53 protein-coding genes and 2 pseudogenes (2 of these 55 cut by a window edge) are annotated in these 56,042 nt (G+C 70.7%); 34 read left to right on the forward strand and 21 right to left on the reverse strand.

The window, feature by feature from the left end; all coding sequences use genetic code 11:
• The 4 genes from ACIRRY_RS18195 to ACIRRY_RS18210 form a co-directional block, all read right to left on the reverse strand.
• Positions 1–1,657, reverse strand: the 5' portion of a protein-coding gene (locus tag ACIRRY_RS18195; RefSeq protein ID WP_403973461.1) for an SNF2-related protein. It extends 1,262 nt beyond the left edge of the window; 1,657 of the gene's 2,919 nt are visible here — the first part of the coding sequence; its start codon is at positions 1,655–1,657; the stop codon falls past the left edge of the window.
• 144 nt (positions 1,658–1,801) lie between these two features.
• Complete coding sequence (locus ACIRRY_RS18200) at positions 1,802–2,062, reverse strand: Txe/YoeB family addiction module toxin (protein WP_403973464.1); 261 nt, start codon at positions 2,060–2,062, stop codon at positions 1,802–1,804.
• A gap of 9 nt (positions 2,063–2,071) precedes the next feature.
• Positions 2,072–2,329 carry a type II toxin-antitoxin system Phd/YefM family antitoxin gene (locus ACIRRY_RS18205; RefSeq protein WP_037676836.1) on the reverse strand — a complete coding sequence of 86 codons (258 nt, stop codon included), beginning with the start codon at positions 2,327–2,329 and terminating at the stop codon, positions 2,072–2,074.
• A gap of 71 nt (positions 2,330–2,400) precedes the next feature.
• Positions 2,401–3,594: a pyridoxal phosphate-dependent aminotransferase gene (locus ACIRRY_RS18210; protein WP_403973467.1), complete on the reverse strand. Its 1,194-nt coding sequence runs from the start codon at positions 3,592–3,594 to the stop codon at positions 2,401–2,403.
• 129 nt (positions 3,595–3,723) lie between these two features.
• Here ACIRRY_RS18210 and ACIRRY_RS18215 point away from each other — a divergent pair, with 129 nt between their 5' ends.
• The 11 genes from ACIRRY_RS18215 (at position 3,724) to kynU (ending at position 14,661) form a co-directional block, all read left to right on the forward strand.
• Positions 3,724–4,026 (forward strand): hypothetical protein, encoded by a 303-nt coding sequence (locus ACIRRY_RS18215; protein ID WP_403973469.1) that lies wholly within the window; start codon positions 3,724–3,726, stop codon positions 4,024–4,026.
• A gap of 655 nt (positions 4,027–4,681) precedes the next feature.
• Positions 4,682–5,218: a DUF2617 family protein gene (locus ACIRRY_RS18220; RefSeq protein ID WP_403973471.1), complete on the forward strand. Its 537-nt coding sequence runs from the start codon at positions 4,682–4,684 to the stop codon at positions 5,216–5,218.
• A 136-nt stretch (positions 5,219–5,354) separates the two neighbouring features.
• Positions 5,355–6,932 (forward strand): polyamine aminopropyltransferase, encoded by a 1,578-nt coding sequence (locus ACIRRY_RS18225; protein WP_403973474.1) that lies wholly within the window; start codon positions 5,355–5,357, stop codon positions 6,930–6,932.
• A 92-nt stretch (positions 6,933–7,024) separates the two neighbouring features.
• Complete coding sequence (locus ACIRRY_RS18230) at positions 7,025–7,855, forward strand: SRPBCC domain-containing protein (protein ID WP_403973477.1); 831 nt, start codon at positions 7,025–7,027, stop codon at positions 7,853–7,855.
• Between the two features lie 21 nt (positions 7,856–7,876).
• On the forward strand, positions 7,877–8,686 hold the full coding sequence (locus tag ACIRRY_RS18235; protein ID WP_403973479.1) for an aldose 1-epimerase: 810 nt from the start codon (positions 7,877–7,879) through the stop codon (positions 8,684–8,686).
• A gap of 10 nt (positions 8,687–8,696) precedes the next feature.
• Positions 8,697–9,245: an orotate phosphoribosyltransferase gene (gene pyrE, locus ACIRRY_RS18240; RefSeq protein ID WP_200691650.1), complete on the forward strand. Its 549-nt coding sequence runs from the start codon at positions 8,697–8,699 to the stop codon at positions 9,243–9,245.
• Positions 9,246–9,377: 132 nt separating this feature from the next.
• Positions 9,378–10,409 (forward strand): class II fructose-bisphosphate aldolase, encoded by a 1,032-nt coding sequence (gene fbaA, locus ACIRRY_RS18245; RefSeq protein WP_403973481.1) that lies wholly within the window; start codon positions 9,378–9,380, stop codon positions 10,407–10,409.
• Between the two features lie 89 nt (positions 10,410–10,498).
• Entirely contained in the window at positions 10,499–12,013 is a 1,515-nt protein-coding gene (locus tag ACIRRY_RS18250; RefSeq protein WP_403973483.1) for an MFS transporter, read from the forward strand.
• 46 nt (positions 12,014–12,059) lie between these two features.
• Entirely contained in the window at positions 12,060–12,473 is a 414-nt protein-coding gene (locus ACIRRY_RS18255) for a DUF3151 domain-containing protein (RefSeq protein ID WP_019063040.1), read from the forward strand.
• A gap of 162 nt (positions 12,474–12,635) precedes the next feature.
• Positions 12,636–13,475, forward strand: coding sequence for a tryptophan 2,3-dioxygenase family protein (locus tag ACIRRY_RS18260; protein WP_403973485.1), 840 nt, complete (start codon positions 12,636–12,638; stop codon positions 13,473–13,475).
• On the forward strand, positions 13,468–14,661 hold the full coding sequence (gene kynU, locus ACIRRY_RS18265) for a kynureninase (RefSeq protein WP_403973487.1): 1,194 nt from the start codon (positions 13,468–13,470) through the stop codon (positions 14,659–14,661). The genes ACIRRY_RS18260 and kynU overlap by 8 nt, the downstream gene beginning before the upstream one ends.
• Before the next feature lie 15 nt (positions 14,662–14,676).
• On the opposite strand, the gene ACIRRY_RS18270 is transcribed toward kynU, so the two are convergent.
• On the reverse strand, positions 14,677–15,342 hold the full coding sequence (locus ACIRRY_RS18270) for a TetR/AcrR family transcriptional regulator (RefSeq protein ID WP_403973489.1): 666 nt from the start codon (positions 15,340–15,342) through the stop codon (positions 14,677–14,679).
• 197 nt (positions 15,343–15,539) lie between these two features.
• Here ACIRRY_RS18270 and ACIRRY_RS18275 point away from each other — a divergent pair, with 197 nt between their 5' ends.
• From ACIRRY_RS18275 to ACIRRY_RS18295, 5 genes are all read left to right on the forward strand, one after another.
• Complete coding sequence (locus ACIRRY_RS18275; protein WP_403973492.1) at positions 15,540–16,406, forward strand: alpha/beta hydrolase; 867 nt, start codon at positions 15,540–15,542, stop codon at positions 16,404–16,406.
• 279 nt (positions 16,407–16,685) lie between these two features.
• Positions 16,686–18,050: a sensor histidine kinase gene (locus ACIRRY_RS18280; protein WP_403973494.1), complete on the forward strand. Its 1,365-nt coding sequence runs from the start codon at positions 16,686–16,688 to the stop codon at positions 18,048–18,050.
• On the forward strand, positions 18,047–18,715 hold the full coding sequence (locus ACIRRY_RS18285; protein ID WP_403973496.1) for a response regulator: 669 nt from the start codon (positions 18,047–18,049) through the stop codon (positions 18,713–18,715). The genes ACIRRY_RS18280 and ACIRRY_RS18285 overlap by 4 nt, the downstream gene beginning before the upstream one ends.
• 83 nt (positions 18,716–18,798) lie before the next feature.
• A complete protein-coding gene (locus ACIRRY_RS18290) occupies positions 18,799–19,050 on the forward strand; it encodes a DUF397 domain-containing protein (RefSeq protein ID WP_403973499.1) in 252 nt (83 codons plus the stop codon).
• 9 nt (positions 19,051–19,059) lie between these two features.
• A complete protein-coding gene (locus tag ACIRRY_RS18295; protein WP_403973501.1) occupies positions 19,060–20,268 on the forward strand; it encodes a cytochrome P450 in 1,209 nt (402 codons plus the stop codon).
• An 81-nt stretch (positions 20,269–20,349) separates the two neighbouring features.
• Here the strand turns inward: ACIRRY_RS18295 and ACIRRY_RS18300 are convergent, their stop codons facing one another.
• Positions 20,350–20,574 carry a hypothetical protein gene (locus ACIRRY_RS18300; protein ID WP_403973504.1) on the reverse strand — a complete coding sequence of 75 codons (225 nt, stop codon included), beginning with the start codon at positions 20,572–20,574 and terminating at the stop codon, positions 20,350–20,352.
• A gap of 93 nt (positions 20,575–20,667) precedes the next feature.
• On the reverse strand, positions 20,668–21,228 hold the full coding sequence (locus tag ACIRRY_RS18305; RefSeq protein ID WP_403973507.1) for a MarR family winged helix-turn-helix transcriptional regulator: 561 nt from the start codon (positions 21,226–21,228) through the stop codon (positions 20,668–20,670).
• Between the two features lie 88 nt (positions 21,229–21,316).
• Between ACIRRY_RS18305 and ACIRRY_RS18310 the strand changes: the two genes are divergently transcribed.
• From ACIRRY_RS18310 to ACIRRY_RS18320, 3 genes and pseudogenes are all read left to right on the forward strand, one after another.
• Positions 21,317–22,780, forward strand: coding sequence for an MFS transporter (locus ACIRRY_RS18310; RefSeq protein WP_403973509.1), 1,464 nt, complete (start codon positions 21,317–21,319; stop codon positions 22,778–22,780).
• A 72-nt stretch (positions 22,781–22,852) separates the two neighbouring features.
• Entirely contained in the window at positions 22,853–23,338 is a 486-nt protein-coding gene (locus ACIRRY_RS18315; RefSeq protein WP_403973511.1) for a hypothetical protein, read from the forward strand.
• 136 nt (positions 23,339–23,474) lie between these two features.
• A pseudogene (locus ACIRRY_RS18320) lies at positions 23,475–24,344 on the forward strand (alcohol dehydrogenase catalytic domain-containing protein); the annotation flags it as partial.
• 28 nt (positions 24,345–24,372) lie between these two features.
• On the opposite strand, the gene ACIRRY_RS18325 reads toward ACIRRY_RS18320, so the two are convergent.
• Both ACIRRY_RS18325 and ACIRRY_RS18330 read right to left on the reverse strand, forming a co-directional pair.
• Positions 24,373–25,992, reverse strand: coding sequence for an ABC transporter permease (locus tag ACIRRY_RS18325; protein ID WP_403973514.1), 1,620 nt, complete (start codon positions 25,990–25,992; stop codon positions 24,373–24,375).
• Complete coding sequence (locus tag ACIRRY_RS18330; protein WP_403973516.1) at positions 25,989–26,915, reverse strand: ATP-binding cassette domain-containing protein; 927 nt, start codon at positions 26,913–26,915, stop codon at positions 25,989–25,991. The genes ACIRRY_RS18325 and ACIRRY_RS18330 overlap by 4 nt, the downstream gene beginning before the upstream one ends.
• Before the next feature lie 73 nt (positions 26,916–26,988).
• On the opposite strand from ACIRRY_RS18330, the gene ACIRRY_RS18335 reads away from it, so the two are divergent.
• A complete protein-coding gene (locus tag ACIRRY_RS18335) occupies positions 26,989–27,486 on the forward strand; it encodes a GbsR/MarR family transcriptional regulator (RefSeq protein ID WP_403973518.1) in 498 nt (165 codons plus the stop codon).
• Positions 27,487–27,592: 106 nt separating this feature from the next.
• Here the strand turns inward: ACIRRY_RS18335 and ACIRRY_RS18340 are convergent, their stop codons facing one another.
• Positions 27,593–29,104, reverse strand: a complete 1,512-nt coding sequence (locus ACIRRY_RS18340; protein ID WP_403973521.1) for an APC family permease — start codon at positions 29,102–29,104, stop codon at positions 27,593–27,595.
• A 160-nt stretch (positions 29,105–29,264) separates the two neighbouring features.
• On the opposite strand from ACIRRY_RS18340, the gene ACIRRY_RS18345 reads away from it, so the two are divergent.
• Both ACIRRY_RS18345 and eutC read left to right on the forward strand, forming a co-directional pair.
• Positions 29,265–30,653, forward strand: coding sequence for an ethanolamine ammonia-lyase subunit EutB (locus ACIRRY_RS18345; RefSeq protein ID WP_403973523.1), 1,389 nt, complete (start codon positions 29,265–29,267; stop codon positions 30,651–30,653).
• On the forward strand, positions 30,650–31,405 hold the full coding sequence (eutC, locus tag ACIRRY_RS18350) for an ethanolamine ammonia-lyase subunit EutC (protein WP_403973525.1): 756 nt from the start codon (positions 30,650–30,652) through the stop codon (positions 31,403–31,405). The genes ACIRRY_RS18345 and eutC overlap by 4 nt, the downstream gene beginning before the upstream one ends.
• A gap of 353 nt (positions 31,406–31,758) precedes the next feature.
• On the opposite strand, the gene ACIRRY_RS18355 is transcribed toward eutC, so the two are convergent.
• The gene (locus tag ACIRRY_RS18355) at positions 31,759–32,616 is read right to left on the reverse strand and encodes a diacylglycerol kinase (protein ID WP_403973527.1); all 858 of its coding nucleotides are present in this window, start codon (positions 32,614–32,616) and stop codon (positions 31,759–31,761) included.
• Between the two features lie 187 nt (positions 32,617–32,803).
• Between ACIRRY_RS18355 and ACIRRY_RS18360 the strand changes: the two genes are divergently transcribed.
• On the forward strand, positions 32,804–34,087 hold the full coding sequence (locus ACIRRY_RS18360) for an adenylosuccinate synthase (RefSeq protein WP_403973529.1): 1,284 nt from the start codon (positions 32,804–32,806) through the stop codon (positions 34,085–34,087).
• Between the two features lie 69 nt (positions 34,088–34,156).
• Here ACIRRY_RS18360 and ACIRRY_RS18365 read toward each other — a convergent pair whose 3' ends face one another.
• Entirely contained in the window at positions 34,157–36,169 is a 2,013-nt protein-coding gene (locus ACIRRY_RS18365) for an Ig-like domain repeat protein (RefSeq protein WP_403973532.1), read from the reverse strand.
• A gap of 261 nt (positions 36,170–36,430) precedes the next feature.
• On the opposite strand from ACIRRY_RS18365, the gene ACIRRY_RS18370 reads away from it, so the two are divergent.
• Positions 36,431–38,257, forward strand: a complete 1,827-nt coding sequence (locus ACIRRY_RS18370) for a bifunctional metallophosphatase/5'-nucleotidase (RefSeq protein ID WP_403973534.1) — start codon at positions 36,431–36,433, stop codon at positions 38,255–38,257.
• Between the two features lie 325 nt (positions 38,258–38,582).
• Here ACIRRY_RS18370 and ACIRRY_RS18375 read toward each other — a convergent pair whose 3' ends face one another.
• The 3 genes from ACIRRY_RS18375 to ACIRRY_RS18385 are packed head-to-tail and all read right to left on the reverse strand — an operon-like array spanning position 38,583 to position 40,254.
• Positions 38,583–39,152, reverse strand: a complete 570-nt coding sequence (locus tag ACIRRY_RS18375) for a DinB family protein (protein ID WP_403973537.1) — start codon at positions 39,150–39,152, stop codon at positions 38,583–38,585.
• A gap of 23 nt (positions 39,153–39,175) precedes the next feature.
• Complete coding sequence (locus ACIRRY_RS18380; protein ID WP_403973539.1) at positions 39,176–39,409, reverse strand: DUF397 domain-containing protein; 234 nt, start codon at positions 39,407–39,409, stop codon at positions 39,176–39,178.
• On the reverse strand, positions 39,406–40,254 hold the full coding sequence (locus ACIRRY_RS18385; protein ID WP_403973541.1) for a helix-turn-helix transcriptional regulator: 849 nt from the start codon (positions 40,252–40,254) through the stop codon (positions 39,406–39,408). Before ACIRRY_RS18385 ends, ACIRRY_RS18380 begins: the two co-directional genes overlap by 4 nt.
• 116 nt (positions 40,255–40,370) lie before the next feature.
• On the opposite strand from ACIRRY_RS18385, the pseudogene ACIRRY_RS18390 reads away from it, so the two are divergent.
• The 5 genes and pseudogenes from ACIRRY_RS18390 (at position 40,371) to ACIRRY_RS18410 (ending at position 42,961) form a co-directional block, all read left to right on the forward strand.
• Positions 40,371–40,766 (forward strand): annotated as a pseudogene (locus ACIRRY_RS18390) (hypothetical protein).
• Positions 40,767–40,924: 158 nt separating this feature from the next.
• Positions 40,925–41,728, forward strand: a complete 804-nt coding sequence (locus tag ACIRRY_RS18395) for a hypothetical protein (protein ID WP_403973543.1) — start codon at positions 40,925–40,927, stop codon at positions 41,726–41,728.
• A 119-nt stretch (positions 41,729–41,847) separates the two neighbouring features.
• Positions 41,848–42,114 (forward strand): hypothetical protein, encoded by a 267-nt coding sequence (locus tag ACIRRY_RS18400; protein ID WP_403973546.1) that lies wholly within the window; start codon positions 41,848–41,850, stop codon positions 42,112–42,114.
• Positions 42,111–42,566 (forward strand): hypothetical protein, encoded by a 456-nt coding sequence (locus tag ACIRRY_RS18405; protein ID WP_403973548.1) that lies wholly within the window; start codon positions 42,111–42,113, stop codon positions 42,564–42,566. Before ACIRRY_RS18400 ends, ACIRRY_RS18405 begins: the two co-directional genes overlap by 4 nt.
• 104 nt (positions 42,567–42,670) lie before the next feature.
• Positions 42,671–42,961 (forward strand): hypothetical protein, encoded by a 291-nt coding sequence (locus tag ACIRRY_RS18410; RefSeq protein WP_403973550.1) that lies wholly within the window; start codon positions 42,671–42,673, stop codon positions 42,959–42,961.
• A 28-nt stretch (positions 42,962–42,989) separates the two neighbouring features.
• On the opposite strand, the gene ACIRRY_RS18415 is transcribed toward ACIRRY_RS18410, so the two are convergent.
• Complete coding sequence (locus ACIRRY_RS18415) at positions 42,990–43,202, reverse strand: 4-oxalocrotonate tautomerase family protein (RefSeq protein ID WP_403973553.1); 213 nt, start codon at positions 43,200–43,202, stop codon at positions 42,990–42,992.
• Between the two features lie 135 nt (positions 43,203–43,337).
• On the opposite strand from ACIRRY_RS18415, the gene ACIRRY_RS18420 reads away from it, so the two are divergent.
• Positions 43,338–44,204, forward strand: a complete 867-nt coding sequence (locus tag ACIRRY_RS18420; protein ID WP_403973555.1) for a helix-turn-helix domain-containing protein — start codon at positions 43,338–43,340, stop codon at positions 44,202–44,204.
• On the opposite strand, the gene ACIRRY_RS18425 is transcribed toward ACIRRY_RS18420, so the two are convergent.
• From ACIRRY_RS18425 to ACIRRY_RS18440, 4 genes are all read right to left on the reverse strand, one after another.
• Positions 44,201–44,851: a hypothetical protein gene (locus ACIRRY_RS18425; protein ID WP_403973558.1), complete on the reverse strand. Its 651-nt coding sequence runs from the start codon at positions 44,849–44,851 to the stop codon at positions 44,201–44,203. The genes ACIRRY_RS18420 and ACIRRY_RS18425 overlap by 4 nt on opposite strands.
• Before the next feature lie 90 nt (positions 44,852–44,941).
• Complete coding sequence (locus ACIRRY_RS18430; RefSeq protein ID WP_403973560.1) at positions 44,942–47,368, reverse strand: dolichyl-phosphate beta-glucosyltransferase; 2,427 nt, start codon at positions 47,366–47,368, stop codon at positions 44,942–44,944.
• A 26-nt stretch (positions 47,369–47,394) separates the two neighbouring features.
• A complete protein-coding gene (locus ACIRRY_RS18435) occupies positions 47,395–48,096 on the reverse strand; it encodes a GntR family transcriptional regulator (RefSeq protein WP_403973656.1) in 702 nt (233 codons plus the stop codon).
• A gap of 140 nt (positions 48,097–48,236) precedes the next feature.
• Positions 48,237–49,592 carry an aspartate aminotransferase family protein gene (locus tag ACIRRY_RS18440; protein WP_403973563.1) on the reverse strand — a complete coding sequence of 452 codons (1,356 nt, stop codon included), beginning with the start codon at positions 49,590–49,592 and terminating at the stop codon, positions 48,237–48,239.
• Between the two features lie 314 nt (positions 49,593–49,906).
• On the opposite strand from ACIRRY_RS18440, the gene ACIRRY_RS18445 reads away from it, so the two are divergent.
• Both ACIRRY_RS18445 and ACIRRY_RS18450 read left to right on the forward strand, forming a co-directional pair.
• Complete coding sequence (locus tag ACIRRY_RS18445; protein ID WP_403973565.1) at positions 49,907–52,411, forward strand: serine/threonine-protein kinase; 2,505 nt, start codon at positions 49,907–49,909, stop codon at positions 52,409–52,411.
• 119 nt (positions 52,412–52,530) lie between these two features.
• A complete protein-coding gene (locus tag ACIRRY_RS18450) occupies positions 52,531–54,057 on the forward strand; it encodes a substrate-binding domain-containing protein (protein ID WP_403973568.1) in 1,527 nt (508 codons plus the stop codon).
• A gap of 38 nt (positions 54,058–54,095) precedes the next feature.
• On the opposite strand, the gene ACIRRY_RS18455 is transcribed toward ACIRRY_RS18450, so the two are convergent.
• The gene (locus tag ACIRRY_RS18455; RefSeq protein ID WP_403973570.1) at positions 54,096–54,836 is read right to left on the reverse strand and encodes an SLATT domain-containing protein; all 741 of its coding nucleotides are present in this window, start codon (positions 54,834–54,836) and stop codon (positions 54,096–54,098) included.
• 242 nt (positions 54,837–55,078) lie between these two features.
• Between ACIRRY_RS18455 and ACIRRY_RS18460 the strand changes: the two genes are divergently transcribed.
• Together ACIRRY_RS18460 and recR are read left to right on the forward strand one after the other, a co-directional pair.
• Positions 55,079–55,426, forward strand: coding sequence for a YbaB/EbfC family nucleoid-associated protein (locus tag ACIRRY_RS18460; protein WP_200690759.1), 348 nt, complete (start codon positions 55,079–55,081; stop codon positions 55,424–55,426).
• Positions 55,427–55,495: 69 nt separating this feature from the next.
• Positions 55,496–56,042: the 5' portion of a recombination mediator RecR gene (gene recR / locus ACIRRY_RS18465; protein WP_317772726.1), read on the forward strand. Its footprint extends 53 nt past the window's final position; only the first 547 of its 600 coding nucleotides appear in the window; it begins with the start codon at positions 55,496–55,498; the stop codon falls past the right edge of the window.

Genomic DNA, 56,042 nt, shown 5'->3' on the forward strand with positions numbered 1-56,042 from the left:
GGCCGGCGGTGATCTCCCGTTCCTGGCGACGCAGGTGGAGTGCGATCAGGGTGACGGTCTTGCCCAGGCCCATGTCGTCGGCGAGGCAGCCGCCCAGGCCGAGCGAGGTCATCCGGTGCAGCCAGTTCAGGCCGCGCAGTTGGTAGTCGCGCAGGGTCGCGGCCAGGGCTTTCGGCGGGCCCTGGGGCTCGCGATCGGTGTCGTCCTCGGGGTCGGCGATCCAGGAGCGCAGCTCCTCCAGTACGCCGCTCGCGGTGACCGCCACCTGTTCGCCGTCCACCTCGATGCTGCCGGTCAGCGCCGCGCTCAGGGCGTCGATCGCGGTCAACGAGGAGGCCGGGGCCGTCTCGGACCGCTTGGCCCGGCGCAGTCGGCGGACCAACTCCGGGTCCACGACCACCCACTGGTCGCGCAGCCGCACGATCGGCCGGTGCGCCTGGACCAGCCGCTCCAGCTCCTCCTCGGTGAGTTCCCGGTCCCCGAGGGCGACCCGCCAGCGGAAGTCCAGCAGGCCGCCGGAGGACAGGAACGACTCGGCCGAGGACTGTGTCCCCTTGCGGCGCACGGGTTCGAGGACGCCGGAGGCGGTCAGTTCGCGTACCAGTTCCTTGGGCCAGTGCACGGCGACGCCGGCGGCGGCAAGGCTCTCGGCCGCGTCGCCCAGCAGCTCCTGCGCCTCCCCGTCGGACAGTTCGAGACCGGCCGGGGCGGCGGAGTCCAGCAGCCGTGCGGCCGGGGGCCAGGCGCGGGCGGCCCGGCGCAATGTCAGCAGCGTGTCCACCTTGGCCCGTGGGCCGAACAGTTCGGGTGCGACGGCGTGGCCGGACCACAGGTCGGCGGCGTCGGCGAGGACCGTGGGATCGGCCAGGCTGCGCAGTTGGACCACGGCCCGGAAGGAGTCCGCGCGGCCCAGTTCAAGCCGCAACGACACCGCCAGACCCGCGTCGCGGCCGGCGGCGACCTCCGCCGCCCAGCCCCGCAGTTCGGGCACGGACTGCGGAGCCCGGACCGCGAACGCCGGTTGGCCGGTCACCTGGCGGGCCGAGGGAGGGCGGGCGAGGGAATCGGCCACGGCGTCCAGGAAGGCCCGCAGCAGCGGCTCGGCCGCCGGAAGCGTGAGGGGAGAGAGTCCGGGAACCGCGACCGCGCGGGCCTCGGGAGGCATGGCGGCGGCCAGCGAGCTCAGCCGCTCATGGTCCTCGGCGTCCAGCGGGCCGACCCGCCAGGCGTCGAATCCGTCCGGCGACACCCCGGGCAGCATCCGGCCCCGGGCGAGCAGACGCAGGCCGAGCAGGGCCGCCGCGCCCCAGAACGCGGTACCGGCCGACGCCCGCCCGCTGCCGTCCGCACCGAGTGCCCGACAGCGGGTCAGCAGCGGCAGCGCCTGCTCCACCAGCAGTGGTACGGCTACCACCCGCGACCGGCGCACGGACGAACCGCGCGGGCGAACCACGGTGAGTTCCTCGGGCTCCACCCCCAGATCCGGTGGCTCGCTCCCGGGCATCCAGAACGCCACCCGACCCATCCGGGGCGGATCCGCGGGAAGGAACACCGCCTCGCCCAGGGCGAGTTCCGGCAACCGGGCAAACATCCGTTCCCGGTCCGGAGCCGCCGACACGGGCTCTGCCGACGGGTAGATCTGCGCCACTACGCCCACTCCTGGCACCGGCTGCTCTGCGACTGGTCGAGAGGGCGCGGGCCGCCCCGCGAGTCCCCCGCGGGTCAAGGCTATCCGCGCGGACGGACGGAGTGAGCGGGGTTCGCCCACTTCGTGCGTCAGGGAACCCGTGGTCGAGTCCCGTCAGTTCTCGTAGTGGTAACGGCACTGCGCGATCAGGACGTCGTCCTCGGTGGCCTTGTAGATCAGTCGGTGCTCGTCGTTGATGCGGCGCGACCAGTAGCCCTGGAATCCGTGCTTGAGCGGTTCCGGTTTGCCGATCCCCTCGTTGCCGTTCCGGGCGATGTCCGCGAGGAGTGTGTTGATGCGCTTGAGGATCTTCCGGTCCTGAAGCTGCCACCACAGGTAGTCCTCCCAGGCGCGGGAAGAGAAGGTGATCTTCACTCGTGGCCCTTATTCGTCCGTCGCCAGCTCGCGCACGGTGCCGCCGCCGTTTTCCAGCTCGTCGATGGACGCGAGCAGGCGCCGGGCGTTCGCCGGGCTCCGCAGCAGGTACGCCGTCTCCTTCAGGGACTCGTAGTCCTCAAGGGAGACGATGACGACCGGCTCGTGTCCGGCCCGGGTGATGACGACCTCTTCGCGGTCGTCGGTAACGGAGTTGAGCACCTCGGCGTACCGCGCGCGCGACTCGGAGTACGTCATGGTCTTCACGGTGGAACCTCCTTTGGCGTACAGAAAATTGTACGTCGGTGCCGGTGGTGCGGGCAAGCGCCGGACGACGGTCAGTGCGCGAATGCCTTGCGGAGTCTTTCCGCCGCGTCCGTCAGTACCTCGGTGCGCTTGCAGAACGCGAACCGGACATAGGGCGCGCCCGCCTCCACGTGGTCGTAGAAGACCGCGTTCGGGATCGCGACCACGCCCGCGCGCTCCGGGAGGGAGCGGCAGAAGGCGACGCCGTCGGTCTCACCGAGCGGGCGGATGTCGGCCGTGACGAAGTACGTCCCGTTCGGCCGGAAGACCTCGAAGCCCGCGTCGGCAAGGCCCGCAGCGAGCAGATCCCGCTTGGCCCGCAGATCCTCACGGAAGGCGGTGAAGTACGTGTCGGGCAGTCGCAGCGCCTCGGCGACGGCGTACTGGAAGGGGCCGGAGGCGACATAGGTCAGGAACTGCTTGGCCGAGCGGACGGCGGCAACGAGTTCGGGAGCGCCGGTGACCCACCCGACCTTCCAGCCGGTGAACGAGAACGTCTTGCCGGCCGAGCCGATCGACACCGTCCGCTCCCGCATCCCCGGGAACGACACCAGCGGGATGTGCTCGGCCGCGTCGAAGACCAGATGCTCGTACACCTCGTCCGTGATCACCAACAGATCGCGTTCTACGGCGAGTTCGGCGATCGCGGCGAGTTCCTCGCGGGTGAGGACGGTGCCGGTCGGGTTGTGCGGGGTGTTGATCAGGAGGAGGCGGGTGCGGTCGGTGACGGCGGCGCGCAGTTCGTCGAGGTCGAGGCGGAAGCTGCCCTCGGACGGGCGGAGCGTGACCGGTACGCGCGTGCCGCCCGCCATCGCGATGCAGGCGGCGTAGGAGTCGTAGTACGGCTCCAGGGCGATGACCTCGTCGCCGGGTTCCACCAGGGCCAGCAGGGCCGCGGCGATGGCCTCCGTCGCGCCCGCCGTGACCAGGACCTCGGCGTCGGGGTCGTAGGAGAGGCCGTAGCGGCGCTCCTGGTGGGCGGCGATCGCGGTGCGCAGTTCGGGGACGCCGGGGCCCGGCGGGTACTGGTTGCCGCGTCCGTCGCGCAGCGCGCGGACCGCCGCCTCGCGGATCTCCTCGGGGCCGTCCGTGTCGGGGAAACCCTGGCCGAGGTTGATCGACCCGGTCTTCACGGCCAGGGCGGACATCTCCGCGAAGATCGTCGTCCCGAACTCGGCGAGACGGCGGTTGAGGAGGGGGCGTGCGGTGGAGGTCATGCCCGTCATCCTGCGCCCAAGCTCTGGAGTTCCTCAACTCTGCTTTGGCAGGTGAGACGGCCGGGCATCCCTGTGTCACGCACCACACGAGGCGCCCACGGGGGGCCGCTTCGGGGGAATCGGAAGGAGGGTGACGCCATGTTCTTCTTCGTCATCCTGGCGGTGATCGCGGTCGTCTTCGTCGCGGCGATCGCCCGCGCGGGGCGCAAGAGCAGGATCGGCAAGGGGCCGGGCCGTCGGGCCGGGCTCGGCAGCGGTGGAACGGCGGCCGGCACGAGCAGTTGGTGGGCCGGGGACGGCGGTTCGTCGTCCTCGGGCGGCGGCCACCACGGCGGCGGTCACCACTCCTGCGGCGGCGGCCACTCCTCCTGCGGAGGCGGCTCGTCGTGCGGCGGCGGCTCGTCCTGCGGAGGCGGGGGCGGCTGCGGCGGGGGCAACTGAGCGGGGCGGCCGGCCGGGCGACCGGGCAGGGCAACCGATCCGGGCGACCGAGCAGGGCAATTGGACAGTGCGGCCGAGCGACCGGGCCGGGCGACCGGGCAGGGCCACTCAGGGGCCGGCCGGGGCGACCGGGAAGCGCCGGAGGGGGCGGCCGAGGTAGGCCGGTGGGGGCGGCCGGGCAGGGCGGCGGGGGTGACCGGGCAGGGTCGGCGGGGTCGGCCGGGCAGGGCCGGCGGGCCCCGGCCGAGTGGACGTGGTGACAGCCGGCACGGGGCGGCTGAGCATCGCGGAAGGGGCTCCGTGAGGAGCCTTGCAAGGGCCCTGTCCGGGGTCGAGGCGCTCGTCGGGAGATCGCTCCCGGCGGGCGCCCCGGCGCGCGTCTGACACGCCTGGGCGTACGCCTCCGTTGAACAGTTGAGCTGTGCAGCCCCCTGAGGGATGGAAACCCCACGAAGTTGGGTAAAAAGCATGTGGTGGCGCCACCGTTCATGATTCCCTCTAAATCACCAACGCAGCCCCAACGCAGCCCCTCGGACGCCTGCAGAGACCTTCTCCTGACTGGGCTGACGGGCTGACCGGGCCGATGTCCCGGTGTCGACCGGGGTGCGCCGGACCTCACACCTCCCCTTTCTTTGCGTGCTAGCGGAGCCGATCCATGCTCACGACCCTGAAGACCTCCTACACCGACACGCGCGCGGCCGACCTCGCCTGGACCCTGGGGCGCGAGCCGCTTCCCGCCCTGGCCACACTCGATCTCGAACTGGCCGGTGCCAAGCTTCAGTTGAGACTGCTCGGCGCGTCCCACCAGGTACTCCTGGACGAGGAGCGGGGCTGCTGTTCGGAGACGGTCGCGTGCATCCCGGGTTCCAGCACACCGCTGCCGCTCGGGGTCGCCAAGCGGGTCGGCGACTGGGAGTACGAGTTCGCGGCCCGGGTCGAGGTGCTGTCCCCGGGGCAGTTCGCGGGCCGCGCCCAGGAACTGCTGGCCCTGGTCGCCGACCATCCCAACGGCCTGGCCGGGGTCTTCCCCGGCAGCCCGCACGCCTTCACCGCGATGCTCGCCCAGCGGTACGAGGGCCAGGTGCACTGGCGCACCTGGCACGCGTATCCGCAGGACGGGCAGCTGGTGGCGACGCGCACGCGGGTGGGGGTACGGGTGCCGGTGGGGCACGCGGTGCCGTCACCGGTGTGAACCGCGGGAGCCGCAGGCCCGAGCCGTAGGGGCCGTACGCCCGAGGCCGGGGACCGACACCAATCCCGGTCGCTGTAAACACATTCCACACGTGTGGGTGACGAAGCGTGCCCGTTCCGTGACGTAACGTCGCAGCGTGATCGAACCGCACGCGCCGGCCCGGCCGGGCACCCAGCCACCGTGGGCAGGCCCCGCGCGGCTGCCCGTACGGCCGGGCACGGGCCGGTTCCTGGTGCTCGCGGGGGTCTTCGTCTGCGCGGCCTGCGGACTCGTGTACGAACTCGAACTCGTCGCCCTCGCCTCGTACTTGATCGGCGACTCGGTCACCCAGGCGTCCGTCGTCCTCTCCGTGATGGTGTTCGCGATGGGCATCGGCTCGCTCGCCGCGAAGCGCCTGCGCTGGCACGCGGCGGCCGGTTTCGGCGCGGTCGAGGCGGCCCTCGCGCTGATCGGCGGATGCAGCGCGATGGCGTTGTACGCGGTCTTCGCCTGGACCGGGAACTGGGGCGGCCTGTGGGCCCAGGGCCCGCGCTGTCTCCTGGTCGCGTTCTCCCTCGCGATCGGCCTGCTGATCGGCGCCGAGGTGCCGTTGTTGATGGAGCTGATCCAGCGCATCCGCCGCCAGGACGCGGGCGGCGCGGTGGCCGACCTCTTCGCGGCGGACTACGTGGGCGCCCTGGTCGGCGGCCTCGCGTTCCCCTTCCTGCTCCTCCCCTTCCTCGGCCAGCTCACCGGCACCCTGCTCACCGGCACGGTCAACGTCGTCGCGGGCGGCTGCCTGGTCCTGGGCCTGTTCCGCCGCGACCTGAGCCGCCGCTGCCGCTGGCTCCTGGTGATCACCAACCTCACCGTCCTCGGCCTGCTCGCCTCCGCCGCCGTCCTGGTCGACGACTTCGAACGGGCCGCACGGCAGGCCGTCTACGGCAAGGACGTCCGGGTCGCCCTCCAGACCGACGTCCAGGAGGTCGTCCTCACCGGCGGCACCCACGGCCGGCCCCTCAACCTCTTCCTCGACGGCCGCCTCCGCGTCAGCGGACGCGACGAGCACCGGTACCACCAGGCCCTCGTGGCCCCCGCGATGAACGGCCCCCACGCGCGCGTGCTCGTCCTCGGCGGCGGCGACGGCCTCGCCGCCCGCGAGGTGCTCCGGCACCGGGGCGTGCGCCGCGTCGACATCGTCGAACTCGACCCGGGCGTCGTCCGGTTGGCCCGCCACGACCCCGCCCTGTCCGCCCTCAACGACCACGTCTACGACGACCCGCGCGTCCACGTCACCACGGGCGACGCCTTCGACCTGCTGCGCGCGGTCCCCCCGGGGACGTACGACGTGGTGATCGCGGACCTCCCCGACCCCGGCATCACCGCCAGCACGAAGCTGTACTCCCAGGAGTTCTACGGCCTCGCCCGCCGCGCCCTCACCGAGCGGGGCCGCCTGGTCGTGCACGCGGGTCCGGTCGCGTCCCGGCGGCACGTCTTCTGGACGGTGGTCTCGACGATGCGCGCGGCCGGACTCCACACCGTGCCCTACCGGGTCGGCGGGCGGGCCTCCGGCTTCGCGGCGGGGCCCGACCGGACGACCGGCACGTCCGGGGCTCCGCGGGACTGGGGGTTCGTGCTGGGGGCGCGGGGGGTGGCGCCTGTGGGGGTCGGGGTGGGGGAGCGGATGTGGGTGCCGGGGGTGGCGGCTTCTACGTTGGTGCATCCGCGGTACTGATCTCACGAGGGAGTTGTCGGTCGCCCCAACACACCCGCACTTAAGGGCAACGACAGGTGTACCCCCGGTCAACCTAGGTAGGCTCGGCAAGCATGGAGCATGAGGTGCACGTTCCGGTTTCTCCCGAGCGACTGCGGGCCGCGCTCCGCGACCCCGCCCGGGTGGCCCGCGCTGTCCCCGGCCTCCAACAGGACGCCGGCACCGAACCCGTCGCCGGGCGCCTGAAGGTCCGCGTCGGCAGCCACTCCATCACCTACCGCGGGTCCGTCCGCGTCTCCGCGCAGGAGGACGGCACGTACGCCGTCGAGGGCGACGCGACCGAGGCCCGCGGCACCGGCTCCGTGAAACTCGCCCTCAACCTGCGCGTCCGGGAAGCCGACGGCGGCTCCACCCTCACCTTCGACGGTACGGCGACGGCGTCCGGCCGGATCACCGAACTGGCGCCGGACGCGGTACGGGCGGCGACGACCAGGCTGCTGGACCGTTTCGCGGAGAACCTGGGGGCGGAGCCGGAGGCGGCCCAGGTAGCAGCCACGGACGACATCGCCGACGTGGCCGCAGCCGACGTAGACGTAGAGGCAGACGTAGAGGCAGACGCAGACGCAGACGCAGACGTAGCCGCGGACGACGTGGATCTGGACGACTCGCACGTGGACCTGACGGACCCTGTCGAGGAACTCCACGTCACCGAGACCTTCGCCGAGACCCCCGAACCCCCCGCCGAGGCCGCGCACGCGCGCCGCACGATGATCGGCCGCAGCGCGGAGGAGGTCGACCACGCGCCGCCGCGCGGTCGTTACGCCCCCGTGCCCGCGCCGCAGACCGTCTCGGCGAACGCCACGCTCCGCTGGGCGGCGCCCGCCGCCGCGCTGGTCCTGGCGTCGGCGATCGTGGTGAACAGGGTGCTGCGCAAACGCCGTTGAGCGGCCCAGTAGGGTCGTGCCGTGAGTAACGAAGAGATCACGCTGACCGCGGGCGACGCGGAAGTGACGGTGCAGCCGGGCAACGGCGGCCGTATCGGAGGGCTCCGCGTCGGCGGCACCGAACTCCTGCGCCAGGGCGAGCGGTTCGGGTGCTTCCCGATGGTCCCCTGGTGCGGCCGGATCCGCGAGGGCCGGTTCCGGGACGGCGGGGCCGTCCACCAGATGCCTCTCAACTCCCCGCCGCACGCCATCCACGGCACCGTCCGCGACGGCGCCTGGCGCACCGCCCGCCGGACGGCCGACGAGGCGGTCATCACGTACGACCTGGTCGAGCCGTGGCCCTTTCCCGGCCGCGTCACCCAGTCCGTCGCGCTGACCGCCGACTCCCTGACGCTCACCATGGCGATCGAGGCGTACGGCGACTCGTTCCCGGCGCAGATCGGCTGGCACCCGTGGTTCCACCGGAACCTCGGCGGCGAGGACGTGACGGTCGACTTCAGCCCCGCCTGGCAGGAGGAGCGCGGCGACGACCACCTCCCCACCGGCAACCGCGTCGACGTGAAGCCCGGCCCCTGGGACGACTGCTTCGGCATGCCGGACGGCGTCGACGTGACGCTGACCTGGCCCGGGCAACTGGAGTTGAAGGTGACGAGCCCCGAGCAGTGGGTCGTCGTCTACGACGAGCAGGAGGCCGCCGTGTGCGTGGAACCGCAGACCGGCCCGCCCAACGGCCTCAACACCCTGCCCCGGCTGGTCACCCCGATCGAGCCGTTGGAAGCCACGATGACCTGGGCCTGGACGCGCTTCTGGGCCGGTGGGCATCGCCTCTAAGCTGGCAGGCATGACGGACGTACGCGGCGCGCTGCTGCAGCAGATCAAGGACAAGGCCGTGGTGCACGGCAAGGTGACCCTGTCGTCGGGGCTGGAGGCGGACTACTACATCGACCTCCGCCGCGTCACCCTCGACGGGGAGGCGGCCCCGCTCGTCGGCCAGGTGCTGCTGGACCTCACCGCGGACCTCGACTTCGACGCGGTCGGCGGCCTCACCATGGGCGCCGACCCGGTCGCCACCTCGATGCTGCACGCCGCCGCCGCGCGCGGACGGAAGCTGGACGCCTTCGTCGTGCGCAAGGCCGCGAAGGCGCACGGCATGCAGCGCCAGGTGGAGGGTCCGGAGATCGCGGGCCGCCGGGTCCTGGTCGTCGAGGACACCTCCACCACCGGCGGTTCCCCGCTCACCGCGGTCGAGGCCGTGCGCGCGGCCGGTGCCGAGGTCGTCGGTGTCGCGACCATCGTGGACCGGGCGACCGGCGCCGCCGAGAAGATCGAGGCGGGCGCGGGAGTGCCGTATCTCTTCGCGTACTCCAAGGACGATCTGAACCTGGACTGACCGCCCGACCCGACCATCCGGCCATGTCTGGAAAGATGGGCACGACGATGACGTCGCACCCAAGGTCTAGGTCAGGGCCGTAGTACGCAGATCGCGAAGATCGCCAACCCGCACATACCAAGGAGCGGACAGATGCCCATCGCAACCCCCGAGGTCTACAACGAGATGCTCGACCGGGCGAAGGCAGGCAAGTTCGCCTACCCGGCCATCAATGTGACCTCGACCCAGACCCTGCACGCTGCGCTGCGCGGCTTCGCGGAGGCCGAGAGCGACGGCATCGTCCAGATCTCCACGGGTGGCGCCGAGTTCCTGGGCGGCCAGTACGCCAAGGAGATGGTCACGGGTTCCGTGGCCCTGGCCGAGTTCGCGCACATCGTCGCCGAGAAGTACCCGGTCACGGTCGCGCTGCACACGGACCACTGCCCCAAGGACAAGCTCGACGGCTACGTCCGTCCGCTGATCGCCGTCTCCGAGGAGCGCGTGAAGGCTGGCGGCAACCCGCTGTTCCAGTCGCACATGTGGGACGGCTCGGCGGAGACCCTCGCCGACAACCTCGCCATCGCGCAGGAGCTGCTGGCCCGCGCCGCCGCCGCGAAGATCATCCTCGAGGTGGAGATCACCCCCACCGGCGGCGAGGAGGACGGTGTCTCGCACGAGATCAACGACTCCCTTTACACCACGGTCGAGGACGCGATCCGTACGGTCGAGGCGCTCGGTCTCGGCGAGAGGGGCCGCTACCTGCTGGCCGCGTCGTTCGGCAACGTGCACGGCGTGTACAAGCCGGGCAACGTCGTGCTCCGCCCCGAGCTGCTCAAGCAGCTGAACGAGGGTGTCGCCGCGAAGTACGGTCAGCCGGCCGGCAGCAAGCCGTTCAACTTCGTCTTCCACGGCGGCTCCGGCTCCACGGAGGAGGAGATCGCCACCGCGCTGGAGAACGGCGTGGTGAAGATGAACCTCGACACCGACACCCAGTACGCGTTCACGCGCCCGGTCGCGGACCACATGCTCCGCAACTACGACGGTGTCCTGAAGGTCGACGGCGAGGTCGGCTCCAAGAAGACCTACGACCCGCGCACCTGGGGCAAGCTCGCCGAGGCGTCGATGGCCGCGCGCGTCACCGAGGCGTGCGCGAACCTGCGCTCGACGGGCACGAAGATCAAGTAACCGGTACGGTCTGCCGCGACCCCGGCCGATCAGTACGGTCTGACGCGACCCCGGTGCCACGGCACCGGGGTCGTTGTATACCTGGGGGCATGTCCTCCGATGTGCGCCTCGCCTCGCCCCAGGGCAAGTGGATCCTGCTGACCACGGTCCTCGGCTCCAGCATGGCCATGGTGGACTCCACCGTCGTCAACGTCGCCCTGCCGCGCATCGGCCGCGATCTGAACGCCGACCTGGCCGCGCTCCAGTGGACGGTCAACGCGTACATGCTGACGCTGGCCGGGCTGATCCTCCTGGGCGGTTCGCTCGGCGACCGCTACGGCCGCCGCAAGATCTTCGTCCTCGGCGTGATCTGGTTCGCTGCGGCCTCGCTGCTGTGCGGGCTGGCGCCCAACGCCGGGGTCCTGATCGCCGCCCGCGCGCTCCAGGGCATCGGCGGCGCGCTCCTGACCCCCGGCTCCCTCGCCCTGATCCAGGCCTCCTTCCACCCCGACGACCGGGCCAGGGCGGTCGGCCTGTGGTCCGGCTTCGGCGGTATCGGCGCGGCGATCGGCCCGTTCCTGGGCGGCTGGCTGGTGGACGGCCCCGGCTGGCGCTGGGTGTTCCTGATCAACGTCCCGATGGCGCTCGTGTGCGCCCCCATCGCCGTACGACACGTCCCCGAGTCGGATGGGGGCACCTCCCGCTCGAGCGAAGCCGAGAGTGGGGGAGGCCGCACCCACGGCCGCTTCGACGTGCTGGGCGCGGCCCTCGGCGCGATCGCGCTGGCGTTGGTGACGTATGCGCTGATCGAGGCGGGCGACGGCTCACGGCCGGTCGCGATCGTCACCGCCGTCGCGGGCGTGGCCGCGGGCATCGCCTTCGTCCACGTCGAGAAGCGCAGCCCCGATCCGATGATGCCGCCGGGCATCTTCGCGTCCCGCCAGTTCACGGCGGTCAACCTCGTCACGCTCTGCGTCTACGCGGCCTTCGGCGGCTTCTTCTTCCTCACCGCGCTCCAACTCCAGGTGGTGGCAGGCTATTCGGCGCTCGAAGCGGGCACGGCACTGCTCCCCACGACCGCCCTGATGCTCCTCTTCTCGGCCCGCTCCGGCGAGCTGGCCCAGCGCATCGGCCCCCGCATTCCCCTCACCGTGGGCCCCCTGCTGTGCGCGGCGGCGATGCTGATGATGCTGCGGGTGGGCCCCGACTCCTCCTACCTCACCGACGTCGTACCGGCCCTCCTGGTGATGGGCGCCGGGATGGTCGTCCTGGTCGCTCCCCTCACGGCCACCGTCCTCGCCTCCGTCGACATCGCCCGGGCGGGCCTGGCCAGCGGCATCAACAACGCGGCGGCCCGCGCGGCCGGACTCATCGCGATCGCCGCGCTGCCGCTGCTCGCGGGGATGGGCTCGGAGGCGTACCGCTCGGCACCGGCCTTCGACCGTGCCTTCGACCGGGCGATGTGGTGGTGCGCCGGGGTCCTGGTGGCGGGTTCGATCCTGGCCTTCACCACGGTCCGCCGCCCACCACCGGACTGCCGCCGCCCGGAGTGCCTCACCCACGGCTCGATCACGGCTCCGCCGCTGGAGCCACGGGTGGGGAAGGGGCGTCTCGACGCGGGGTAGCGGCTGGATGCCGGGCAATGGCCGCCCCTGGGGGAGACTGGAACCCATGACGATTCACGAGAACCTCCTCGGGGGACCGCCCCCGACCCACCTCCCCGAAGACCCCGGGCCGCGCGACCTCCTCGCGAGCGGGGCGACGCCCGCCGATGTCGCCGCGAAGTATCCGACCTCCTCGCTCGCCTGGGCCCTGCTGGCCGACGACGCGTTCGAGCGGGGCAGCGTCGTGGAGTCGTACGCCTATGCCCGTACGGGCTACCACCGCGGGCTCGACTCCCTGCGGCGCAACGGCTGGAAGGGGCACGGACCGGTGCCCTGGGAGCACGAGCCGAACCGCGGGTTCCTGCGGGCGCTGCACGGCCTCGCCCGGGCCGCGCAGGCGATCGGGGAGCAGGAGGAGTACGCGCGGTGCAGCCAGTTCCTGAAGGACTCCTCGCCGACGGCGGCGCAGACGCTCGGCTAGCTCCGTAGACCGGGTGCGGTGATGCGGGTCCGCCTGGTGTGACCAGGCGGACCTTGCGGTCCCGGGGGACCATTGGGGAGGATGCCCGGTGGGGACCGGGGCCCCCGTGTCGGAATTCGGCAGGGGCGGACCGCTACCCGGAGTACGCATCAGGAGACAGCGATGTCCCAACAGGCTCAGGAAACGCAGGAGCCCGAGGCCCCGCATCTCGACTTCCAGGGGACGACCCCCTACGAGGACTACGTCCAGGCCGACGTCCTCACCCACCTCCAGCACACCCGCTCCGACGACCCCGGAGAGATGGTCTTCCTGGTCACCAGCCAGGTCATGGAGCTGTGGTTCACCGTCATCGTCCACGAGTGGGAGACCGCCGCGCGGGCCCTGCGCGAGGACCGGGTGCCGGTCGCGATCGACGCGCTGAAGCGTTCCGTACGGGAACTCGACGCGCTGAACGCCTCCTGGCGGCCCCTCGGCCAGCTCACGCCGGCGCAGTTCAACTCCTACCGCGCCGCCCTCGGCGAGGGCTCCGGCTTCCAGTCCGCGATGTACCGCCGCATGGAGTTCCTGCTCGGCGAGAAGTCCGCGTCCATGCTCGTCCCGCACCGCGGAGCGCCGCGCGTGCACGCCGAGTTGGAGAAGGCCCTGCACGAACCGAGCCTCTACGACGAGGTGTTGAGGCTTCTCGACCGGCGCGGGCACGCGGTCCCCGAGGCCGTGCTCGCGCGGGACGTGTCGCTGCGGTACGAGCCGTCGGCCGAGGTGGAGCAGGTGTGGACCGCCCTCTACTCCGGTGACGCCGGTGACGAACTCGCCCGGCTCGGCGAGGCGTTGACCGATGTCGCCGAACTGGTGTGGCGATGGCGCAACGACCATCTCGTCGCCACCCGGCGCGCGATGGGCGCGAAGACCGGGACGGGCGGCTCCGCCGGGGTGGCCTGGCTGGAGAAGCGCGCACAGAAGAACGTGTTCCCCGAGCTGTGGACGGCGCGCTCCCATGTCTGAACTCACGCTGAAGGCGGAGAAGTTGGACGCCGCCGACGAACTGGCGGGCGTGCGCGCGCAGTTCGTCCTCGACGACGTCGTGTACCTGGACGGGAACTCGCTCGGCGCGCTGCCGGTGTCCGTCCCCGGCCGGGTCGAGGACGTCGTCCGGCGCCAGTGGGGCGAACTGCGGATCCGGTCCTGGGACGAGAGCGGCTGGTGGACCGCGCCCGAGCGGATCGGCGACCGGATCGCCCCGCTGGTCGGGGCGGCGGCCGGGCAGATCGTCGTCGGCGACTCCACAAGTGTCAACGTGTTCAAGGCACTTGTGGCGGCGGTGCGGATGGCGGGCGGCTCGGGGCGGGACGAGATCGTCGTCGACGCCACGACCTTCCCCACGGACGGGTACATCGCCGAGTCGGCGGCCCGGATGACCGGCTGCACACTGCGGCCGGTGACCCCGGACGAGGTGCCGGGCGTGCTCGGCGACCGTACGGCGGCGGCGCTCCTCAACCACGTCGACTACCGCACCGGCCGGCTGCACGACCTGCCCGCGCTCACCGCCGCCGTCCACGCGGCGGGTGCCGTGGTCGTCTGGGACCTGTGCCACAGCGCGGGCGCCCTGCCGGTCGGGCTCGACGCACACGGCGTGGACCTCGCGGTCGGCTGCACCTACAAGTACCTGAACGGCGGCCCGGGTTCACCGGCGTATCTGTATGTGCGCGCCGATCTCCAGGACCGCTTCGACTCCCCGCTGCCCGGCTGGAACTCGCATGCCGAACCCTTCGGCATGCGGCCCGCCTACGAACCGGCGGCGGGCGCGGTGCGCGGTCGGGTCGGCACCCCGGACATCCTCTCCATGCTCGCTCTCGAAGCCGCCCTCGACGTGTGGGACGGCGCCGGTGTCTCGGTCGAGGCGGTGCGCGCCAAGTCCCTCGCCCTGACGGACTTCTTCCTGGAGTGCGTGGCGTCGTACGTGCCGGTGGGAGGTGTCGAGCCGGTGACTCCGGTGGCTCATGCCGAGCGGGGGAGTCAGGTCGCGCTGCGGTGTTCCGACGCCGGTGACGTGATGAAGAAGCTGATCGAGCGGGGCGTGGTCGGCGACTTCCGGCATCCGGACGTCCTGCGGTTCGGATTCACGCCGTTGTACGTCGGGTTCGGGGACGTGGAGCGGGCGGCTCGGGTGCTGGGAGAAGTGATCCGCTAGAAGCTGTACCTCGACCTAACCGCTGTAGGGCATCGAAACGGTTAGGTCAGTGGTGACAGCCGTGACATACACCCCCGCCACGGCGGCGGCCCGCGCGGCGAGCGCGGCCCGCTCCGCGGCGGGGGCGTCCGGGGCGATCCCGGTGGTCAGCAACTCGTAGTGGAGGGGCGCCGATACGGCCCGTACGACCTGGGAGGCATCGGTACCGGCGGGCAACTCCCCGCGCGCCACGGCGCGTTCGACGCAGGGCGCCCACTCGGCGGCCCGCACCGCGTAGAAGTGGCGTAGCGCTTCGGCCGTACGGGTGTCACAGGTCGCGGCGGCGATGACGGCGCGGAACAGGGCGCCCTGGCGGGGATCGGCGAGCGTGCGCTGCACCAGCAGGGCGTGGGCGCGCAGATCGCCGAGCAGCGAGCCCGTCTCCTCGCGCGGCAGGGACTGTTCGGCCATGTCGACGAGGAGGTCCGCGACCAGCGCGGTCACCGAACCCCAGCGCCGGTACACCGTGGTCTTGCCGACCTCGGCCCGCCGGGCCACGTCCGAGAGGTCGAGCCGGTCGACGCCCTGTTCGGCCAGCACGTCACCCGTCGCCCGCAGCACGGCCGTACGCACGCGTGCCGTACGGCCGCCGGGGCGCAGGCTGCCGGGTTCGGGGTCGTCTGGCTCGGGTTCGGCGGGCATGGCGTCAGCGTAACGAAACAGCAGAACCGTTAAATCCTCACCCAGCGTGATATCCGCGTGTCCGCCCATGTCATCGGCCTGGTAGCGTCCCGCCAACGGTCGTAATCACTCCAGATCCGCCACATCCGAACTGTTCAAATCCTCCCCCAGTGCCGAAAGCCTGGGAGGTGCCCCCATCGTCGCTGAGAGGTTGGAGCATGCCGGACGACGCCGCACGTGCCGCAGAAGAGGAGTCGGCCTTCGCGCACCCCGCCGTCGAGCCCGACAGCACCGCCGCGTACGGCGACCACCCCGACCAGGTGATCGACTTCTACGTCCCGCGCGGCGAACGCGTCCCGGGCGAGGCCGCACCCCTGGTCGTGGTCCTGCACGGGGGCGCCTGGCGCGCTCCGTACGACCGCGCGCACATCACCCCGTTCGCGGACTTCCTGGCCCGGCGGGGTTTCGCGGTGGCCAATGTGGAGTACCGGCGGGGGACCGAGGGCGCTGCCGGGGGCCCGGTCGCGGGGCGCTGGCCGGACACCTTCGACGACGTCGCGGCGGCGCTGGACGCGCTCCCCGCGCTCGTACGGGAGGCGCTGCCGCAGGCCGATCCGCGCCGCACGGTCGTCACCGGGCACTCGGCGGGCGGTCACCTCGCGCTGTGGGCGGCGGCCCGGCACGTCCTCCCGAAGGACGCACCCTGGCGCACGGACGCCCCCGCCGCGCTGCGCGGTGTGGTCGCCCTCGCCCCGATCGCCGACTTCACGGTCGCCGAGAAACTCGCCGTGTGCGGCGGAGCGGCCGGTCAACTCCTCGGCGGAGAAGCCAAGTTCGCCGAACGCCTGCCGTACGCGGACCCGTCGCTCCTGCTCCCCACCGGCATCGCGACCACCCTGGTCCAGGGCCGCGCCGACGACGTCGTCCCCCAGGCGGTAGCCGAGTCCTACGCGGACGCGGCGGCGAAGTCCGGCGAGGTCGTCGGCCTCACCCTGCTGGAGGACGTCGGCCACTTCCCGCTGATCGACCCGGCGGCGGACGCGTGCGCGGTGGTGGCGGAGGAGATCGCACAGCTGGCGTGGTGAGCGGACCAAGAAGCCCCGCGCCTACGGCAGTTCAGCGGACCAAGAGGCCCCACGCATACGGGAGTTCAACAGACCAAGGGGCCCCGCGTCTAAGGGAGTTCAGACGACGTCCGCAGACCGTCACCGGCCGCGTCGACGCCACGGCCCCGCCCGCCGGCAGGTCCCCCGAAGCCGCCGAAGCCGGGCCGTCAGGCATAGCCGTAGTACTTGAGACGGACGCCCCAGGACCCTTCTCACAGGTGACGACGGCCGCCCGCCCCGCCGCCTACCGTCTTGAACGTGACCGACACGACTCAGCAGTTGCGGCCAGGAGCCGCCGCCAAGCCGCGCAGCCCGGAGTTCAGGCTGGCCGCGGACGCCCTGCGCGGGCTGCGGCAGGAGCTGTTCCACGACGCCTTCGCCTACCGCCCGTTGCCCCGCTCCGCCACCGACGGCCCGCTCACCCGGCGCCTGAAAGGGCGGCTGCGGGAGTACGCGGCCTGGAGCCCGCACGCCCTGATCGTCGCGGCCGGCCTGCTCGCGATGTTCATCGCCTCGGACAACGGGATCCGCGGCGCGGCCACCAACACGATCCTCGGCCTGCTCGCCCTGCTGCCGGTGCTGCTGACCATGGTGCGGCCGGTCGGCGCGTTCTGGCTGTCCATGGCCGCCACCCCGGTCGCCACGATGCTGGCGAACGAGTGGGACGACTCGTGGCCGTGGCTGGACGGCAGTTTCGCCTGCCATCTGTTCGTGCTGACCATCGTGGCCATACGCACCCGCCCGCGCGCCGCCGCCTGGATGTGGGCACTGACGGCGGTCTACGGCTTCATCGCCGGCAACGTCTCGGAGGGCCGCTCCTTCCGCTCCGACACGGCGCAGGTGCTGTTCAGTTCCGCGCTGGTCCTGCTCGGCGTCGCCGTCTGGCAGGTACGCCGGGAGGCCCGGCAGGAGGTCACCGCCCAGCAGACCGTGACCGCGCACGAGCGGTCCCGGCGCACGCTGCTGGAGGAGCGCACGACGATCGCCCGCGAGCTGCACGACGTGGTCGCCCACCACATGTCGGTGGTCGCCATCCAGGCCGAGGCCGCGCCCTACCGCGTGGAGAACCCGCCGCCGGAGCTGGAGCGCGCGTTCGTCACGATCAGGGAGAACGCGGTGGCGGCCCTGACCGAGCTGCGCCGGGTCCTGGGCGTGGTGCGCGCGGAGGACTACGAGGCGCCCGACGCCCCGCAGCCCACCCTCGCCGACATGGACGCCCTGCTCGCCAATGTGCGTGACGCCGGCCTGAGCGTCGACAAGGCGGTGACGGGCGCGGTGCGTGAACTCCCGCAGGGCGTCGAGCTGTCGGCGTACCGGATAGTGCAGGAGGCGTTGAGCAACACCCTGCGGCACGCGCCTGGTGCGAGTGCCCGGGTCGAGATCGGCTATGTGCTGGGCGGGCTTGGCCTGCGCATAGTCAACGGCCCGGCGCCCGAGCCGAGCCTGGTGAAGCCCTCGCCCGGCGCGGGGCACGGCATCACCGGGATGCGGGAGCGGGTCTCGATGCTGGACGGCGAGATGACGGTGGCCCCGGCGGAGGACGGCGGCTACGAGGTGACGGTGTTCCTGCCGGTCCCCAGCGCGACCGAACCGGCCCGGAGCGCGAGTGAGGGAGACGCATGACGATCCGCGTACTGATCGCGGACGACCAGATGATGGTGCGTGAGGGCTTCTCGGTCCTGTTGGGCGCGATGCCGGACATCGAGGTCGTCGGCGAGGCGGTGAACGGGCGCGACGCGGTCCAGCGGGTGCGTGAACTGGCCCCGGACGTCGTGCTGATGGACATTCGCATGCCGGAGATGAACGGCATCGAGGCGACCCGGGAGATCGTCGCCGCGGACGGCGCCGCGAAGGTGCTGGTGCTCACCACCTTCGACCTCGACGAGTACGTGTACCAGGCGCTGCGGGCGGGCGCCTCCGGCTTTCTCCTCAAGGACGCCTCGGCACGCCAACTCGCCGACGGGGTAAGGGTGGTGGCGGCCGGCGAGGCGCTGCTCGCCCCCTCCGTCACCAGACGGCTGATCACGGAGTTCTCGAAGCTGTCCGAGACCCCCCGGCTGATGCCGACCGCGCAGCAGGGGACGTACGGGGATCTGACCGAGCGGGAGACGGAGGTGCTGGTCCTCATCGCGCAGGGCCTGTCGAACGGTGAGATCGCCGAGCGGCTGGTGGTCGCCGAGTCGACGATCAAGACCCATGTCAGCCGCATCCTGGTGAAGTTGGGACTGCGGGACCGTACGCAGGCGGCGGTGTTCGCGTACGAGGCGAGGCTGGTGAGACCGGGGTAGGAGGGGCGTCGTAGACGTAGGTGAGCGTGACCGTGAGCGTGGGACGGAGGTCCGTACCTTCTGGGCGCGTCGTGTAGATCTTGATGTCTCCGACGGCGCCGGTTGCTGGTCGTCGGTCACCGATCGTTTTCCCGAGCCGAGCGGATTTCGGCGACGGCCGCGGCGACACCTGTGTCGAAATAGCCACCCTCCCCACTCGCACAGCCGTCCGCGACTCCAAGCTCCCCACCCGGGCCACCCTCTCCTTTCCTGCCCCCGCCTTCACCGCCCTCGTCGAGGGCATCAAGGCCGGTGATATCGATTACCCCTGGTCAGGACCGGGATCGTCGGCATAACGTCCGTGCATGGCAGCCTTCGATCCCTGGGACCCGGCGTTCCTCGCCGACCCGTACCCCGCCTACGCCGAGCTGCGTGCCCGGGGCCGGGTGCAGTACTTCGAGTCCACGAACCAGTGGCTCGTCCCCCGCCACGCGGACGTCTCGGCCCTCCTCCGCGACCGCCGCCTCGGCCGCACCTACCAACACCGCTTCACCCACGAGGACTTCGGCCGTACGGCACCCCCACCCGAGCACGAGCCCTTCCACACCCTCAACGACCACGGGATGCTCGACCTGGAGCCCCCGGACCACACCCGCATCCGGCGCCTGGTCTCCAAGGCGTTCACTCCCCGCACGGTCGAGCAACTCAAGCCGTACGTGGCCCGGTTGGCCGGTGAACTGGTCGACGGCCTGGTGGCGCGCGGCGGCGGTGACCTGCTCACCGATGTCGCCGAGCCCCTCCCCGTCGCGATGATCGCGGAGATGCTCGGCATCCCGGAGTCGGACCGCGCCCCGCTGCGCCCCTGGTCGGCCGACATCTGCGGGATGTACGAACTGAGCCCGTCCGAGGACACGGCGGCGCGAGCGGTTCGGGCGTCGGACGAATTCTCCTCGTATCTACGCGAGTTGATCGCGGCCCGCCGCAAGGACCCGGGCGACGACCTCATCTCCGGCATGATCGCGGCCCACGACGAGGACGACGACCGCCTCACCGAGCAGGAGCTGATCTCCACCGCCGTACTTCTGCTGAACGCGGGCCACGAGGCGACGGTGAACGCCACGGTGAACGGCTGGTGGGCGCTGTTCCGCAACCCGGACCAGCTGGCCGCCCTGCGCGCGGACCACTCCCTGATCCCGTCCGCCGTAGAGGAGTTGATGCGCTACGACACCCCGCTCCAGCTCTTCGAGCGGTGGGTGCTGGACGAGATCGAGATCGACGGTACGACGATCCCGCGCGGCGCGGAGATCGCGATGCTGTTCGGCTCCGCCAACCATGACCCGGCGGTCTTCACGGCCCCCGAGCAACTGGACCTCACCCGCGCGGACAACCCGCACATCAGCTTCAGCGCGGGCATCCACTACTGCATCGGCGCGCCCCTGGCCCGTATCGAACTGGCCGCGTCCATGGGGGCGTTGCTGGAGCGGGCCCCGACACTGGCACTCGCGACGGAACCAGAGCGGAAGCCGAACTTCGTGATCCGGGGACTGGAGGGGCTGAGCGTCGAGGTGGGCTGAGCGTCGAGGTGGGGTGAGCGGCGAAGTGGAGTGAGCGTCGAGGTGGGGTGAGCGGTGCGGAGTCGTTGCGGGCGGACCGGCTCAACTCCGCGCCTTGATACGGCTGATCAGGGCCCACGACGCCGCACCCACGGCCAGCCCGCCGAGCAGCGCGAGCGGCAGTTCGGCGTAGAGGACGCTCCAGTCGGGGGCCGCCTCGAAGCGCCAGAGGCGGGAGCGGACGTCGACGGCCCAGAGCGCGAGCCCCGCGCCCGCGCCGAGCGCCATGGTCAGGCATCCGGCGGCGGCCTGCGTGCGTTGTCCCATGCCCGGGAGGGACGCGGACGAGCGGTCGAGAGGTTCCCGATCCACGTCACCGGTTCACGTCACCGGTTCACGTCAGTGGTACTCGTCACCGATCTACCTCGCCGCCCCGCCACGCGGCCCCGGTGCCTGCCGCCCGCCGGTCCGCGTCGCGCGTGACGCGGGCATCTCCCGCAGTCGTTCGACGTGCCCCTGCTGGATCTCGCGGGTGAAGGTGAGGTAGTCGATGACCAGCTCCAACTGGTCCGGGGTGTAGCGCCCGCGCACCCGCCGGCCGGCGTCCTCGACGAACGGTCCGATCAGGCCGTAGGACCGCTGGGCGGCCTCGGGGGTGACGCGGATCAGGGTCTTGCGCCGGTCGTCGGGGTGCGGGGTGCGGGTGAGGTAGGCGAGTTTCTCCAGCCGGTCGAGCATCGTGGTGACGCTCCCGGTGGTGAGCCCGAGCTGTCGGCTCAGCTCACGTGGAGTGATCTCCGGCACCGAGAGAAGGATCTCCAGACAGCGCAGGTCGGTCTCGTTGACGCCCAGCAGGCGGGCCAGCTCGCGGTCGAAGTCGTCGACGGCGCCCTGATAGCCCTGCACGGCCGCCCCGAGCCGCGCCTCGACCGACCCCGAGTCGTCGCCCGGGTCCACGCCCGACTCCATTCCGCTTGACATTCGAGATATCTCCCCGCATCGTAGCCATCAGTAATTGGCTTGAAAGCCAAGATATATGAAAGTCAAGCTGAACTGAGGAGTCAACGCCATGTCGTCCAGCACGACCGACACGACGAACGTAGCCGCTGACGGCGGCGGTGGGCCGGTGCCCTATCCCAAACGGTGGGCCGCGGCGTTCGTGATGATCCTCGCGGCGCTGCTGGACATGATCGACGGATCGATCGTGAACACCGCGCTTCCCTCCATCGGCAAGGGCCTGAAGGCCACCCCCGCCGACCTCCAGTGGACGGTGTCGGCGTACATGCTGGGCTTCGCCGCCACGCTGATCATCGCCGGGCACCTCGGCGACCGCTACGGCCGCAAGAAGCTGTTCCTGCTCGGCGTCACCGCGTTCGCGCTGACGAGCCTGGCCGGCGCGCTGGCGACCTCGGCGGGGGCGCTCGTCGCCTCGCGCGGCCTCCAGGGGGTGGCCGCGGCCGTGATCATGCCGCAGATCCTCGCCTCGTTCCGCACGATGTTCGACGGCGAGGAACGCGGCAAGGCGTTCGCGCTGTACGGCGCGATCGCCGGCATCTCCACGGCCGTGGGTGTGCTGCTCGGTGGCGTACTGACCGACTGGGACCTGTTCGGCTGGGGCTGGCGGACCATCTTCGTCATCAACCTCCCGCTGGCCGCCCTAGTCCTGGTGCTGGGGGTCAAGTGGATCCCGGCCTCGAAGGACCACGCCTTCACCGGCCGCATCGATCTGCCCGGCAATGTCGTCCTGGCCGGCGGCCTGGTCGCGATCGTGCTGCCGCTGGTCCAGGGCCGGTCCAACGGCTGGCCGCTGTGGGGCTGGATCTGCCTGGCCGCGGGCGTCCTCGCGATCGTCGCGCTGACCGTCTCGGAGAAGCGGCGCGGCATCGAACACCCCCTGCTCCCCACGGACTTGTTCAAGAAGCCCGCCTTCAGCGCGGGCCTGCTCATCCAACTCCTCTTCTACGGCGGCATGTCCGGCTTCTTTCTGGTCTTCACCATCTGGCTGCAGTCCGGGCAGGGCTACACCCCGACCGGGGCCGGTCTGCTGATGGTCGCCTTCAGCTCGGGTTCGATCCTGGCCGCGCCGGCGGTGGACCCGCTGGTCGCCAAGTTCGGCCGTACGGTGCTGATCCTGGGCGCGCTGGTCATGGCGGGCGGCCTGTTCCGGGTCCGGCACGCGGCGCGGAACTCGGCCCAACTGCACACCGGTGCCTGGCCGTTGGTGCCGGGTCTGTTCATGGCGGGCGTCGGTCTGATCCTGCTGATCATCCCGCTGGTGAACACCATCCTGAGCACCGTGCCGGGCGAGTTGGCGGGCGGCGCCTCCGGAATCCTGTCCACGGCCCAGCAGTTCGGCGGGGCGCTGGGGGTCGCCGTCATCGGCAACGCGTTCTTCTCCCACGCGGACAAGCGGCTCACCGACGCGATCGTCCACGCGGGGCCGTGGGCCATCGGCGCGTATCTGCTGTGCGCGGTCCTGTGCCTGGCGCTGCCGCGCAGGGCGGTCGGCAACCAGGCCGAAGCCACGGCCTGATCTTCCGCTCCACCTCCAACCGGCTGCTACCTCAGGGGAGTTGCCCCCCAAGCAATCGAAAGAGACACGCTCATGTCCGGGAACACCGAGAACACCGAGAACACCGAGAAGCCCGGGAACACCGAGAAGCCCGGGAACACCGAGAACGCCACCCCCGCTCTCACCGCCGACGAGAAGCTCACCCTCCGAACCGCGGCCCACGCTGTCGTCTCCCTGATGGCGGCGGCCGACCCCGGTCCGATCTCCTCCACCCGCTCCGGGATGGCCGGCGGCAAGGCGTTGTCCTCCGCGACCGGGCTGGTCGGCCGGGTCCTGGCCGAGAAGGCCAAGGGGCTTGACCTGGGCGGCGGTTCGACCGCCGACCTGGCCGACCGGGTCTTCACCGCCCTGACCGACTCGGTGACCCTCCTCAACGCCAGGTCCCCGGCCGAGGCGGCGAACTTCCGCGCCACCATCACCACGGTCATGGACGCGGCGTCCCGCGCCCACCGGGGCGGTCCCGGGCCCGCCGAGACGGCGATGATCGGGAAGATCACGGCGGCGCTCGACGCGGCCTGACCATCAGGGGTCCGGGAATTCCCGGAGAACACAGAGGCGTACGACGGCGTCCGCCGTGCCCCACACCTCCTGTCCGGCGGGGTCGGGGTCGAGGTCGGGGTCGGATGCGGTCGTACGCATGCTCCAGACGTAAGGGTCGGGCGTCAACCCCGGTGACACCAAGAAGCGGCACGGCTGGCTCGGCTCCTCCATGCCGTACCGGCGAGTGGTCCCGCACAGTGACGCCGCCGGAGTCGTCGACGCCGTCGGCGGCGGGGTCGACGCCCGCCGGGAGGGGCAGCGGGTGTGGGTGTACGGCGCCCAGTCCTACCGTCCCCTCGGCACCGCCGCCCAGTACACCGTCGTACCCGCTGATCTGGCCGTGCCGCTGCCCGATCACCTCAGCGACGAACTCGGCGCCGGCCTGGGCATCCCCGGGATCACCGCCCACCGCACCGTGTTCGGCGACGGCCCTGTCGACGGGCAGGTCGTGCTCGTGCACGGGGTGCTCGGCGGTGTCGGTTCCCTGGCCGCGCAGCTCGCCCGGTGGGGCGGCGCGACGGTGATCGGGACTGTTCGGCGCGGCAGCGACCTGGACCGTGTCGACCCCGCCGTGGTCTCCCACGCCGTGCCGCTCGACGGGGACGATCCCGTCACCGCGATCCGCGCGTACGCCCCCGCCGGCGTGCACCGGGTCATCGAGGTCGCCCTGTCCGACAACGCGGACCTGGACAACGCCGTCGTCGCGAACGGCGCGGTGATCGCCGCCTACGCCACCCGGGACGACCGGCCCCAACTGCCTTTCTGGCCTTTGCTGTTCAACAACGTCACGCTCCGCATGCTCGGCAGCGACGACTTCCCCGAGGCGGCGAAACGGCAGGCGGCCCGCGACCTCACCGCCGCGGCGGCGGTCGGCATGCTGACCGTCGACATCGGTGACCTGTACCCGCTGGAGAAGATCGCCCAGGCCCACGACCGTGTCGACGCCGGCGGCCGAGGCCGCGTACTGGTGACCGTCCCCGGCTGAACTCCGCCGACGCGACGTCTCCCTCGGCTCAGGTGGTCAGGTCGCGCTTCCGCAACCCTCCCAGCCCCACCCCCGTCAGCACCACCGCGATCCCCGTGAGGGCCGTCACCGGTCCCCACGCCATGTCGCCCCCCGGCAGCTTCGGCAGGTGGCCGAAGGGGGAGAGGTCCAGGACCGCCTGGGGGAGGTTCAGCGCGGGTCCGATCCAGCCGAGGAGGAGGGTGAGGCCGGCCGCTGCCCAGGATGCGGGGGCGAGGCGTGGGGAGAGGCCGTGGAGGAGCACCGCGAGCGCGCCCAGGGTCCAGATCGCCGGGAGTTGGACCAGGCAGGCGGCCAGGATGGGGCCCGAGTCCGCGCCGTGTCCCAGCGTCAGGCCCAGGCCGCTCAGGAGCATGAGCAGGATCGCGCCCGCGAAGGCGATCGTCAGGTGGCCGGCCGCCCAGCGCGGGCGGCCCACCGCGTTCGCGAGGATCGGCTCGGCGCGTCCGCCGGTCTCCTCGCTGTGCAGGCGCAGTACCGAGGAGACCGCGTACAGCGCGGCCAGCATGCCGAACATGCCGACCATCGTGGCCAGGAACGCGTTCTCGATGCCCGACCGGCCGCCCATCCGCTCGATGATCTCGCGGGTCCTGGCGTTGTCCCCGACCAGGTCCGCCGCGCCCTTGGTGATGCCGCCGAAGGCGACCCCGGCCGCGAAGAAGCCCAGGCTCCAGCCCAGGACGGCACCCCGTTGCAGTCGCCAGGCGAGTGCGGCCGCCGTGCCCAGGCGGCCGTGGGCCGGTCCGGGGCGGGCCGGCAGAAAGCTCATGCCGACGTCCCGGCGGCCCGCCAACTCGTAGGCGACCAGGCCCTGTACGGCAGCCGCCACCGCGAACAGGGCCAGGACCCACCACCGTTCGGACGCGAACGGGCGCAGGTTCTCCAGCCAGCCGATGGGGGAGAGCCAAGTCAGGGGAGAGGAGGCGTCGTTGGTCGTCGCGTCGCCCACCGCCCGGAGTGCGAACGCCGTTCCCACCAGGCCGCCGGTCAGCCCCTTCGCCAGCCTCCCGCTGTCCGTGAACTGCGCGACGATCGCCGCGAGCGTCGCGAACACCATGCCCACTCCGCCGATGCCGAGGCCGAGCGCCAGGGCTCCCGCCGCCCCTTGTCCGGCCATCCCGGCCGTGATCAGCAGCGTCAGCGCGGAGTTGGCGACGAACGCCGTCAGCAGGGCCGCCGTCAGTGGTGCGCGGCGGCCCACCATCGCCGACGAGATCAGTTCCTGGCGGCCGCTCTCCTCCTCGTCACGCGTGTGCCGTACGACGATGATCAGGCTCATGATCCCGGCGAGGATCGCGGCGTAGCCGCCGATGCGCCACGCGGTGAGGCCGCCGAGGGAGTCGCTGAACACCGGGCCGTAGGTGGCGCGCAGCGAGCTGTTGGCGAGCATCTGGCGGGCGAGGTCGGCGCGTTCGGCGGGGGTGGAGTAGACGCTGCGCAGGGAGCCGGGGAGCGACAGCACCAGCAGGCCCGTCACCGCCACCCAGGCCGGGACCACCACCCGGTCGCGACGCAGGTCGAAGCGCAACAGGGCGCCGGTGCCTGCCAGTTGGCGCGAGGCGCGGGTGCCGGCGCCGGTGCGTGCGGGAAACGTGGTGGTGGTCGTCATTCCGCCCCCGCCTCCTGCTCCTGGTAGTGGCGCAGGAACAGTTCCTCCAGCGTCGGCGGCTTCGAGGTCAGCGACCGTACGCCCGACTCGGTCAACGACCGCAGTACGGCGTTGAGTTGGTCCGTCTCCACCTGGAGGCGGACGCGTCTGCCCTGGCTGTTCTCAATGTGCTGGATGGCGAGGTCGTGCACGCCGGGCAGGGACGCCAACCCGTTGGGCGCGCCCACCAGTTCGGCGCTCACGCTGGTGCGGGTGAGGTGGCGCAGGTCCGCCAGTGAACCGCTCTCCACCGTGCGGCCGTTGCGGATGATGCTGACCCGGTCGCACAACTCCTCGACCTCGCTGAGGATGTGGGAGGAGAGCAGGATGGTGCGGCCCCGGTCGCGCTCCTCCTCCACGCAGCGCTGGAAGACCTCCTCCATCAGCGGGTCCAGGCCCGAGGTCGGTTCGTCCAGGATCAGCAGGTCGACGTCCGAGGCGAACGCGGCGACGAGGGCGACCTTCTGGCGGTTGCCCTTGGAGTACGTGCGGCCCTTCTTGGTGGGGTCGAGTTCGAAGCGGTCGATCAGCTCGGCGCGGCGGGCCTTGTCGAGGCCGCCGCGCAACGTGCCGTAGAGATCGATGACTTCGCCTCCGGAGAGGTTGCGCCACAGCGTCACGTCGCCGGGGACGTAGTCGACCCGGCGGTGCAGTTCGACGGCGTCCGTCCAGGGGTTCCGGCCCAGGAGCCGGGCGGCGCCCGAGTCGGGGTGCAGCAGGCCGAGCAGGACGCGGATGGTCGTGGACTTGCCGGAGCCGTTGGGGCCGAGGAAGCCGTGTACCTCACCGGTCTCGACGTCCAGGTCGAGACCGGCGAGGGCCTGTGTCCTGCCGAACGACTTGTGCAGCCCGGATACCTCGATGGCGGGGTTTGCCTTCGTCATGGAGCCGAACGTACGCTACGTTCAGAAATTTGTGAAGTTAAGGAAGTGTATGAAGCGCGGGTAGGGTGAGGCCATGACGGATACAACCGGTGCGCGGGATGCGGAGTCCGTGTCGAAGTTCGTCGAGTCCTTCGCGGCACAGCTTGTCGAGGCGGGGATGCAGCGGATGCCGGCGCGGATCTTCGCGGCGCTGCTGTCCTCGGACGAGGGGGCGATGACCTCCGTCGAGCTGGGGGAGCAGCTTCGGATCAGTCCGGCGGCGGTGTCCGGTGGGGTGCGGTATCTCTCGCAGCAGCACATGGTGTCGCGCGAGCGTGAGCCGGGGTCGCGGCGCGAGCGCTACCGGGTGCAGGGGAATCAGTGGTACGAGGCGCTCACCAATCGCGAGGCTGTTCTCAAGCGGTGGGAGGCGGCACTGAGCGAGGGGGTCGCCAGTCTTGGCGCGGATACGCCTGCGGGGCGCCGTATGGCCGAGACCCTGGCCTTTTTCGAGTTCGTCGACGGGGAGATCGTGGCCATGATGGAGCGGTGGCGGGTCCACCGTGAAGCCCGTTTCGGTGGAGCGCCCTGAAGGGGCGCGGGGAACTGCGCGACCAGCCCACCGCCGGGCCGCAGGTGAGTACGTGCCTGCGGGAGCGTCGTGGCTGGTCGCGCGGTTCCCCGCGCCCCTGAGAACCTCAGCGCTCCTTTGTTTCTTCGAGGACCGTGCGGCCCAGCAAGGCATAGCGCTCAGGGGCCCGGCGCTTCAGGTACTGGGCGTAGCCGATGCCCGTTGCCGCGACCAGGGCCACCAGCCAGGGGGTTGCCTTGAGGAGGGGTGAGTCGGACTCCGAGCCCGCTGCGACGCTCATGTTGGAGACCAGGAGAAGGACCACCGCCAGCATGGCGATACCCCCGACCAGCGGAGCGGTGAACGTGCGGAACCAGTGCCGGCTCTCGGGATGGTGGGACCGGAAGTACGCCAGCACCGCGAACGAGCACACCGCCTGCACGACGAGGATCGCCATCGTGCCGAGGATGGCCAGCAGGACGTAGAGCGCGTTGGCCGGGTCCTTGCTCGTGGCCCAGAACGCGAGGATCAGCAGCGCGCTCACCACCGTTTGCACCAGGCCCGCGATGTGCGGGGAACCGTGCTTGGCGTGGGTGCGGCCGATGGTGTTCTTGAGGGAGGGGAGGACGCCCTCGCGGCCCAGCGCGTACATGTAGCGGCTGGCGCAGTTGTGGAAGGCCATGCCGCAGGCGAGCGAGCCGGTGATCATCAGCCACTGCATGAGGTCGACCGCCCAGTGGCCGACGTAGTGCTCGGTGGGGTTGAAGAAGAGGGCGAGCGGGTTCGCCGAGGAGGCGACCTTGACGGCCTCGCTCTCGCCGTTGCCGATGATGGCCATCCAGGAGACGAAGACGTAGAAGACGCCGACGCCGAGGACCGAGATCATCGTCGCCTTGGGGATGATCTTCTTGGGGTCGCGGGACTCCTCGCCGTACATGGCCGTGGACTCGAAGCCGACCCAGGACCAGAAGGCGAAGAAGAGACCGAGACCGGCGCTCGTCCCCTTGAACGCGTTGACCGGGTTGACCGGGCCGAAGGTGAAGCCGTGCGGGCCGCCGCCGTGCAGGGCGACCGAGATCGCCATCGCCGCGAGGATCGTCACCTCGGTCCCGAGGAGCACGATCAGCAGCTTCTCGGCGACGGAGACGCCGAACCAGGTGCCGGTCGCGTTGACCGCCAGCATGACGAGCGCGAAAGCCCACCACGGGATGTCAAGTCCCGTCTGGTCCTTGAACGTTCCGGTGGCGAAGGTCGAGAAGATGCCGATCAGGGCCGGCTCGAACACGACGTACGCGAAGGTCGCCAGGAGCCCGGAGGCGAGTCCGACGGTGCGGCCGAGGCCGTAGGAGATGAAGCCGTAGAAGGCGCCCGTCGAGGTGATGTGCTTCGCCATCGAGGTGAAGCCGACGGAAAAGATTGCCAGGACGACCATTGCGACGAGATAGCTCGCCGGGGCGCCGATGCCGTTGCCGGACGAGACCATGAAGGGCACGTTGCCGGTCATCGCGGTGATCGGGGCGGCGGTCGCGACGGCCATGAAGACCACGCCCAGCAGGCCGATGGCGTTGGGCTTGAGCCGGTGAACGGCGTCGTCCTCGCTTGTGTTCGCCGCGGGGGCGACTCCTTCGTCCACTGCCATCGGGATGGCTCCTCTCCTGCTGCTCGGGTGGTTCTACGGTGCGGAACTCTGTCGGCCGAATGAGTCCGGCAAGGGTTGCGGCGCGTTAAATGTTTGTCAACCAGACCTTTAGAAATCTGAGGAAATCCGGTGGCAACACGCGCCTCGTACGGTCGCCGCCATGAGTACGTACACCTCGGCCCTCGGCGGCCACCGCTACCGCTTCGGCTCCCTCGCGCGTCTGCTCGCCGCCGCGAGCCCCGAGCGCTCCGGCGACCGGCTGGCGGGGCTGGCCGCCGCGTCGGCCCAGGAGCGGGTGGCGGCACGGTGGGCGCTGGCGGACGTACCACTGACGGCCTTTCTCGCCGAACCGGTGATCCCCTATGAGACCGACGACGTGACCCGGCTGATCCTCGACACGCACGACGCGGCGGCTTTCGCGCCGGTGGCGGGGCTGTCGGTGGGCGGGTTCCGGGAGTGGCTGCTGGCGGCGGGCACGGATGAACTGGCCGGCGTGGCAGCCGGGTTGACGCCGGAGATGGTGGCGGCGGTGTCGAAGCTGATGGGCAACGCGGATCTGGTCGCGGTCGCGCGGAAGGTGAGCGTGGTGACCGCCTTCCGGTCGACGATCGGTCTGCCGGGGCGGCTCGCCACCCGCCTCCAGCCCAACCACCCCACCGACGACCCGGCGGGCGTGGCCGCGGCGCTGCTCGACGGGCTGCTGCTCGGCTCCGGCGACGCGGTGATCGGCATCAACCCGGCGACGGACAGCCCGAAGGCGGTACGGGACCTGCTGGAGCTGTTGGACGGAGTCATCCAGCGGTACGCGATCCCCACCCAGTCCTGCGTCCTGTCCCACGTCACGACGAGCATGGACCTGATGGAACGCGGGGCGCCGGTCGACCTCGTCTTCCAGTCCATCGCCGGCACCCAGGCGGCCAACGCCTCCTTCGGTGTGACGCTGGGCCTGCTCGACGAGGCGTACGAGGCGGCGCGGGCGCTGGGGCGGGGCACGGTAGGCGACAACGTCATGTACTTCGAGACCGGCCAGGGCAGCGCGCTCTCGGCCGGCGCGCACCACGGAGTGGACCAGCAGACGGTGGAGGCACGGGCGTACGCCGTCGCCCGCCGCTACGACCCGCTGCTCGTGAACACGGTGGTGGGCTTCATCGGCCCGGAGTACCTCTACGACGGCCGGCAGATCCTCCGCGCCGCCCTGGAGGACCACTTCTGCGGCAAGGTCCTCGGCCTGCCCATGGGCCTGGACATCTGCTACACCAACCACGCCGACGCGGACGACGACGACATCGCCACGATGCTCACCATGCTCGGCGTGGCCGGCGCGTCCTTCGTGATCTGCACCCCGGGCGGCGACGACATCATGCTCAACTACCAATCCGCCTCGTACCACGACGCGTTGTACCTCCGCGAGGTCCTCGGGCTGCGCCCGGCACCGGAGTTCGAGGCGTGGCTCGACTCCATCGGCCTGCTGGGCGAGGACGGGTCGATCGGCGACGTGTCCGCCACGGCCCACCCGTTGACGGCGATCGGAAGGGAACTGGCGGCATGACGATCAGTCAAGAAGTGTCTGCGGAGCAGGACTTGTGGCCGACCCTGCGCCGTCACACCCAGGCGAGGATCGGCCTCGGGAGGGCGGGCACCGGTCTCCCGACCCACCACAGGCTGGAGTTGCAGGCGGCGCACGCGGCGGCGCGGGACGCGGTCCATTCCCCCTTCGAGCCGGAGGTGGTGGCGGAGGGGTTGAGGGGGGAACCGACCGTACGGGTCCGCAGCGCGGCCCCCGACCGGCTCACCTACCTCCAACGCCCCGACCTGGGGCGGCGGTTGGACCCCGCCGACCGCGCGCATCTGCCGGTGGGGGAGTGGGACGTCGTCTTCGTGGTGGCCGACGGCCTGTCCAGCCGGGCGGTGCACGAGCACGGGGCGGCGATGGTACGAGCGACGACGGCCCTCCTCCCGACCACCTGGCAGGTCGCCCCGGTGGTCCTCGCCGAACAGGCCCGGGTCGCCCTCGGCGACGACGTCGCCTCCGCGATGGGCGCGGAGATGGTCGTCGTCCTGATCGGCGAACGCCCCGGAATGTCGGCGGCGGATTCGTTGGGCGCGTACCTGACGTACCGGCCCGAGCCCGGGGTGACGACGGACGCGGACAGGAACTGCCTGTCCAACATCCGGCCGCCGTCGGGGCTGACGTACGAGGTGGCGGCGGGGAAGCTGGCGGGGTTGATGTGCAGGGCAAGGGAGTTGGGGGCGACCGGGGTGGCGCTGAAGGACGACTCGGACGCGCTCCGCAGTATTTAGCCCCTCCGCTTCTTGAGCAGCCTGGGTCCGAACTCAGCCCCTCCGGCGTTCGAGGAGCGGGGGTTCGGGGGCCGGCCCCCGTGACGGGGTCGAAGGGGCGGCGCCCCTGGAGGATGGGACGGGTAGGGGCGGCGGGGGCGAAAAATTCCCGCCCGGCCCGGCAGACCCACCTGGCCCCTGGCCAGCTCGCCCTGGCCAACTCACCCCGCCAGCTCATCCTGGCCAGCTCGCCCTGGCCAACTCACCCCGCCAGCTCGCCCTGGCCAACTCACCCCGGCCAACTCACCCCCGCCAGCTCGCCCCGGCCAGCTCAACCCCGCCAACTCCCGCGGACCACCCCACCCTCACCCACCTCACCCCGGCAACGTAAGCCCCCACGCCCCCTCCCGCACCACCCACGTCCGCGTCCGCACCGGCCCCCCCACCACCGCATCCGCCCGATACCGAAAATCCGCCCCGGACACGGTGACCGACCGCCCCCGCGCACACAGCGGTGACGCCTCCGCCCCCACCGACACCGGCCGCACCTCCACCTCGGCCAGCCCGGACGCCCCCGGCCGCACGGAGACCGCCTCCACCGGCTGGTCGAGGTCGACCAGGGTGACCCCGTCGACCTCGATCCGCAGCCGCGCCGGCCCGAACCGGGGCACACCGTCGAGCGGCTCCCGCGACGGCCGGGCCGGCACGAGCGTCCGTACCAGCGACTGGCAGGTCCGCAGCCACGACGCGTGCCCGGCGCCGGCGGGCGAGGGCACCGAGGGTGAGGGGAGCGAGGGAATCCGCAGCGCGCCCAGCACCACCCCGTCGCTGTCGTCCACCAGCAGATCCATCCGCCGTACGACCCCGTCGAGCACCGCCCGCGCCGCCGCCACCGCCCCCGTGGGCACCCCCAGCGCCCCCGCCAGGGACAGCGCACCCCCCACCGGCACCATCGACAGCGCACATCCGGCCAGCTCCCGCTGGCGGTGCAACAGGGACACGGCGCGCATCAGGGCCCGGTCGTCGCCCACCAGCACCGGCCGGCGCGAACCCCGCCGGGCGAGGACCCGGGCGAATTCCTCGGGCCCCTCCGGCATGCACACCTTGGTCGCCGCACCCGCGCTGAGCACGTCTTTCGCGATGCGGACGGACTCCGCGTCGGCGCGCCGGGCGACCGGATCGATGACGACCAGCAGCTGATCGGAAGTCGCGAAAGTCGCCACCTCGGCCATGCCTCGCTTCCTCGGGTAGCATCTTTGTGCAAGAGCCCCTTGCGCTATTGCGCCAGGGGCTTCGTCTATTCCGGGGCATCCGGTCCGACGGGTTGCGGCCGACGAGGGTCGCTGGCGTACGAGGCACACGCTGTGCCGCGTACGCCTCTGACCTTGGACATGCCCCGCCCGGAAGGGGTGTACGCGCGTGCCCGCACTTGTGCTGCTCGGTGCTCAGTGGGGTGACGAAGGCAAGGGAAAGGCGACGGACCTGCTAGGTGGGTCGGTCGACTATGTGGTGCGCTACCAGGGCGGCAACAACGCCGGCCACACGGTAGTCGTGGGCGATCAGAAGTACGCCCTTCACCTGCTCCCTTCCGGGATCCTCACACCGGAGTGCACTCCGGTCATCGGCAACGGTGTCGTCGTCGACCCGTCGGTCCTGTTCTCCGAGCTGAACGGGCTGAACGAGCGCGGCGTCGACACGTCCAAGCTCCTGATCAGCGGTAACGCTCACATCATCACGCCGTACAACGTGACGGTGGACAAGGTGACGGAGCGCTTCCTCGGGAAGCGGAAGATCGGGACGACCGGCCGTGGCATCGGCCCGACCTACGCGGACAAGATCAACCGCGTCGGCATCCGGGTCCAGGACCTCTACGACGAGTCGATCCTGACGCAGAAGGTCGAGGCCTCCCTCGACATCAAGAACCAGATGCTCACCAAGCTCTACAACCGCCGCGCGATCGCCATCGAGCAGGTCGTCGAGGAGCTGCTGTCCTACGCGGACCGCCTCAAGCCCTACGTCGCCGACACGGTCCTGCTCCTCAACCAGGCGCTGGACGACGGCAAGGTGGTCCTCTTCGAGGGCGGCCAGGGCACGCTGCTCGACATCGACCACGGCACGTATCCCTTCGTGACGTCGTCGAACCCGACCGCGGGCGGCGCCTGCACCGGTGCCGGTGTCGGCCCGACGAAGATCAGCCGGGTCATCGGCATCCTCAAGGCCTACACGACCCGGGTCGGCTCGGGCCCGTTCCCGACCGAGCTGTTCGACGCGGACGGCGACGCGCTGCGCCGTATCGGCGGCGAGCGGGGTGTCACCACCGGCCGTGACCGGCGCTGCGGCTGGTTCGACGCGGTCATCGCCCGCTACGCGACCCGCGTGAACGGCCTGACCGACTTCTTCCTCACCAAGCTCGACGTCCTCACCGGCTGGGAGCAGATCCCGGTCTGTGTGGCCTACGAGATCGACGGCAAGCGCGTCGAGGAACTCCCGTACTCGCAGACCGACTTCCACCACGCGAAGCCGATCTACGAGAACCTGCCGGGCTGGAGCGAGGACATCACGAAGGCCAAGACCTTCGCGGACCTCCCGAAGAACGCGCAGGCGTACGTGAAGGCACTGGAGGAGATGTCGGGCGCCCCGATCTCCGCGATCGGTGTCGGTCCCGGCCGCACCGAGACGATCGAGATCAACTCGTTCATCTAGCGAGGCCGTTCAGCAAGGGCATTCAGTGATGAGGGGCGCCCGCCCGGGCGCCCCTCATCGCCCTGCTGTTCAGCTCGTGAAGATGAAGTACTTCCATGCCCCGCGCGTCGTCGTGTTCACGCTGTCGCCCGACGCCCCGTCGACGTACGACGAGCGGATACGGAAGCGGTAGCCGACATCGTGGGTGCCGCCCAGCTCCACGCGGGAGACGCCGGTCGAGTCCAGCGGGAAGTACTGGGACCCGCCGTCGTACCAGGTGCCCTGGTAGTAGACCTGGATCTGGGCCTGCTGCTGACGGCCCGGGTACGCCGTCATCGTCGTCGTGAACAGCGGGTTCTTGGCCTTGTGGAAGTAGGCGTACGTCTGGCCGTACACCTTCTTGTTCTTGTACTGGCGGCTGACCGACATCGACACCTTGACCCTGGTGTAGACCGTGCTGGCCACCGTCTTGGGCGCGTAGCGCGCGTCGCCCGTGAAGCGGGCCGTCAGGCGGGTGTCGCGGGTGAGCTTGTACGTGACCGAGAAGTCGCCGTTCCTGTTCACCGTGCCGGACTTGACCAGCTTGTTCGGCTTGTCGGAGCCGTACGGGTCGGCCCAGATCTCGACCTTGCGGTTCTTGTACGTCGCGCCGAGGTGCGCCGTGAACTTGACGCTCTGGCCGTAGCCGTAGGTCTTCTTGTTGTTGGTCAGCCGGAGCGTCGCCGCCGCGCGCGAGACGTCGACCGAGGCCGAACCGCTGCCCGCCACATGGTCCGCGTTCCCCGCGTACGACGCCGTGTACGTCACCTTGCCGCCGACCGGCGGGCTGTTGGTGAAAGAGAACGTGCCGTTCGCGGCGGTCTTCGCGGTGCCGATGTTCCGGCCGTTCGGGTTCTCCAGGTCCTTGCGGGTGATCGTCAGTGACGTGCCCGCCGGGAGCGCCACCTTGGAGGTGACCTTGCCCTTGACCGTGAGCTTCTTCGCCCGCGTGGCCTTGGCGGGGGCGGTGACGGAGACGCCGGTGACGGCCTTGGCCGCGTTGTTCAGGACGCGCAGCTCGTACACGCCCTGGTTGCTCGTCGTCACCGCGAACAGCCGGGACCCGTCGGGTGCCCAGGCGAGGCTCGCCGCGTCCAGGACGGCGGCGCTGCCGTCGCCCGCCGGGAAGTCGTACTCCCGCACCGAGGTCGTGCCGCCCGGCTTGAAGACGTAGATGTCCGGGCCGTTGTACTGCTGCTCGGCGCCCGCCGCGACCGTGCCGTCGGGGGCGACGGCGACCGCGTTGCCGTAGTCCCGGGTCGGGTACTGGCCGTCCGCCGTCAGGTCGGAGGTCTTGTACACCGCGTGGTACGACGGCCACCAGGCGGCCACGACGACGTCCTTGCCGTCCGGTGTGACGGCGAGGTCCCGCAGGGTGCTGCCCTCGACGCGCGCGCGGGCGGTGGGGCTCGCGGTGCCCGACGAGACGTCGTACACGCCGAGTTGGGTTGTGCCGCCGTACGGCAGACCCGCGACGAGCGTGCCCGAACCGGGCGCCGCGTCCAGGACGGGGGCGGCGGTCCAGGGGTGTGCCGCGTCGGCGTCCAGGGTGACCTGGTGGTCGGCGCCGGTCAGGTCGACCGAGCCGATGTCGCCGTGTCCGCTGTCGTCGCTGCTGGCGTCGGTGCCGTATCCGAACCACAACTTGCCGCCGGCGAGGGCCACATAGCGCGGGTCCACGTCCCCCGTCGCGTACCGCGCCGACTCGGTCGCCGTGGCGGTGTCGATGGCGACGATCGCGTCGCCGGTGCCGTCCGGGCCGCCGGGGACCGCCGCGTACACGGTGCCGGAGTCGGCGGACAGCTCAAGGCCGCGGACGCCGGGCAGGTCGGTCAACTGCCGGATCCCGTTGCCCTGGTAGTCCGTGACCACGATCTTGCCGGTGTCCGGGTCGCTGACGAAGACCCGCTGGTGGACGCCGTCCACCACGATGTCGCCGACCGAGAAGACACCCAGGTCCCGCCGGCTGTCCGCCATGGCCGTACCCGCCGCGCCGGTCGTGAGCGCGACGGAGCCGAAAGTGAGAGCGACCGCGAGCGCGGTCGACAGAGTGCGTCTGTGCACGATGGTTTCGAACCCCCCGGTACGAAAGTGCCCCGCAGTGGGGCCAGTCGGAAAAGCCTATGGGACGCCACTGACAGCAGGTTCACAGGAGGTGAACGGGGCCGGTGCGGCTGCCGCCTTTCCCTTGAATTGACCTGGACATGGTCTGTCATGGCTTGTTCTTGGTTCCTAGATGGCTCGCGCGCCGCCACGATCTACGCGTGTAGTCACGGTAGTCCCCGCACTCGTCGAGCCAGTCGCCCAGCCACCCAGGAGTTCTGAATGCCCGTCAATCCCATGAACCGCCGTGAGTTCGTGCAGAAGTCCGCCGTCACCGGCGCGGTCGTGGCCGTCGCGGGGACGGCGGCGGCGACACCGGCCGAGGCCGCCGACCGGCACAAGCCCGCGCCGAAGCCGAAGCCCAAGACCTGGTCGTTCTCCATCCTGGGCACGACCGACCTGCACAGCCACGTCTTCAACTGGGACTACTACACCAACGCGGCCCCGGTGGACTCCAAGGGCAACACGTACGGCATCGCCCGTATCGCCACCCTGGTGAAGAACATCCGCAAGGAGAAGGGCGAGGGCCGAGTGCTCCTCGTCGACGCGGGCGACATCATCCAGGGCACCTCCCTCGCGTCGTACTACGCGAGCGTCGACCCGATCACCGGCAAGAACGGCAAGCGCGGCCCCAAGCACCCCATGGCGATCGCCATGAACGAGATGCGCTACGACGCCGCCGCCCTCGGCAACCACGAGTTCAACTACGGCATCGAGGTCGTCCGCACCTTCGAGAAGCAGTGCCACTTCCCGCTGCTCGGCGCCAACGCCCTGGACGCGAAGACGTTGAAGCCGGCCTTCGAGCCCTACACGGTCAAGCGCATCAAGGTGCCGGGGGCGCCCGACATCAAGGTCGGCATCCTCGGCCTCACCAACCCGGGCATCGCCCTGTGGGACAAGGACAACGTCTCCGGGAAGATGACCTTCACCGGCCTGGTCGAGCAGGCGAAGAAGTACGTCCCTCGGCTGCGTGCCCTCGGCTGCGACGTCGTCTTCCTCACCGACCACTCGGGCCTGGACGGCTCGACCTCGTGGGGCGACGAACTCCCGTACGTGGAGAACGCGTCGAACCTGGTCGCCCAGCAGGTCCCCGGCATCGACGCGATCCTGGTCGGCCACACCCACGTCGACGTCCCCACCTACACGGTGAAGAACGAGGAGACCGGCGCGGACGTCCTCCTGTCCGAGCCGTACTGCTACGGCTACCGCCTCTCGGTCTTCGACTTCGAGCTGGAACTGGTGCGCGGCTGCTGGAAGATCACCGGCAAGACGGCGACCACGGTCAACAGCAACACGGTCGCGGAGGACAAGCGGATCACCGAACTCCTCACCGCCGACCACGACTTGGTGGTCAAGTACGTCAACACCGCGATCGGCACGTGTACGGAGGCCATGTCGACGGCGGACGCCTGCTGGAAGGACGTCCCCGCCATCGACTTCATCCACCAGGTCCAGATGGACGCGGTGAAGTCCGGCCTGTCGACGGCGGACGCCGCGCTCCCGCTGATCTCGGTGGCCGCGTGCTTCAGCCGTACGGCGACCATCCCGGCGGGCGACGTGACGATCCGTGACGTGGCGGGTCTCTACGTCTACGAGAACACCCTGTACGGCAAGAAGCTCACCGGCGCCCAGCTCAAGGACTACCTGGAGTTCGCGGCGAAGTACTACCACCAGGTGCCGGCCGGTACCGCGGTCGACACCGCGACGCTCACCAACGCCAACAGCTTCTGGGACTACATGTACGACACGGCGGCCGGTGTCTCCTACGAGATCGACATCGCGGCGGCCGAGGGCTCCCGCATCAAGAACCTCACCTACAACGGCACGGCGGTCGCCGACGACCAGGTCTTCGTCGTCGCGGTCAACAACTACCGCGCCAACGGCGGCAGCGGCTACCCGCACATCGCCGCGGCGGAGACCGCGTACAGCTCCACCAACCAGGTCCGCGACCTGATGATCGCCTACGCCACGGCCAAGGGATCGATCGACCCGACGACGTTCGCGGCGGTCAACTGGAAGCTGACGCAGGCGGGAACGGCGGTCTTCTAGACTCCGGAACCACCTGCCGCGCCGAGTGTGAGGAGCACGGATGTCCATGGCAGTCCTGGGGCGGGCCGAGGCCCGCACCGCCCTGGTCCTGGAGTCCGTGCTCACCACGGCGGCGGTGATGTGGTGGTCGTTCCTGCTTTGGCCCTGGCGCGACGACCCTTACGCGCGGCCCGAGTTGACGCTGGTCCTCGTGCTCGCGGTGTCCCTGGCGGTGACGTGGACGTGGTCGCTCCGGGGCGGCCGGCCGAACACCGCGCGCCTGGCCCTGATCGCCGTACGCGGGGTCGCGGTGCTGACCCCTGTCCCTGTGGGTCTTCTACGGCCGTTAGTCCCCTTGCGGTACGGCTCCGTCCTGCCGGAGGTAGAGGTCGCGCAGCAGGGAGATCTCGGCGCCGTGGTGGATCAGCTCCCTGTTGACGTGCAGGACCCTGTTCTCCATGGGATACGGCTCGGGACCCACCGCGGGCGGATTCTCCAGGTCGGCGTCCGAGAGCGCGCGGACCCCCGCGTTCCATCTCCCGTACATCTCGTCGAACTGTTTCAGCGCCTCGTCGGCGGTCCCCGCGTAGGCGAATGTCCCGGAGTCGACGTCCTGGCCGCCGAAGTACCATCCGACCCGGTAGCCCAGGCAGTCGACGACGATGTGCGCCAGCCGCCAGGCGATCGTGGTCACCGGCGCCGGTATCGGCACCAGGTCGGGGGACGCGGAGTCCATCGTCCACTCCCCGGAACCTTCCGACATCGGTGCGGCCGACGTGCCACGGGGGCGGATGCTCCAGCAGTCGCGCACCGGCTCCCAGAAGTACTCCGCGTCGGTGAGACCGTCCAGCCGCGGCCGCAGATTGGTGCGCCAGTACCAGTCCAACTGATCCGCGAGCCGCTCGCTTCTTGTCATTTCCGCACACTACATAGATCGCCCTATCGCCCCACGAGAAAGGCGGCCCACGCTTCGCCGGAGACGGTGAGATGCGGGCCGTCCGGGTTCTTGGAGTCGCGGATGTGGAGGGAGTGGGGGCAGGGGGCGATCTCGACGCAGTTGCCGCCGCCGCTGTCGCTGTAGGAGGACTTGCGCCAGTCGAAGGCGACTTCGAGGCATTCGCCGCCGCTGTCGTTGCTGTAACTCGACTTGAACCACTGCAAGTTGCTGGTCATACGCGCTCTTCTCCCGCCAACTTCCGGATGAGGCTCAGGGAGTCGTCCGGGCTCAGAGCCTGCGTACGGATCTTCGCATAGCGGTGCGAGAGTTGGGCCACCTTCGAGGGATCGCTGATCAGGACGCTCTCGTCCTCGATCTCCAGATAGACGACATGGCGGTGCTCCTTCGTCACCACCAAGACCATGTCACCGCGCGTTCCCGCGTGTCCGCCCCGCAGCGCCCGTTCCAACGGGACCACTTGGACACTGACATTGTCCCGCTCCGCATCCTCAGCGAGCGAGCGCAGTTGCCCGCGGTGGACGTCCCAACTCGCCAACGGCCGCCGCAGCACCGATTCGTCGAGGATCAGCTCGATCATGGCGGTCGGATCCCGGTCGAAGAGTTTCCGGCGGGTCACGCGAGCCTCGACCAGTTCCTCCACCTTGGCGTCAGGGAGTTTGGGGAAACCGCCGCCGATCAGGGCCCGGGCGTACTCCTCGGTCTGGAAGAGGCCGCCGACCACATACGTCTGATACGACGACAACGTCACCGCCTCCGCTTCCATCAGCGCGAAGTTCTTGAACTGGGGCGGGTACTTGTCGAGCAGGACGTACGTGCGGGCCTCCTCGAAGACCTGCATCCCGCCGCCGATCGCCTCCTCCAGCTTGACGAGCATCTCGTCGCTCGCGGGCTGGGCGCAGGTCTCCATCGCGCTGATGGCCGACCCGGTGTAGCCGGTCATCTTGCCCAACTCGACCTGGGTCAGACCGTGTTGCTCACGCAGTGCCTTCGCGAGAAGGGCGACGAGTCGCGCCACGCCACTCGCCTCCTCCTTGTTCTCCGCCCGCGCCATCGCGGTCACCCCCGAACTCAACCGAACTCAACCGGTCAACAGCACCCCGCACTTGTATCCAACCGTTGCGGATGGTCGACGCAGAGTTATGGAAGACGGTAGCTGTGACTGCCGAGACTGTCCTCATGGATACGCAAAGTGACCTGAAATGGATCCCCGCGACCGGCATCCAACTCCGCAAGGCAGGAGTCCAGTTCGACGCGGTACGGGTGGACGGCGACGAGGGCAGAGACCTCGCGGACAGGCTCGCGCGTATGACGGGAGGGGCGCCGGGGCCGGTCGTGGAGGAGGCGACGGGCAACAGGGCGGTCTACTTCCTGGTCCCGGTCGGCAGCACGTCCCACCGCCCCTGACCACCCGGAGTAACCCGCCTCACCGCCGGCCCGAACCACATGTCGTACATCCCGATCCCGGCCCTCAACGGCCAGAGCTGGCCCCTGACTTGGCGCTACCGCCCGACGGCCCCGGACCACTTCGTCCACGCACTGCTGCTACGAACCGCCCTTCACCCTCAAGAGTGAAGAACGCGAACTCCCGCCCAGGAAAACCCAGTTCCGGCTTGCGTTCGTCGCTTTGCGTGCGCATAGAGTCACGCCAACGAAAACGCCCCCGCGGTGCGCTAACACCCGGGGGCTCGACACCAGGAGCGCCAGCTCCACCAGGTAAAGCGGAGCTCCGGATGCGCATCCATCGTACGACGCCCACGCGCGCCTTTTCAGTCTTCTCCAACGCTCTTCTCCGCGACCGGAGCATTTCCTGGTGCGCGGTCGGCGTACTGACGTACCTATTGAGCCTCCCGAGCGAGGCCCGTGTCACCATCCGCACGCTGGCCGATCAGCGCAAGGAGGGGCGGTCGCGGATCGCCGCCGCCCTGCATGAGCTGGAGGATTCGCGGTATCTGCGGCGCGTGGTGCGCAAGAACCCGGAGAGCGGTCAACTCTTCACCGTGTACGAGGTTTTCGACACTCCGTACGAGGACGAGCCGCCTGCGGGTGAAGAAGAAAAAGTCGAGAACCTGGCCTCCGGCGAGTCGGCCCTCGCGCCGTCGGACGCTCTCCCTTCGGGAGAAAAAACCAGGGAACAAGAACCTCCCTCCCCGCCGCCCCAGGCCGAGTTGAGCGAGCGCACCGCGCTCGCAGCGAGGCTGCTCGGCTCTCTCGGCCGTAGTGAACCCCGGCTTGCTCTCGGCGCCGCCGAGGCGCTGAGACTCGCGCCGCTGGTCGAGGAGTGGTGGGACCGGGGTGCGACGAGCGTCCAGGTGCGTGCCGCCCTGACGGACGGGCTGCCGCGCCGGATGTACTCGCCCGCGGCCATCGTCGAGAACCGCTTGCGCCGAAAGTGCCCGGTTGCCCCCGCAACCTCGCCGGTCACCACCGTCCGGGTCGAATCCCGCAAGCCCGGCGCCTCCGGCTACCGCGAGGCCGCGCAGCGAGGAGGCGCGCTGGCCCGTGCGCTGTTGCAGGGACGGGCCGCGCTCGCTTAACCGCTCCCAGACTCCCGGCCGCACGTCCGTGCAGTGCCGGGTCCGTCGAAAGAAACGGAGTGTTGATGACCGTCGCACTCGTACGCCCGGAGAAAGTATACCGCCGGTATACTTTGCTCATGGCTGACACCACGATCAAGGTCGACCCCGCTGTCCGTGACCGCCTTCAGGAGCTTGCCCGGGAGCGCGGGATCACCATGCGGGACCTCGTGGCCGAGCTGGCCGGGGCCACGCCCACCAAGGAAGAGCTGCGCGAGCGGTACGAGGAGACCAGGGCGTACGTCGAGGAGCACTTCCTCGGCAGGCCTTACACGGAAGAGGACGAGAAGGCCGGCGAGAAGCTGTGGGCCGATCTCGAAGCCGGGCGCATCGGGGAGGTCCAGTGACGGGCGAGGAGCGGTACCCACTGCCTCGTGCAGTCGTCTTCGACGACACCGCCGCGCTGGCCCTCGGCGCGGGGAACGTCATGGCCTCCCGGCTCGTCGTCGAGGCCGAGAATGATCCCGCCCTGCGCGTCTACATCCCGGCGCTCAGTCTCGCCGTCGCCGAGCGGGAGCGGGCCGGGGTCGCCGAACACGTCGGCGCGTTGCCGTCCGTGGCCATCGAGGGGCTCGACTTCGCGGCGGCTGCCGCTGTGGGCAAGCGGCTGCGGGTCGCCGGTGACGGTGAAGGTGAAGGTGAAGGCGACAAGGGTGAGGCCGACTGGAGCGGCGCCCATGTGCTGCACCTCGCTCTGCCCACCGTCGAGTGGCCGCGCGGCCGACCCGTCCTGACCAGGACGCCCACCCGGTATCGCGGTACCGGCATCCGCACGATCCGGATCGTCGAGCAGAGCTGACCACAAAGGGGGCGCCTCCATCGGGACGCCCCCTTTGTGCGGGCATATCCTGAAGGCATCCATTCGTCCGCTCGCGCAACGCCGACCAGAAGAAGGTGACTGCGATGCGCATGATGCTGAAAGCGTCCATGGACACGGAGAAGGGGAACGAGGCCATCCGGAACGGGACTCTCGGGAAGCTGATGGAGGAGACCCTGGAGCAGATCAAGCCCGAGGCCGCCTACTTCACCGCCGAGGGCGGCAAGCGCACCGCGTTCCTGTTCTTCGACCTCAAGGATCCGTCCGACATTCCGTCGATCAGTGAGCCGCTCTTCCTCAACCTCGGTGCCGAGCTGACCTACACCCCGGTGATGAACGCGGAGGACGTCGCGAGCGGTCTCTCCAAGGTCCGCTAGGTCCGCCAGGTCCTCGCTCGGGCCGTCATTACTGCGGTGTCCCCTGGATCCTGGCGAGGGTCAGGACACCGCCGCCGATGCCCCAGCCCGCGTCGGCGACCTCTTCGACCAGGACGAGTGTGGTGGCGCGGGCGCCGTCGCCGAAGATCTCCGCGTACAGGTCAGTGGTGCGCGTGATGATCTGCTCCTTCTGCTCCGCGGTGAGGGCGCCGGCGGGGACCTTGAAATTCGCGAAGGGCATGATGCTCTCTTTCGTAGCGCCGTCGGTGTGGTGTGGGGCAACTGTCCGTTCCCGGCGCCCGGCCGGCCAGGGCTGAGGCCACCCTGGGGTCGGCAGCCCCTGGCTCGGCCCCGCCGGAGGGGAGACGATGAGCGGGTGAACCTTCCCGAGCTCGCGGCGTTCCTCAGGTCCCGGCGTGACCGGGTCGGGCCCGCCGACGTGGGTCTGCCCGTGGGGCCTCGGCGCCGGGTGCCCGGGCTGCGGCGCGAGGAGGTCGCGCAGTTGGCGGGGCTGTCGGCCGACTATTACACCGAGTTGGAGCGGGGGCGTGGCGCTCAGCCCTCCGCCCAGACCCTGGCCGCTCTCGCCCGGGCGCTGCGGCTGGGCGGCGACCAGCGCGACCACCTGTTCCACCTCGCCGACCGGCCGTTGCCCGAGTCGGCGCGGGGCGCGGGCGCGCGGCACGTACAGCCCGCCCTGCTCGGGCTGCTGGACCGGCTGGCCACCACCCCGGCCCAGGTCATCACCGACCTGCACGAGACCCTCGTACAGAATGAACCGGCCGCCGCCCTGCTCGGGCGGGCGCCGGAACCGCGCGGGCCCGCCACAGGGTTCGCGTACCGCTGGTTCACCGATCCGGCCGCCCGCGCGGTCTATCCGCCCGAGGACCATCCGCACCACTCACGGGTCTTCGTCGCCGACCTGCACGCGGTCGCCGCCCGCCGGAGCCGGGACAGCGAGGTCGCCGGGATGACGGCCATGCTGCGGCGGCGCAGCGCGGAGTTCGCCGCCCTGTGGGACACCCACGACGTCGGTCTGCGCCGCAGCGATCACAAGCGCATCGTGCATCCCGCGCTGGGTGTCGTCGAGTTGGACTGCCACAGTCTGTTCAGCGAGGACGGCCGTCAGCGACTGCTGTGGTTCACGGCCCCGCCCGGTACCGAGGGTGCCGCTCAGCTCGAACTGCTCGGTGTCATCGGCACGCAGGACATGGCCGCCGGCGAGGACCGCACGCGCCGTTAGCTGAACACGATCATCGAGCCCTGGGCCAGGCTGCGCGTCGCCGCCGCGTGCAGCCCGAGCCACACGTGCCGCTCGCGCGCGAACGGGCTGGGGTCGTACGGCGCGGGGTCGGCCGGTTCCTCCAACTCCGTGGGGGCGGTGGGGGGTTGGGGTGGCGTGGGCGGGTTCGCGGGGTCGATGCCGATCGTGGGGGCCACGAACTCCAGCTCGCGGAGGAGGGTCTGGGAGGAACCCAAGGGGCCACCGCCGGCGAGGAGTTCGTCGTTCGCGAGCGGGTGCGGGAAGTCGACCGGGACGTAGGCGCCCGCGTGGTCGTAGTGCCAGACCAGGTGGGACTGCTGGGCCGTGGTCTCGAACATCTCCAGGAGCTGTTCGTAGTCGCCGCCGAGGTCGTCCACCGGGGTCACCGGGAGACCGCAGACCTGGAGGAGGTAGGCCCGGCGCAGGAAGTGCAGCGCGTCGTAGTCGAAGCCCGCGACCGGGGCGACCTCGCCGGACAGTCCCGGCATGTACTGGTACACCGGCACCGGAGGGAGCCCGGCCTCGGCCAACAGCGAGTTGTAGAGCGCGAGTTCCTCGGCGAACGGATTGTCGGGGGTGTGGCACAACACGTCGACGAGCGGGACCAGCCACAGGTCACAGGCCAAAAGAGGGCTCCTCGGTTACTCGCTGCGCAGCGTGGATCTCGCATGGTGGTCAGGCAAGAGTAGGGGGAAGAGTAGTCGGTGCGGCCCGGGTCAGCTCCCCTCGTGCAGGTCCCATACCCACACGCCGTCCACCCACTTACCGGGTTTGCCCACCAGCTTTTCCACAGCGGTGCGGAGCTTGTCGTCGTTGGGCTGTGGAGTGACCACCAGGGCGCCCGCGTGCCAGAACGCGAAGTCGGCCTTGGCCTGCGCCCGCCAGTTCTTGCCGATGGTGGGGATGACGCCGGTGTAGCGGACGTCCCGCAGCATGTTCGAGGTGTAGCGGGGCGGGGAGCCGTAGATGCCGATGCGGTCGTCGCCGTAGGGGCCGTTGAAGTAGCCGCCGGGCATCTTGAAGCCGAGGCCGGACGCGGTCTGCCAGTGCAGGGGTTCCGCCGCGCCGGGGTCGGCGAGCGGGACCGGGACGATCGATTCGCCGGCGCGGACGTACGACTTGTAGGTGCCGTCCGTGAAGAAGGCCGGTACCGCCGCCCGGTCGACGGCCTTGAGCGGTGCCGGGATGATCGGGATCAGGGCCATGGACACGGCGAGCAGGCCCACGTACTGCGTGCCGGGTCGGCGGGTCGCCGCCAGGCGTTCGAGCGCGATCGCGAGCAGGATGCCCAGTGCGGGGGCGCAGATCATCGCCACCCGGCCCTCGATCACCGACTCGAAGAGCGGCTTGTGGGCGAGCAGGGCCCAGGGGCCGGGGTAGACCGTGTCCGTGAGCGGGATGCGGATCTTGGGGCCCATGGAGAGGATCGCCGCCGCGACCGCCGTGAACGCGAGGGCTTTGACGAGCTTGTGCTCCCAGAGTCGTACGACGATCGCGAAGGCGAGGAGGACGAGCGGCCAGCCGTAGAAGGCGTTCTGCTCGGTGGGGTTGAGGGAGAGCGAGTTGGCCCGGACCTCGTCGCCCGCGATCAGGGAGCGTTCGGCGAAGGAGAGCAGGGCGAGGGGGCTGTTGCCCGCGTTGTCGCCGTGCAGGACGCTCTTGTAGCTCTGCGGGCCGACGAACTGGTACCAGAGGGGGATCAGGATGATCGGCGCGCAGACCGCCGCCGCGATGCCCAGGCCCTTGAGCAGCGGGCGCCAGGCCGTCTTCACGACCTCCCTGTCGAGGACTCCGTAGGACGCGGCGAACAGGAGCATGCCGATGGAGGCCAGGAGGAGGGGTTCCTCGCCGAGGAAGATCTGGTAGGCCGCCAGCAGGCCGAGCACGATCCCGTCGCGGACGACCCGGGTGCCCGCGCACAGGCGCAGGGCGCGGTCGATGATCAGCGGGATCATGAAGAGGATGACGAAGTTCGGGTGCGCGTTGGCGTGGCTGACCATCGGCGGGGCGAAGGCCGCGAGCGAGGCGCCGACGAAGGCCGCGGCCCGTTGCCGTACGACCCGCTTCACGATCAGCCAGTACCAGGCGGCGGCCGTGGCCGCGAGGCCCAGCGCCATGCAGACGCTGAGGGAGACCGCCGGGCCGGCCAGCAGGGTGAGGGGGGTGAAGGGCACCGACAGGCCCAGCATGACCGTGTTGGCCATGAGGTTCACGCCGTCGGGGAAGCCCTGGAGGTTCGAGAACAGCGGGTTGTGGAAGTGGGACACGTTGTCGGCGGTGACCGCGAAGAACCACTCCCACTGGTTCTGGTCCTGGAGCGAGTCCTCCAGATAGCGGTGGCCCGGGTCGAAGAAGCGGCCCGAGTAGAGGGCGACCGACATGAGGAGGAAGAGGACGGTGACCAGGGCGTCGACCGGGCGCAGCGAGCGGGCGCGGAGGCGGGCGAGTTCGGTCAGGACCCGGACGTAGTCCAGGGGCCGTACCTTCGAGCCGGACTGGTGGGCCCAGCGGACCGGGACCTCGGCGACCTCCCAGTCCGCGCGGCGGAAGTGCTGGAGGACTTCTACGTCGATGCCCCAGCCGTTGATACGGGAGGCGGCGAAGGCCTCGCGGGCGCGGTCGCCCTCGAAGAGCTTGAAGCCGCACTGGGTGTCGCGTATGCCGGGCACCGCGGCCTGGCGTATGAGGAAGTTGCCCCCGCGGCCCAGGAGTTCACGGACCGGATGCTGGTGGCTCTCGATGGTCGCGCCCGGCGCGGCCCGCGAGCCGATCGCCGCGGACCGGCCCTCGCTCAGCTCCTTGTCGAGTTTCTCCAACTCCTCGATGGGCGCGGCCAGATCGGCGTCCGTGACCAGCACCCGGTGCCCGCGCGAGGCGGCCACCCCGAGGCGCAGGGCGTTGCCCTTGCCCCGGTTGCGGGGGCTGGTGACCAACTGCACGCGCGGATCGGCGCGCGAGGTGACGACCTCGCGGGTCCCGTCGTCGGAGCCGTCGTCGGCGACGATGATCTCCCAGCCGCCGAAGCGGCCCTCGTTGTCGCCCAGATACGTGGTGATCGCGTCGAGCGTCGGCCCGAGCCGCTGTTCCTCGTTGTAGGCGGGCACGACGACACTGAGGTCCACGACGACAGCACTGGGGTCCACGGCCGGAGCGGCCCTTTCCGGTCCGGTCACCGGGCGGCCAGCCGCTCGATGAGGGCGAGGGAGTGCTTGTTGTACGCCAGGACGATCGAGCGCGCGGCCGGGGTGTCGCGGCGCGCCAGGGCATCGACCAGTTCGGTGTGCTCGGACCACAACTGCCCGCGCAGATCGGTCAGTCGGCGCAGATGCTGCACCGTGCACACCCAGGACTGGACGCGCAGCCGGTGCAGGAAGTCACCGAGGTAGGGGTTGCCGAACATGGTGCTCAACTCGCGCCAGTAGCGCAGGTCGTAGCCGATCAGCACGGTGAGGTCACCGGCGTCGGCGGCGCGCTGCGCCTCCTCGCCGCGGCGGCGGACCCCGGCGAGCGCGGCGACCGTACGGGGGTCCTCGGTGCGGTCGAAGACGGGGTGGCCGCCGGACAGGGCCAGGAACATGCCCTCGGTGACCAGGGCGCGGGCCTCGATCATGCCGCGGTGGTCGGCCACCGAGTACTCGTGGACGCGGAAGCCGCGGTGCTGGTCGGCCTCCAGCAGGCCCTGCGCGGAGAGATCGACGAGCGCTTCCCGGACCGGGGTCGCGGAGACGCCGTACTGCTCGGCGATCTCCTTCACCGTGAACTCCTGACCGGGTTGGAGCCGGCCGGCCAGGACCTCGTCGCGAAGCGCGTCGGCGATCTGCTGCCGCAGGGTGCTGCGGGTCACGGCGCCGCTGCCGCTGCTTCCGGGCATCGTCGGAGCGTCTCCCTCGTCGCGTTCGATGGCGTACTCGTATATGTCTACGAGCACGCCACCTTACGCGTTCGGGTTCCCGCCCTGCCCGAATGCGGGCACCCGGGGAACGGACCCCCGCATTCCGCCCTGATTCCGCCTTATTTCGTGTACTCGTCGGCCACGGAGAGCGCCGTGTCGAGGGCGGCGAGACCCTCCTTCAGCTCGGCCTCGGTCACGTTCAGCGGCGGCACGACATGGGTGCGGTTCATGTTCACGAAGGGCCACAGCCCCTGCTTCTTGGCGGCGGCCGCGAACGCGCCCATCGCCGCGTTCGCCTCACCGGCCGCGTTGTACGGCACCAGCGGCTCGCGCGTCTCCCGGTCCTGCACCAGGTCCAGCGCCCAGAACATGCCGACCCCGCGCACCTCCCCGACGCTCGGGTGCCGCTCGGCCAGCGCCCGCAGCGCGGGCTCGACGAGGGTCGTGCCGAGGTGCTTCGCGTTCTCCACGACGCCCTCCTCGGCCATGACGTTGATCGTCGCGACGGCCGCGGCACAGGCCAACGGATGCCCGGAGTACGTCAGTCCGCCCGGGTAGGGCCGCTTGCCGAAGGTGTCCGCGATCGCGCCGGAGATGGCGACCCCGCCGAGCGGCACATAGCCGGAGTTGACGCCCTTGGCGAAGGTCATCAGGTCCGGTACGACGTCGAACAGATCGGCCGCGAACCACTCACCGGTCCGCCCGAACCCGGCCATCACCTCGTCCAGGATGAAGACGATCCCGTACTTGTCGCAGATCTCCCGGACCCCGGCGAGATAGCCCGGCGGCGGCACCATGATCCCGGCCGTGCCCGGCACGGTCTCCAGGACGATCGCGGCGATCGTGCCCGGCCCCTCGAAGGCGATCGTCGTCTCCAGGTGCTCAAGGGCGCGCTCGCACTCCTGCTCCTCGGTCTCCGCGTAGAAACGGGACCGGTAGAGGAAGGGCGCCCAGAAGTGCACGACCCCGGCCGAGGCGCTGTCGTTGGCCCAACGCCGCGGATCCCCGGTGAGGTTGATCGCCTGCTGCGTACCGCCGTGGTACGAGCGGTACGCCGACAGCACCTTCGGCCGCCCGGTGTGCAGCCGGGCCATGCGCGTCGCGTGCTCGATCGCGTCCGCGCCGCCATTGGTGAAGAAAATCTTGTCCAGGTCCCCGGGTGTCCGCTCGGCGATCAGCCGGGCGGCTTCCGAGCGGGCCTCGATGGCGAACGCGGGCGCGAAGGTGGTGAGGGTCGCCGCCTGCTCCTGGATCGCGGCGACGACCTTCGGGTGCTGGTAGCCGATGTTCGTGTAGACGAGCCCGCTGGTGAAGTCCAGGTAGCGATTGCCGTCGTAGTCCCAGAAGTACGACCCCTCCGCGCCGGCCACGGCGAGCGGGTCGATGAGTTCCTGCGCGGACCAGGAGTGGAACACGTGCGCACGGTCCGCGGCCTTCACGGCGGCGCCGGCCTGGGGGTTGGGCTGAGGGGTCATGCGGGTGAGCGTAAATGTCCGCGATGCGGAAACGGAATCGGCGTCCTGTCTGTGGTCGTGGGGTTTCCGCGACAGGTTGTCCAGGGAGGCTGGGGGTGAAACTAACCACCGTCTGCCCCTTTGACCGGTTAGGACTGACCCCAGCCTGTGGAGGGTGGGTGGGTTTCCCGTTACGGAACCGTAGACACCACCCCGTCCGTCTCGTCGATTCCCCGCACTATTCTCGGTCTGTCGCGGAGCGCAGGGGCACGACAGGGGCGCGACAGCTCTGTGACCGGGGAGTGCCCGGGGATGTCAGGGGAGGCGGCGCGGTCGTGGAGAAACTGGGGGCGGCCGATCCGCAGCGGATCGGGGCGTACCGGCTGCTGGCCCGGCTCGGGGCCGGTGGCATGGGGCACGTGTATCTGGCCCGCTCGGACCGGGGACGCACGGTCGCCGTGAAGCTGGTGCGGGAGGATCTCGCCGCGCAGGAGGAGTTCCGGGCGCGGTTCCGGCAGGAGGTGCGGGCCGCGCGGCGGGTCGGCGGACACTGGACGGCACCCGTGCTGGACGCGGACACCGACGCCGAGGTGCCGTGGGTGGCCACCGGGTATGTCGCCGGGCCGACTCTGCAACAGGTCGTCGGGCGGGACCACGGGGCACTGCCCGAGCGGTCGGTACGGATCCTCGCGGCCGGTCTCGCGCACGCGCTCCAGGACATCCACGCGGCCGGCATCGTCCACCGCGACCTCAAGCCGTCCAACGTGCTGGTGACGATCGACGGTCCCCGCGTCATCGACTTCGGCATAGCGCGGGCCCTGGAGACCCTCGCCGGCGACGGGCTCACCCGGACCGGTTCGCTGGTCGGCTCGCCCGGTTTCATGGCGCCGGAACAGGTGCGGGGCGACCGCATCACCCCGGCGTGCGACGTCTTCTGCCTCGGTTCCGTCCTCGCCTACGCCGCGACCGGCACCCTTCCCTTCGGCGCCGCGAACAGCGGTGTCCACGCCCTGATGTTCCGCATCGCCCAGGAGGAACCCGACCTCTCGGGCGTCCCCGAGGGCATCGCCGACCTCGTCCGCGACTGCCTCCGCAAGGACCCGGCCACCCGCCCGACCCTCAACCACATCCTCGACCGCACGGGCGCGGAGGACACGGTCTCCGGCGGCCGCTCCCGCGACCCGTGGCTACCGGGCGCCCTGGTAGCCCAACTCGGCCGCCACGCGGTCCGGTTGCTGGACACGGAGGACCCGGAGACGAGGGAACTGGAGCGGATCGATCCGGAGGGGGGCGGGCCGCAGAGGGGTGGCCCGGGGACGAGTGGCCTGGAGGCGGGCGGTCCCGGGATGGGCGGCCCGAGGCCGGGCACTCCGGGGTCGGGCGGCCCGGGGACGCGTGGTCCGGGGATGGGCGGCCCGGTGACGGGTGGTCCGCAGGCGGGGAGCGCGCAGGCGGAGGGCCCGGGAGCAGAGGATTCCGAGGCTGAAGGCGTGAGGGGCGGGGAGGTCGCGGCGGCGGAAGGTGCCGCAGTGGTTCAGGGGGCCGCGCCTGAGCCCACCACCGCGCCCACGCCTGCCACCGCACCCACGCCTGCCACCGCACCCACGCCCGCACTTCCTCCCATGCCGGCTCTTCCCCCTGGCTTCGCTCCGGCCCAGGGTCCTGCTCCGGCCCAGGGTCCTGCTCCGGCCCACGGTTCCGCTCCCGCCCAGGGTCCTGCTCCTGCCCAGGGTTCTGCTCCGGCCCACGGTTCCGCTCCGGGCCAGGGTTCTGCTCCGGCCCACGGTCCCGCCCCCGCCCCCGCCCACGATTCCGTCCCCGCCCCCACGGAGAAGCTGGACCTGTTCAGCAAGGCGCCCGGCGCCTGCACACCCGCCGCCCTCGCCGAAGCCTCCCCCGAGCACGCCCCCGCCTCCGACGACTCCGCCCCGGCGCCACCCGCACCCGCATCGGCCGCCGGTATCGCGCCGGACGGCCACTTCCCGACGGTGGTCGAGGAGCCGTCCGGAGCACCCCGGACTCCGGCTCAGCCCACCCCCCACCCGGCCTACGGCTACCCGCAGCAGCACCCCCAGCCCGTCACCGGATACGGCCCCCCGGAACCCCAACCCCCCGTTCGACCCGCCGCCGCCGACTATCCGCAACTGCCCGCCCGGCAACTCGTCGGCTGGGGCGGCCAGGTCCCCTACAACCCGTACCCCCACAACCCCGGCCTCGGCGCCACCCCGCCCTACGGCCCGGGCCCCTACCCGGAGCCCCAACCGCCGCGCCGCAACGGCCGGTCCACCGCACTGCTCGTCGCCGTCGCACTCGTCGTCGCGCTGGGCGCAGGCGGCTCGGTGTACGCGCTGATGAAGGGCGGCGGCGACGGCGGCCGCAAGGCGAGCGGTGCGGGCGGCCGGGCCACCAGCGCCGCGCCCACGACCCCCGGTCCGACCACCGGGGCACCGTCGCCGACGAACTCGCCGTCCCCCTCCGCCAGTTCGAGCGGCGACGGCGCCGTACCGAGCGGCTATCTCGGCACCTGGAACGCGTCCATCGACAACGCCACGGGCCACAACACCCGTCAACTCACCATCCGGCAGGGCAAGGTGGGGTCCCCGGTGCTGACCCTGGTCGCGGACGGCCCCGGCTACCACTGCGAGTTCACCGCCGACCTCACCCAAGCGCCGGGCGGCGAGAGCCCGTTGGCGATCGGCGCCTCCACCGTCACCTCCGGGAAGCCGCTGTCGTCCTGCAACCCGGGCTCGGCCACGGAGATCACCCTGCTGTCGGACACCACCCTGGAGCGCGTGAGCACCAGCAACGGGGAGAAGCTGACGTACACGAAGGCGGGCTGAACTCCCTTCACCGCAGGGCCAGTCGAACGTCACGCGAACTTCGGCCGGCACCCCCTGCGTGTTTTCCGGTGCCGCCCGTACCGTGACCCCACGATCCGGCTGGGGAGCGGGGGCCCGCAGTGGAGTGGCTGAGCGCGGAGAACGTCGTCGCCGTGGGCACCGCGCTGCTCGGTATCGTCGCGTCCGGCGTGATGGTCTGGTACGAACGCCGGGTGCCGCGCCGCAAGCGCATCGGCTACCGCGTCCAGATGGACAACCCCATCGGCGACGACGTCCGTTCGGGCCGCGCCAACCGCCGCCTCGGCCTCTTCGACGAGGCCCCCGGCATGTCCGACGCCACCCTCGTCCTGCTGCGCATCGAGAACGACGGTTCGCAGAGCATCGCCGACAACGACTACACCGGGCGTGAACTCCACGGCCTCACCGCGCTGTTCACCGACCGCACGATCCGCGGTGTCTCGGTCACCCAGCCGGTCGGCACCGACCATCTGATGGACCACTTCACCCCGGCGGCCGGCCTCGGCTACGACGGCAACAGCCTGCGCATCCCCCGCGTCCCGCTCAACCGCGGCGACCACTTCAAACTGCTGGTGCTGCTCTCCGGCGGCGACGTCGGCTGCCCGATCCGGCTCATCGGCGGCATCCGCGACGGCGAGGTCCACCCCAACCGCAGCGCGACCCCGGACGAGACGCTGCCGCTGTTCAGCCGCGCCTCCCGGCTGATCACCATCATGCTCACGCTGTGCGTGGTGACCCTGGCGGCGATCGTCGTGGTCCGCGACGACGACCCGCCCCCGATCGGCTGCGCCCAGGGCACCCTCACCGTCACCGGTTCGACCGCCTTCGCACCGGTGGTGGAGGAGGTCGCGAAGAAGTACGAGCAGGACTGCGAGGGCGCGAAGGTCGTCGTCGACCCGCACGGATCGACCGCGGGCGTACGGGAGTTGGAGTCCGCCGGGCTCGCGTCGACGAAGGGCTCACCGGCCGTCGTAGCCCTGTCGGACGGACCCAAGCCGAGTGACATGCCGCAGTTGCGCGAGAACCGGATCGCGATGTCGGTGTTCGCGCTCGTCGTCAACGACGGCGTCCGTCTGAAGAACCTGTCCACCGCGGACGTACGGCGCCTGTACCGGGGCGAGATCACCAACTGGAAGCAGCTCGGGGGACCGGACCTCGCCGTCCATCTGGTCAGCCGGGACGCCAACTCCGGGACACGGCAGGTGTTCCAGCGCCGGGTGCTGAAGCGCGGCGAGATCGCCAATTCCTCTGTCGACTGCGTGCACAAGGACGATCCGACGGCGCCCGTGATCCGCTGTGAACTCGACTCCACGGACCAGGTGTTGACCCAGGTCGCCCAGCTCAGGGGCGCGATCGGCTACAGCGAACTCACCCTCGCCTCCGGCGCGAAGGGCCTGCACACCCTCGAACTGGACGGCCACCCGCCCTCCGTGGACGCCATCGAACACGGGACGAGCGCGTACCCGTACCGCGAGATCGAGTACGCCTACACCTACGGCCAGCCGCCGGCCGACTCCCTGGCGTCGAGCTTCCTGACCTATCTCGCGCGGGGCAACGGCCAGGACGTGATCCGGACCCACGGCCACATCCCGTGCTGGACACCGGAGGGCCTGAAGCTCTGCGCGTAGCCCCGCTCCCCGCTCCCCGCTCCCCGGGCACGCTCACCTCACCGGGGTTCCGGCGGCCGTTGCCGGGGCATGTTGGGCCGGTTCCCACCGCCACCCGGTCCACCCGGTCCACCCGGTCCGCCCGGCCCCGGCGGCATCGGGAACCTGCCCTGCACGACCGTCCCCTCCTGCCGCCCGCCGGGAATCAGCGCCGACTGGATGCCCAGCGGCCCCGCCCCGGTCCGGAACTCCACCATCCAGTCGGCCGTCTCCACCCGCACCAGTTCCGTCACGTCCTCCGAGAAGCGCCGTAGCACCCCCAGACACCGGTCCGCTGCCTCGCTCGCCGTACCCTCCGCCGGGCCCAGGAACTCCCGGACGCCCTCCGACGCCCAGTCGAACTGGAGCACCTGGAGCCGCCGCTGCACGGCCTGCGCGGTGGCGACGTCCCGCATCCACCCGGACGTCATCCCGAAGAACCGGTCCCCGGCCACGCACGCCGCCCCCACCAGCAGCGCCAGATAGCCCCAGGCGGCCAGCCCGTCCACCGTCCCGGTGAGATCCAGCAGCGGCAGCGCGGCCCCGGCCAGCGCGCCCAGCGCCGCGCCCGCGCGCAGCACCCGCGCCCCGCGCCGCTTCCCCATCCGGTCCGTGAGATACCGGTCCGCCGTCTCCAGCGCCCCGCGCTCGACCCACCGGTACAGCTCGTCCAGCCGGGCCGTCGGCTCGCCCCAGTCCCCGAGCGGAAACGTCCGCCCGGCCACATCGCCGCCTTCGGGCTGAATCTCCGGCTGACCCACCCGGCACTCCCTTACGTCGTGTGACACCTGATGCTGATGTGCCGGATCCTTCCTACCGCCCAATGGGTGGCGAAGGATCTGGTTTCACCTCTTTTCCGCCCGGAAGTGGGTCTTGATCAGGTATAGGACACGGTGAAGACTCACTCGAAAGAGTGCTGAAGCGACGACTGCCCGGACCACGTAGGCTCGTGCCGAGCGGGAGAAACCTCGCCCGTGAAGCCGTACGAAACCAGGAGCTGATCGTGATTCCCGGTGGTGGCCAGCCCAATATGCAGCAGTTGCTCCAGCAGGCCCAGAAGATGCAGCAGGACCTGGCGAACGCGCAGGAGGAGCTGGCGCGGACCGAGGTCGACGGACAGGCGGGTGGCGGGCTGGTGAAGGCCACCGTGACCGGCGCCGGCGAGCTGCGCGCGCTGAAGATCGACCCGAAGGCGGTCGACCCCGATGACACGGAGACCCTCGCGGATCTGATCGTCGCGGCGGTCCAGGCGGCCAACGAGAACGCGCAGACCCTCCAGCAGCAGAAGCTCGGCCCGCTGGCGCAGGGCCTGGGCGGTGGCGGCAGCGGTATCCCCGGTCTGCCTTTCTAAAACAAACCGCGGCCAACTACGGTACGTACATACCTCCCGCACATACTCCGAGGAAGGGCAGGCAGTCCGTTGTACGAAGGCGTGGTCCAGGACCTCATCGACGAGTTGGGGCGACTTCCCGGCGTCGGTCCCAAGAGCGCGCAGCGGATCGCCTTCCACATCCTCCAGGCCGAGCCGACGGACGTCCGCCGGCTCGCGCAGTGCCTGATGGAGGTCAAGGCGAAGGTCCGCTTCTGCGCGACCTGCGGAAACGTCGCGCAGGAAGAGCTGTGCGGGATCTGCCGCGACCCGCGCCGCGACCTCTCGGTCATCTGCGTGGTCGAGGAGCCGAAGGACGTCGTGGCGGTCGAACGCACCCGTGAGTTCCGGGGCAAGTACCACGTCCTGGGCGGCGCGATCAGCCCGATCGAAGGTGTCGGACCCGACGACCTGCGTATACGAGAACTTCTCGCGCGGTTGGCCGACGGTACGGTCACGGAACTGATCATTGCCACGGACCCGAATCTGGAAGGCGAGGCCACGGCCACGTACCTCGCCCGCATGCTCAAGCCCATGGGCCTCAAGGTCACCCGCCTGGCCAGCGGCCTCCCGGTGGGCGGCGACCTGGAATACGCGG

The organism is Streptomyces sp. NPDC101776, assembly GCF_044766845.1.
Classification (GTDB): domain Bacteria; phylum Actinomycetota; class Actinomycetes; order Streptomycetales; family Streptomycetaceae; genus Streptomyces.

Coding starts and splice junctions, on each gene's coding strand:
- ACIRRY_RS18300 (WP_403973504.1), bottom strand. CDS start 20,574: ATGGGACAACGCACGCAGGCCGCCGCCGGATGCCTGACCATGGCGCTC.
- ACIRRY_RS18310 (WP_403973509.1), top strand. CDS start 21,317: ATGTCGTCCAGCACGACCGACACGACGAACGTAGCCGCTGACGGCGGC.
- fbaA (WP_403973481.1), top strand. CDS start 9,378: ATGCCCATCGCAACCCCCGAGGTCTACAACGAGATGCTCGACCGGGCG.
- ACIRRY_RS18215 (WP_403973469.1), top strand. CDS start 3,724: ATGTTCTTCTTCGTCATCCTGGCGGTGATCGCGGTCGTCTTCGTCGCG.
- ACIRRY_RS18305 (WP_403973507.1), bottom strand. CDS start 21,228: ATGTCAAGCGGAATGGAGTCGGGCGTGGACCCGGGCGACGACTCGGGG.
- ACIRRY_RS18250 (WP_403973483.1), top strand. CDS start 10,499: ATGTCCTCCGATGTGCGCCTCGCCTCGCCCCAGGGCAAGTGGATCCTG.
- ACIRRY_RS18335 (WP_403973518.1), top strand. CDS start 26,989: ATGACGGATACAACCGGTGCGCGGGATGCGGAGTCCGTGTCGAAGTTC.
- ACIRRY_RS18355 (WP_403973527.1), bottom strand. CDS start 32,616: ATGGCCGAGGTGGCGACTTTCGCGACTTCCGATCAGCTGCTGGTCGTC.
- ACIRRY_RS18270 (WP_403973489.1), bottom strand. CDS start 15,342: ATGCCCGCCGAACCCGAGCCAGACGACCCCGAACCCGGCAGCCTGCGC.
- ACIRRY_RS18380 (WP_403973539.1), bottom strand. CDS start 39,409: ATGACCAGCAACTTGCAGTGGTTCAAGTCGAGTTACAGCAACGACAGC.
- ACIRRY_RS18220 (WP_403973471.1), top strand. CDS start 4,682: ATGCTCACGACCCTGAAGACCTCCTACACCGACACGCGCGCGGCCGAC.
- ACIRRY_RS18410 (WP_403973550.1), top strand. CDS start 42,671: ATGCGCATGATGCTGAAAGCGTCCATGGACACGGAGAAGGGGAACGAG.
- ACIRRY_RS18330 (WP_403973516.1), bottom strand. CDS start 26,915: ATGACGAAGGCAAACCCCGCCATCGAGGTATCCGGGCTGCACAAGTCG.
- ACIRRY_RS18340 (WP_403973521.1), bottom strand. CDS start 29,104: ATGGCAGTGGACGAAGGAGTCGCCCCCGCGGCGAACACAAGCGAGGAC.
- ACIRRY_RS18325 (WP_403973514.1), bottom strand. CDS start 25,992: ATGACGACCACCACCACGTTTCCCGCACGCACCGGCGCCGGCACCCGC.
- ACIRRY_RS18395 (WP_403973543.1), top strand. CDS start 40,925: ATGCGCATCCATCGTACGACGCCCACGCGCGCCTTTTCAGTCTTCTCC.
- ACIRRY_RS18345 (WP_403973523.1), top strand. CDS start 29,265: ATGAGTACGTACACCTCGGCCCTCGGCGGCCACCGCTACCGCTTCGGC.
- ACIRRY_RS18435 (WP_403973656.1), bottom strand. CDS start 48,096: ATGCCCGGAAGCAGCGGCAGCGGCGCCGTGACCCGCAGCACCCTGCGG.
- kynU (WP_403973487.1), top strand. CDS start 13,468: ATGTCTGAACTCACGCTGAAGGCGGAGAAGTTGGACGCCGCCGACGAA.
- ACIRRY_RS18255 (WP_019063040.1), top strand. CDS start 12,060: ATGACGATTCACGAGAACCTCCTCGGGGGACCGCCCCCGACCCACCTC.
- ACIRRY_RS18210 (WP_403973467.1), bottom strand. CDS start 3,594: ATGACGGGCATGACCTCCACCGCACGCCCCCTCCTCAACCGCCGTCTC.
- ACIRRY_RS18315 (WP_403973511.1), top strand. CDS start 22,853: ATGTCCGGGAACACCGAGAACACCGAGAACACCGAGAAGCCCGGGAAC.
- ACIRRY_RS18295 (WP_403973501.1), top strand. CDS start 19,060: ATGGCAGCCTTCGATCCCTGGGACCCGGCGTTCCTCGCCGACCCGTAC.
- ACIRRY_RS18415 (WP_403973553.1), bottom strand. CDS start 43,202: ATGCCCTTCGCGAATTTCAAGGTCCCCGCCGGCGCCCTCACCGCGGAG.
- ACIRRY_RS18375 (WP_403973537.1), bottom strand. CDS start 39,152: ATGACAAGAAGCGAGCGGCTCGCGGATCAGTTGGACTGGTACTGGCGC.
- ACIRRY_RS18440 (WP_403973563.1), bottom strand. CDS start 49,592: ATGACCCCTCAGCCCAACCCCCAGGCCGGCGCCGCCGTGAAGGCCGCG.
- ACIRRY_RS18230 (WP_403973477.1), top strand. CDS start 7,025: ATGGAGCATGAGGTGCACGTTCCGGTTTCTCCCGAGCGACTGCGGGCC.
- ACIRRY_RS18260 (WP_403973485.1), top strand. CDS start 12,636: ATGTCCCAACAGGCTCAGGAAACGCAGGAGCCCGAGGCCCCGCATCTC.
- ACIRRY_RS18290 (WP_403973499.1), top strand. CDS start 18,799: ATGTCTCCGACGGCGCCGGTTGCTGGTCGTCGGTCACCGATCGTTTTC.
- eutC (WP_403973525.1), top strand. CDS start 30,650: ATGACGATCAGTCAAGAAGTGTCTGCGGAGCAGGACTTGTGGCCGACC.
- ACIRRY_RS18275 (WP_403973492.1), top strand. CDS start 15,540: ATGCCGGACGACGCCGCACGTGCCGCAGAAGAGGAGTCGGCCTTCGCG.
- ACIRRY_RS18285 (WP_403973496.1), top strand. CDS start 18,047: ATGACGATCCGCGTACTGATCGCGGACGACCAGATGATGGTGCGTGAG.
- ACIRRY_RS18370 (WP_403973534.1), top strand. CDS start 36,431: ATGCCCGTCAATCCCATGAACCGCCGTGAGTTCGTGCAGAAGTCCGCC.
- pyrE (WP_200691650.1), top strand. CDS start 8,697: ATGACGGACGTACGCGGCGCGCTGCTGCAGCAGATCAAGGACAAGGCC.
- ACIRRY_RS18400 (WP_403973546.1), top strand. CDS start 41,848: ATGGCTGACACCACGATCAAGGTCGACCCCGCTGTCCGTGACCGCCTT.